53 protein-coding genes, 1 pseudogene and 2 riboswitches (1 of these 56 only partly in view) are annotated in these 56,259 nt (G+C 72.1%); of the genes and pseudogenes, 33 read left to right on the top strand and 21 right to left on the bottom strand.

All coding sequences use genetic code 11. From position 1 onward, the window contains the following. The 3 genes from ACZ4V1_RS12645 to ACZ4V1_RS12655 all read left to right on the top strand — a co-directional run. Window positions 1–807: cytochrome c oxidase subunit I (locus ACZ4V1_RS12645; protein ID WP_468333581.1), on the top strand; the 807-nt coding region annotated here is incomplete at its 5' end. Beyond that, entirely contained in the window at window positions 804–1,202 is a 399-nt protein-coding gene (locus ACZ4V1_RS12650; RefSeq protein WP_468333584.1) for a cytochrome c oxidase subunit 4, read from the top strand. The genes ACZ4V1_RS12645 and ACZ4V1_RS12650, both read left to right, overlap by 4 nt. Before the next feature lie 129 nt (window positions 1,203–1,331). Beyond that, window positions 1,332–2,609 carry a L,D-transpeptidase gene (locus ACZ4V1_RS12655; RefSeq protein WP_468333587.1) on the top strand — a complete coding sequence of 426 codons (1,278 nt, stop codon included), beginning with the start codon at window positions 1,332–1,334 and terminating at the stop codon, window positions 2,607–2,609. Window positions 2,610–2,739: 130 nt separating this feature from the next. Here ACZ4V1_RS12655 and ACZ4V1_RS12660 read toward each other — a convergent pair whose 3' ends face one another. Then, window positions 2,740–3,141 (bottom strand): response regulator, encoded by a 402-nt coding sequence (locus ACZ4V1_RS12660; RefSeq protein ID WP_404174448.1) that lies wholly within the window; start codon window positions 3,139–3,141, stop codon window positions 2,740–2,742. A gap of 188 nt (window positions 3,142–3,329) precedes the next feature. Between ACZ4V1_RS12660 and ctaE the strand changes: the two genes are divergently transcribed. From ctaE to ACZ4V1_RS12690, 6 genes are all read left to right on the top strand, one after another. After that, window positions 3,330–3,950: an aa3-type cytochrome oxidase subunit III gene (gene ctaE / locus ACZ4V1_RS12665; protein WP_029393865.1), complete on the top strand. Its 621-nt coding sequence runs from the start codon at window positions 3,330–3,332 to the stop codon at window positions 3,948–3,950. A gap of 65 nt (window positions 3,951–4,015) precedes the next feature. After that, the gene (gene qcrC, locus ACZ4V1_RS12670) at window positions 4,016–4,825 is read left to right on the top strand and encodes a cytochrome bc1 complex diheme cytochrome c subunit (RefSeq protein WP_468333592.1); all 810 of its coding nucleotides are present in this window, start codon (window positions 4,016–4,018) and stop codon (window positions 4,823–4,825) included. Next, window positions 4,822–5,883 (top strand): cytochrome bc1 complex Rieske iron-sulfur subunit, encoded by a 1,062-nt coding sequence (qcrA, locus tag ACZ4V1_RS12675; protein ID WP_468333595.1) that lies wholly within the window; start codon window positions 4,822–4,824, stop codon window positions 5,881–5,883. The genes qcrC and qcrA overlap by 4 nt, the downstream gene beginning before the upstream one ends. Further along, complete coding sequence (qcrB, locus tag ACZ4V1_RS12680) at window positions 5,880–7,517, top strand: cytochrome bc1 complex cytochrome b subunit (RefSeq protein ID WP_468333598.1); 1,638 nt, start codon at window positions 5,880–5,882, stop codon at window positions 7,515–7,517. Before qcrA ends, qcrB begins: the two co-directional genes overlap by 4 nt. Window positions 7,518–7,648: 131 nt before the next feature. Further along, window positions 7,649–8,713: an anthranilate phosphoribosyltransferase gene (trpD, locus tag ACZ4V1_RS12685; RefSeq protein WP_468333601.1), complete on the top strand. Its 1,065-nt coding sequence runs from the start codon at window positions 7,649–7,651 to the stop codon at window positions 8,711–8,713. An 80-nt stretch (window positions 8,714–8,793) separates the two neighbouring features. Then, a riboswitch (SAM riboswitch) is annotated at window positions 8,794–8,910 on the top strand. 173 nt (window positions 8,911–9,083) lie between these two features. Then, window positions 9,084–10,526, top strand: coding sequence for an aminotransferase class V-fold PLP-dependent enzyme (locus tag ACZ4V1_RS12690; protein WP_468333604.1), 1,443 nt, complete (start codon window positions 9,084–9,086; stop codon window positions 10,524–10,526). An 80-nt stretch (window positions 10,527–10,606) separates the two neighbouring features. Here the strand turns inward: ACZ4V1_RS12690 and ACZ4V1_RS12695 are convergent. The 7 genes and pseudogenes from ACZ4V1_RS12695 to ACZ4V1_RS12725 form a co-directional block, all read right to left on the bottom strand. After that, a pseudogene (locus tag ACZ4V1_RS12695) lies at window positions 10,607–11,737 on the bottom strand (glycerate kinase); the annotation flags it as partial. An 11-nt stretch (window positions 11,738–11,748) separates the two neighbouring features. Continuing rightward, window positions 11,749–13,164 (bottom strand): SLC13 family permease, encoded by a 1,416-nt coding sequence (locus ACZ4V1_RS12700; RefSeq protein ID WP_468333607.1) that lies wholly within the window; start codon window positions 13,162–13,164, stop codon window positions 11,749–11,751. Between the two features lie 112 nt (window positions 13,165–13,276). After that, complete coding sequence (locus tag ACZ4V1_RS12705) at window positions 13,277–13,939, bottom strand: response regulator transcription factor (RefSeq protein WP_468333610.1); 663 nt, start codon at window positions 13,937–13,939, stop codon at window positions 13,277–13,279. Next, a complete protein-coding gene (locus ACZ4V1_RS12710) occupies window positions 13,936–15,438 on the bottom strand; it encodes a sensor histidine kinase (protein ID WP_468333613.1) in 1,503 nt (500 codons plus the stop codon). The genes ACZ4V1_RS12705 and ACZ4V1_RS12710 overlap by 4 nt, the downstream gene beginning before the upstream one ends. Next, entirely contained in the window at window positions 15,359–15,673 is a 315-nt protein-coding gene (locus ACZ4V1_RS12715; protein WP_468333616.1) for a small secreted hydrophilic protein, read from the bottom strand. Before ACZ4V1_RS12715 ends, ACZ4V1_RS12710 begins: the two co-directional genes overlap by 80 nt. Window positions 15,674–15,772: 99 nt before the next feature. Beyond that, window positions 15,773–16,054 carry an Lrp/AsnC family transcriptional regulator gene (locus ACZ4V1_RS12720; RefSeq protein WP_468333619.1) on the bottom strand — a complete coding sequence of 94 codons (282 nt, stop codon included), beginning with the start codon at window positions 16,052–16,054 and terminating at the stop codon, window positions 15,773–15,775. After that, window positions 16,051–16,821 carry a rhomboid family intramembrane serine protease gene (locus tag ACZ4V1_RS12725; protein WP_468333622.1) on the bottom strand — a complete coding sequence of 257 codons (771 nt, stop codon included), beginning with the start codon at window positions 16,819–16,821 and terminating at the stop codon, window positions 16,051–16,053. The genes ACZ4V1_RS12720 and ACZ4V1_RS12725 overlap by 4 nt, the downstream gene beginning before the upstream one ends. Before the next feature lie 157 nt (window positions 16,822–16,978). On the opposite strand from ACZ4V1_RS12725, the gene ACZ4V1_RS12730 reads away from it, so the two are divergent. The 5 genes from ACZ4V1_RS12730 to ACZ4V1_RS12750 all read left to right on the top strand — a co-directional run bounded on the left by ACZ4V1_RS12730 (window position 16,979) and on the right by ACZ4V1_RS12750 (window position 22,399). Beyond that, entirely contained in the window at window positions 16,979–17,218 is a 240-nt protein-coding gene (locus ACZ4V1_RS12730; protein WP_055416529.1) for a hypothetical protein, read from the top strand. Between the two features lie 62 nt (window positions 17,219–17,280). Then, window positions 17,281–18,624 (top strand): NYN domain-containing protein, encoded by a 1,344-nt coding sequence (locus ACZ4V1_RS12735; protein WP_468333625.1) that lies wholly within the window; start codon window positions 17,281–17,283, stop codon window positions 18,622–18,624. Window positions 18,625–18,856: 232 nt separating this feature from the next. Continuing rightward, entirely contained in the window at window positions 18,857–19,909 is a 1,053-nt protein-coding gene (locus ACZ4V1_RS12740; RefSeq protein ID WP_468334795.1) for a C40 family peptidase, read from the top strand. A gap of 215 nt (window positions 19,910–20,124) precedes the next feature. Continuing rightward, on the top strand, window positions 20,125–21,138 hold the full coding sequence (locus ACZ4V1_RS12745) for a C40 family peptidase (protein ID WP_468333628.1): 1,014 nt from the start codon (window positions 20,125–20,127) through the stop codon (window positions 21,136–21,138). Between the two features lie 67 nt (window positions 21,139–21,205). Further along, window positions 21,206–22,399 carry a hypothetical protein gene (locus ACZ4V1_RS12750; RefSeq protein ID WP_468333631.1) on the top strand — a complete coding sequence of 398 codons (1,194 nt, stop codon included), beginning with the start codon at window positions 21,206–21,208 and terminating at the stop codon, window positions 22,397–22,399. A 43-nt stretch (window positions 22,400–22,442) separates the two neighbouring features. On the opposite strand, the gene ACZ4V1_RS12755 is transcribed toward ACZ4V1_RS12750, so the two are convergent. Beyond that, the gene (locus tag ACZ4V1_RS12755; protein WP_468334798.1) at window positions 22,443–23,717 is read right to left on the bottom strand and encodes a glycosyltransferase 87 family protein; all 1,275 of its coding nucleotides are present in this window, start codon (window positions 23,715–23,717) and stop codon (window positions 22,443–22,445) included. Between the two features lie 121 nt (window positions 23,718–23,838). Between ACZ4V1_RS12755 and ACZ4V1_RS12760 the strand changes: the two genes are divergently transcribed. Next, window positions 23,839–24,981: a glycosyltransferase family 4 protein gene (locus ACZ4V1_RS12760; protein ID WP_468333634.1), complete on the top strand. Its 1,143-nt coding sequence runs from the start codon at window positions 23,839–23,841 to the stop codon at window positions 24,979–24,981. Between the two features lie 111 nt (window positions 24,982–25,092). On the opposite strand, the gene ACZ4V1_RS12765 is transcribed toward ACZ4V1_RS12760, so the two are convergent. Then, complete coding sequence (locus ACZ4V1_RS12765) at window positions 25,093–26,889, bottom strand: AMP-dependent synthetase/ligase (RefSeq protein WP_468333637.1); 1,797 nt, start codon at window positions 26,887–26,889, stop codon at window positions 25,093–25,095. Between the two features lie 332 nt (window positions 26,890–27,221). On the opposite strand from ACZ4V1_RS12765, the gene ACZ4V1_RS12770 reads away from it, so the two are divergent. The 6 genes from ACZ4V1_RS12770 to ACZ4V1_RS12795 all read left to right on the top strand — a co-directional run bounded on the left by ACZ4V1_RS12770 (window position 27,222) and on the right by ACZ4V1_RS12795 (window position 32,610). Then, window positions 27,222–28,019: a metallophosphoesterase family protein gene (locus tag ACZ4V1_RS12770; RefSeq protein ID WP_468333640.1), complete on the top strand. Its 798-nt coding sequence runs from the start codon at window positions 27,222–27,224 to the stop codon at window positions 28,017–28,019. A gap of 139 nt (window positions 28,020–28,158) precedes the next feature. Further along, window positions 28,159–28,599 (top strand): SRPBCC family protein, encoded by a 441-nt coding sequence (locus ACZ4V1_RS12775; RefSeq protein WP_468333643.1) that lies wholly within the window; start codon window positions 28,159–28,161, stop codon window positions 28,597–28,599. 269 nt (window positions 28,600–28,868) lie between these two features. Beyond that, complete coding sequence (locus tag ACZ4V1_RS12780; RefSeq protein ID WP_468333645.1) at window positions 28,869–30,065, top strand: ArsA family ATPase; 1,197 nt, start codon at window positions 28,869–28,871, stop codon at window positions 30,063–30,065. 57 nt (window positions 30,066–30,122) lie between these two features. Next, window positions 30,123–30,680: a DUF5304 domain-containing protein gene (locus ACZ4V1_RS12785; RefSeq protein WP_468333648.1), complete on the top strand. Its 558-nt coding sequence runs from the start codon at window positions 30,123–30,125 to the stop codon at window positions 30,678–30,680. 55 nt (window positions 30,681–30,735) lie between these two features. Next, window positions 30,736–31,689, top strand: coding sequence for an ROK family glucokinase (locus ACZ4V1_RS12790; RefSeq protein ID WP_468333651.1), 954 nt, complete (start codon window positions 30,736–30,738; stop codon window positions 31,687–31,689). A gap of 156 nt (window positions 31,690–31,845) precedes the next feature. Next, complete coding sequence (locus ACZ4V1_RS12795; protein ID WP_468333654.1) at window positions 31,846–32,610, top strand: endonuclease/exonuclease/phosphatase family protein; 765 nt, start codon at window positions 31,846–31,848, stop codon at window positions 32,608–32,610. A gap of 20 nt (window positions 32,611–32,630) precedes the next feature. On the opposite strand, the gene ACZ4V1_RS12800 is transcribed toward ACZ4V1_RS12795, so the two are convergent. Both ACZ4V1_RS12800 and ACZ4V1_RS12805 read right to left on the bottom strand, forming a co-directional pair. After that, window positions 32,631–33,305 carry a hypothetical protein gene (locus tag ACZ4V1_RS12800; RefSeq protein ID WP_468333657.1) on the bottom strand — a complete coding sequence of 225 codons (675 nt, stop codon included), beginning with the start codon at window positions 33,303–33,305 and terminating at the stop codon, window positions 32,631–32,633. Beyond that, window positions 33,298–34,101: an alpha/beta hydrolase gene (locus tag ACZ4V1_RS12805; RefSeq protein WP_468333660.1), complete on the bottom strand. Its 804-nt coding sequence runs from the start codon at window positions 34,099–34,101 to the stop codon at window positions 33,298–33,300. The genes ACZ4V1_RS12800 and ACZ4V1_RS12805 overlap by 8 nt, the downstream gene beginning before the upstream one ends. A gap of 238 nt (window positions 34,102–34,339) precedes the next feature. On the opposite strand from ACZ4V1_RS12805, the gene ACZ4V1_RS12810 reads away from it, so the two are divergent. The 5 genes from ACZ4V1_RS12810 (at window position 34,340) to ACZ4V1_RS12830 (ending at window position 39,350) form a co-directional block, all read left to right on the top strand. After that, window positions 34,340–35,128 carry a lysophospholipid acyltransferase family protein gene (locus tag ACZ4V1_RS12810; RefSeq protein WP_468334801.1) on the top strand — a complete coding sequence of 263 codons (789 nt, stop codon included), beginning with the start codon at window positions 34,340–34,342 and terminating at the stop codon, window positions 35,126–35,128. Between the two features lie 47 nt (window positions 35,129–35,175). Next, window positions 35,176–36,414: a MacS family sensor histidine kinase gene (gene macS, locus ACZ4V1_RS12815; RefSeq protein ID WP_468333663.1), complete on the top strand. Its 1,239-nt coding sequence runs from the start codon at window positions 35,176–35,178 to the stop codon at window positions 36,412–36,414. Then, the gene (locus ACZ4V1_RS12820; protein ID WP_468333666.1) at window positions 36,411–37,088 is read left to right on the top strand and encodes a response regulator; all 678 of its coding nucleotides are present in this window, start codon (window positions 36,411–36,413) and stop codon (window positions 37,086–37,088) included. The genes macS and ACZ4V1_RS12820 overlap by 4 nt, the downstream gene beginning before the upstream one ends. Window positions 37,089–37,140: 52 nt before the next feature. Then, window positions 37,141–38,169, top strand: coding sequence for a 6-phosphofructokinase (locus ACZ4V1_RS12825; RefSeq protein ID WP_468333669.1), 1,029 nt, complete (start codon window positions 37,141–37,143; stop codon window positions 38,167–38,169). Window positions 38,170–38,354: 185 nt separating this feature from the next. Next, on the top strand, window positions 38,355–39,350 hold the full coding sequence (locus ACZ4V1_RS12830) for a 2-hydroxyacid dehydrogenase (RefSeq protein WP_468333672.1): 996 nt from the start codon (window positions 38,355–38,357) through the stop codon (window positions 39,348–39,350). Here the strand turns inward: ACZ4V1_RS12830 and ACZ4V1_RS12835 are convergent. The 3 genes from ACZ4V1_RS12835 to ACZ4V1_RS12845 form a co-directional block, all read right to left on the bottom strand. Next, window positions 39,302–41,278, bottom strand: a complete 1,977-nt coding sequence (locus ACZ4V1_RS12835) for an anthranilate synthase family protein (protein ID WP_468333675.1) — start codon at window positions 41,276–41,278, stop codon at window positions 39,302–39,304. The two genes, ACZ4V1_RS12830 and ACZ4V1_RS12835, sit on opposite strands and share 49 nt — an antisense overlap. Window positions 41,279–41,395: 117 nt before the next feature. After that, window positions 41,396–41,494 (bottom strand): trp operon leader peptide, encoded by a 99-nt coding sequence (locus tag ACZ4V1_RS12840; RefSeq protein WP_468333678.1) that lies wholly within the window; start codon window positions 41,492–41,494, stop codon window positions 41,396–41,398. A 70-nt stretch (window positions 41,495–41,564) separates the two neighbouring features. Further along, window positions 41,565–44,402 carry an N-acetylmuramoyl-L-alanine amidase gene (locus ACZ4V1_RS12845; protein WP_468333681.1) on the bottom strand — a complete coding sequence of 946 codons (2,838 nt, stop codon included), beginning with the start codon at window positions 44,400–44,402 and terminating at the stop codon, window positions 41,565–41,567. Window positions 44,403–44,566: 164 nt separating this feature from the next. Here ACZ4V1_RS12845 and ACZ4V1_RS12850 point away from each other — a divergent pair, with 164 nt between their 5' ends. Both ACZ4V1_RS12850 and ACZ4V1_RS12855 read left to right on the top strand, forming a co-directional pair. Further along, on the top strand, window positions 44,567–45,919 hold the full coding sequence (locus ACZ4V1_RS12850) for a class II 3-deoxy-7-phosphoheptulonate synthase (RefSeq protein WP_403553219.1): 1,353 nt from the start codon (window positions 44,567–44,569) through the stop codon (window positions 45,917–45,919). Window positions 45,920–46,101: 182 nt separating this feature from the next. Beyond that, the gene (locus ACZ4V1_RS12855) at window positions 46,102–46,335 is read left to right on the top strand and encodes a (2Fe-2S)-binding protein (RefSeq protein ID WP_468333684.1); all 234 of its coding nucleotides are present in this window, start codon (window positions 46,102–46,104) and stop codon (window positions 46,333–46,335) included. Here the strand turns inward: ACZ4V1_RS12855 and bfr are convergent, their stop codons facing one another. Beyond that, window positions 46,336–46,839, bottom strand: coding sequence for a bacterioferritin (gene bfr / locus ACZ4V1_RS12860; protein ID WP_468333687.1), 504 nt, complete (start codon window positions 46,837–46,839; stop codon window positions 46,336–46,338). 191 nt (window positions 46,840–47,030) lie between these two features. Here bfr and ACZ4V1_RS12865 point away from each other — a divergent pair, with 191 nt between their 5' ends. Then, entirely contained in the window at window positions 47,031–47,678 is a 648-nt protein-coding gene (locus tag ACZ4V1_RS12865) for a sulfite oxidase-like oxidoreductase (protein ID WP_468333690.1), read from the top strand. Between the two features lie 22 nt (window positions 47,679–47,700). Here the strand turns inward: ACZ4V1_RS12865 and ACZ4V1_RS12870 are convergent, their stop codons facing one another. From ACZ4V1_RS12870 to thiO, 5 genes are all read right to left on the bottom strand, one after another. Beyond that, window positions 47,701–48,582: a deoxyribonuclease IV gene (locus ACZ4V1_RS12870; RefSeq protein ID WP_468333693.1), complete on the bottom strand. Its 882-nt coding sequence runs from the start codon at window positions 48,580–48,582 to the stop codon at window positions 47,701–47,703. 285 nt (window positions 48,583–48,867) lie between these two features. Then, window positions 48,868–50,880 carry a Stk1 family PASTA domain-containing Ser/Thr kinase gene (gene pknB, locus ACZ4V1_RS12875; RefSeq protein ID WP_468333696.1) on the bottom strand — a complete coding sequence of 671 codons (2,013 nt, stop codon included), beginning with the start codon at window positions 50,878–50,880 and terminating at the stop codon, window positions 48,868–48,870. 224 nt (window positions 50,881–51,104) lie between these two features. Continuing rightward, a complete protein-coding gene (locus ACZ4V1_RS12880; RefSeq protein ID WP_468333698.1) occupies window positions 51,105–51,902 on the bottom strand; it encodes a thiazole synthase in 798 nt (265 codons plus the stop codon). Window positions 51,903–51,904: 2 nt separating this feature from the next. Further along, window positions 51,905–52,105 (bottom strand): sulfur carrier protein ThiS, encoded by a 201-nt coding sequence (gene thiS / locus ACZ4V1_RS12885; protein ID WP_468333701.1) that lies wholly within the window; start codon window positions 52,103–52,105, stop codon window positions 51,905–51,907. Then, a complete protein-coding gene (gene thiO, locus ACZ4V1_RS12890; protein WP_468333704.1) occupies window positions 52,102–53,301 on the bottom strand; it encodes a glycine oxidase ThiO in 1,200 nt (399 codons plus the stop codon). The genes thiS and thiO overlap by 4 nt, the downstream gene beginning before the upstream one ends. Then, a riboswitch (TPP riboswitch) is annotated at window positions 53,299–53,410 on the bottom strand. It overlaps the preceding gene by 3 nt. Before the next feature lie 52 nt (window positions 53,411–53,462). Here thiO and ACZ4V1_RS12895 point away from each other — a divergent pair. The 4 genes from ACZ4V1_RS12895 to thiE form a co-directional block, all read left to right on the top strand. After that, the gene (locus tag ACZ4V1_RS12895; RefSeq protein ID WP_468333707.1) at window positions 53,463–53,813 is read left to right on the top strand and encodes an avidin-fold protein; all 351 of its coding nucleotides are present in this window, start codon (window positions 53,463–53,465) and stop codon (window positions 53,811–53,813) included. 32 nt (window positions 53,814–53,845) lie between these two features. After that, on the top strand, window positions 53,846–55,117 hold the full coding sequence (locus ACZ4V1_RS12900) for an NAD(P)/FAD-dependent oxidoreductase (protein WP_468333709.1): 1,272 nt from the start codon (window positions 53,846–53,848) through the stop codon (window positions 55,115–55,117). A gap of 77 nt (window positions 55,118–55,194) precedes the next feature. Next, the gene (locus ACZ4V1_RS12905) at window positions 55,195–55,560 is read left to right on the top strand and encodes an Rv2175c family DNA-binding protein (protein WP_375916551.1); all 366 of its coding nucleotides are present in this window, start codon (window positions 55,195–55,197) and stop codon (window positions 55,558–55,560) included. Window positions 55,561–55,898: 338 nt separating this feature from the next. Then, window positions 55,899–56,259, top strand: the 5' portion of a protein-coding gene (thiE, locus tag ACZ4V1_RS12910) for a thiamine phosphate synthase (protein ID WP_468333712.1). The gene runs 296 nt beyond the window's last position; 361 of the gene's 657 nt are visible here — the first part of the coding sequence; the start codon lies at window positions 55,899–55,901; its stop codon lies beyond the right edge, outside the window.

A 56,259-nucleotide genomic window follows, 5' to 3' on the forward strand; every position in this document is an offset into this window, starting at 1 on the left:
TCGGTGACGGTGTGGGCCCACCACATGTACGTCACGGGCGGCGTGCTGTTGCCGTTCTTCTCCTTCATGACCTTCCTGATCGCGGTCCCGACCGGAGTGAAGTTCTTCAACTGGATCGGCACCATGTGGAAGGGATCACTCAGCTTCGAGACACCGATGCTGTGGTCCACCGGCTTCCTGATCACCTTCCTCTTCGGTGGTCTGACCGGTGTCATCCTGGCCTCGCCGCCGCTGGACTTCCACGTGTCCGACTCGTACTTCGTGGTGGCGCACTTCCACTACGTGGTGTTCGGCACCGTGGTGTTCGCGATGTTCGCGGGCTTCCACTTCTGGTGGCCGAAGTTCACCGGCAAGCTGCTGGACGAGCGCCTCGGCAAGATCACCTTCTGGACGCTGTTCATCGGCTTCCACGGCACCTTCCTGGTCCAGCACTGGCTGGGCGCCGAGGGCATGCCGCGCCGGTACGCCGACTACCTGGACGCCGACGGCTTCACCGCCCTGAACACGATCTCGACGATCAGCTCGTTCCTGCTCGGCATGTCGCTGCTGCCCTTCTTCTACAACGTCTGGAAGACGGCCAAGTACGGCAAGCCGGTCAACGTGGACGACCCGTGGGGCTACGGCCGTTCGCTGGAGTGGGCGACCTCCTGCCCGCCGCCGCGGCACAACTTCCTCACGCTGCCGCGCATCCGCAGTGAATCCCCCGCCTTCGACCTGCACCACCCGGAGATCTCGGCGATCGACCAGCTCGAGAACGTCGGTCACGGTGAGAAGGCCCTCGCCGGCGGCAAGGAGGCCGGGAAGTGAAGATCCAGGGACAGCTCTTCATCTGGCTGAGCGTCTTCATCCTGGCCGTCGCGATCGTCTACGGCTACTGGTCGATGGAGCCGGCCGGCACCACGGCCCTCTTCCTCGCCTTCGGCCTGTCCATCATGATCGGCTTCTACCTGGCCTTCACGGCCAGGCGGGTCGACGCCGGTGCCCAGGACAACAAGGAAGCGGACGTCGCCGACGACGCCGGCGAGGTCGGGTTCTTCAGCCCGCACAGCTGGCAGCCGCTGGCGCTCGGGGTCGGCGGAGCGTTCGCCTTCCTGGGCGTGGCGGTCGGCTGGTGGCTCCTGTACTTCTCGGCGCCGCTCCTCCTGGTCGGCCTGTTCGGCTGGGTCTTCGAGTACTACCGCGGTGAGAACCGCACCCAGTAGCACGCGCCGAGCGCAAAGGGGCCCGGACACTCCGTCAGGAGCGTCCGGGCCCCTTCGTCTGCCGCAGTCCCCTCACTCGTCCGGGTTACCCGCCGTGCCGCCATTGACGTCGCTCCCTAGCGTGAGGTCATGAGCAACCCGGTTCACTTCCAGGCGCGGGGGCGTACGGTCGTCGGCTGCACTCTGCTGGTGATCGCCCTCGGCGCGAGCGTCACCGCGTGCAGCGGCGGCGACGACAACCCGCTGTCCGCCGCGCCGTACGACGCGGCCGGCCAGATCTCCTTCAACGGCCCCACGGACGCCGGCGAGAAGGCCGACCCGGACAAACCCCTGGAGGTCGTCGCCGAGGGCGCCGACGGGCGCATCACGGACGTCACGGCCGTGGACGCGACGGGCCGCCACGTCGCGGGCGAGCTCTCCGCCGACGGGGCCCGCTGGCACAGCACTTCACCGCTGGCCGCGGGCGCGAGCTACACGGTCCGGGTGAGCACCGAGGACGGCGACGGCGCGCCCGGCCGCAAGGTCCTCACCTTCGAGACCGGCCTGCCCAGCGCCAAGAAGACCCTGGACGTCTCCTTCGGGCCCAAGGCGGGCGCGTACGGCGTCGGCCAGCCCGTCACGGCGGAACTGAGCCAGCCGGTCCGGGACGGCGCCCAGCGGGCCATAGTGGAGCGCGCCCTGAAGGTGGACTCCACGCCCGCCGTGGAGGGCGCCTGGCACTGGGTGGACGACAAGAAGCTCCACTACCGGCCCAAGGAGTACTGGCCCGCCCACGCCACCGTCCAGGTCCGCAGCACCCTCGACGGCATCAAGATCGGCGACCGGATGTGGGGCGGCACCGCCAAGCCCCTGACGATCACCACGGACGACCGTGTCGTGGCCGTCACCGACGCCGCCGCGCACACGCTCACGGTCTTCCAGGACGGCCGGGAGGTCAGGAAGATCCCCGTCACCACTGGCAAGCCGGGCTTCGAGACCCGCAACGGCGTCAAGGTCGTCCTGGGCAAGGAACCCTTCGTACGCATGCGCAGCAGCACGGTCGGCATCGCCGAGGGCTCCTCGGAGTCCTACGATCTGCCCGTGTACTTCGCCACCCGGGTGACCTGGAGCGGCGAGTACGTGCACGCCGCACCCTGGTCGGTCGGCTCCCAGGGCATGGCCAACGTCAGCCACGGCTGCGTCGGCATGAGCACCGCCAACGCGGAGTGGTTCTTCGGCGCCTTCCAGGAGGGCGACCTCGTCGAGGTGGTCAACTCCGGGGGCGAGACGATGGAGCCTTTCGGCAACGGCTTCGGCGACTGGAACCTGGACTGGACCAAGTGGCGCACGGGCAGCGCCCTGACGGCCGGTACCCCGAACGCTCCCGGCACGGCGGAGCAGGCTCGGCTGCGTCCGGAGAGCGTGTGAAGACGCCCCCGAGGGCAGCGTCCCCCAAGACGCGGGCCGGTGCCGGTGCGCGGCACCGCCGCGCGGGCGCGTCAGACCCCGATGGCGCCGCACCCGCCAGGCCGGCGCGGCCCCGGCTTCCGAGGTGCCCTCAGACGCCCTGCAGCCTCTTCTCCCGCAGCAGCGCGGCCAGCGCGGACGCGAACTCCACCGGCTCCACCGGCAGCGTCACAGCCGCCTCCGCGCGGCTCCACGTCGCCAGCCACGCGTCCTGCGGCCGGGCGATGAGCAGCAGCACCGGCGGGCACTGGAAGACCTCGTCCTTGATCTGCCGGCACAGCCCCATGCCACCCATGGGCACCGCCTCACCGTCCAGGACGCAGACGTCGATCCCGCCCTTGTCCAGCTCCTTGATCGCGGCGGCCGGAGTGGCGCACTCCACGAACTCGACCACGGGCACGTCCGGAGCCGGCCGGCGACCGGTCGCCAGCCGCACCTGCTCGCGGGTGTTGGAGTCGTCGCTGTAGACCAGCACCGTGGCGGTCGGCTGCATGCTTCCTCCGATACGCAGTGAAACAGTCGTAGCCCGTCGCGCCGGATGCTACTCCTTCGAACTCCTCGTCAACACTGGTTCGGACACGGCTTCGACGGGCCGTTCGATGGGCCATACGGGCAGTACAGACAGGGGGAACACTCCGAACGGCACCCCCCGGGGTGAGGGCGGGATAAGCGACCGACATAATGTCGGTCGTGGCGACAGCAACGACAGTAGAAACCGGGCACGCGCACCCGTCGGTCAATCGGCCGAACCTCACCAGCGTCGGAACCATCATCTGGTTGAGTTCCGAGCTGATGTTCTTCGCGGCCCTCTTCGCGATGTACTTCACCCTGCGATCGGTGACCGGCCCGGACTTCTGGTCCGAGAAGGCCGACGCGCTGAACTTCCCGTTCTCCGCGACGAACACCACGATCCTGGTGCTCTCCTCCCTCACCTGCCAGCTCGGCGTGTTCGCGGCCGAGCGCGGTGACGTGAAGAAGCTCCGGATGTGGTTCATCGTCACCTTCGTGATGGGTGCGATCTTCATCGGCGGTCAGGTGTTCGAGTACACCGAGCTGGTCAAGCACGAGGGCCTCTCGCTCTCGTCGGATCCGTACGGCTCGGTGTTCTACCTGACCACCGGCTTCCACGGACTGCACGTGACGGGCGGCCTCATCGCCTTCCTGCTGGTCCTCGGCCGCACCTACGCGGCCCGGAGGTTCACCCACGAGCAGGCGACCGCCGCCATCGTCGTGTCCTATTACTGGCACTTCGTCGATGTCGTCTGGATCGGCCTCTTCGCCACGATCTACATGATCAAGTAGTCGCGGCACGCACCCGCGCAATACCAGAAGCATCGACGCAGAAGATCCTGACACCGGGGTAATCCGTGAAAAAGCTCTCCGCACGACGACGCCACCCGCTGGCGGCGCTCGTCGTCCTACTCCTCGCGCTGGCATGCACAGGGGGGCTGTACGCCGCGTTCGCACCTGCGGACAAGGCGCAGGCCGATGAAACCGCCCAGTCCCTCGCCATCGACGAGGGCAAGAAGCTCTACGCCGTCGGCTGTGCCAGCTGCCACGGCACCGGAGGTCAGGGCACCACCGACGGTCCCAGCCTGGTCGGCGTGGGCGCCGCGGCCGTCGACTTCCAGGTGGGCACCGGCCGTATGCCGGCCCAGCAGCCCGGCGCGCAGGTCCCGCGCAAGAAGGTGATCTACTCCCAGGCCGAGATCGACCAGCTGGCCGCCTACGTCGCGTCGCTGGGCGCCGGCCCGGCGATCCCGTCCGAGGAGAAGTACGGACCTCAGGGCGCGGACATCGCCAAGGGCGGTGAGCTGTTCCGCAACAACTGCGCGCAGTGCCACAACTTCACCGGCAAGGGCGGCGCGCTCACGCACGGCAAGTACGCGCCGAGCCTCGAGGATGTCGACCCCAAGCACATCTACGAGGCCATGCAGACCGGCCCGCAGAACATGCCCTCCTTCCCCGACACCACGCTGTCGGAGCAGAACAAGAAGGACATCATCGCCTACCTGCACGCGGTCAACAGCGACGAGACCGAGAACCCCGGTGGCCTCAGCCTCGGCGGACTGGGCCCGGTCAGCGAGGGTCTGTTCGCGTGGGTCTTCGGACTGGGCGCGCTGATCGCGGTCGCCGTCTGGGTCGCCGCTCGGACCGCAAAGGCCAAGAAGTCATGAGTAGCCAAGACATTCCAGAAGAGAACCTGCCCGCTGAGCAGGAAGCGCACGGGCACGGCTCGATGCGGCCCGCGGACGACAAGAACCCGTTCGCCGACCCGGGACTGCCGCCCCACGAGCACCGGATCCAGGACGTCGACGAGCGGGCCGCCAAGCGGTCCGAGCGCACGGTCGCCCTGCTGTTCACGCTCTCGATGCTGGCCACCATCGGCTTCATCGCCTCGTTCGTGACGATCCCGGTCGACAAGTCGGTCTACATCTTCCCGCTCGGTCACATCAGTGCGCTGAACTTCGCGCTCGGCATGACGCTCGGCGTCGCGCTGTTCGCGATCGGCGCGGGCGCGGTCCACTGGGCCCGCACCCTGATGTCCGACGAGGAGGTCGCCGACGAGCGCCACCCGATCGAGGCCGACCCCGAGACCCGTGCCAAGGTCCACGCGGACTTCAAGCAGGGTGCCAAGGAGTCGGTGATCGGGCGCCGCAAGCTGATCCGCAACACGATGCTGGGCGCGCTCACGCTGGTGCCGCTCTCCGGTGTCGTCCTGCTGCGCGACCTCGGTCCGCTGCCCGGGACCAAGCTCCGTCACACCCTGTGGTCCAAGGGCAAGCTGCTCGTCAACATGAACACCCACGAGCCGCTGCGTCCCTCCGACGTCGCGGTGGGCTCGCTCACCTTCGCCATGCCCGAGGGCCTGGACGAGCACGACGAGGAGTTCATGACCGAGATCGCCAAGGCGGCCCTGATGATCGTCCGGCTGGAGCCGGAGGCCATCAAGGACAAGCGCGAACTCGAGTGGTCGCACGAGGGCATCGTGGCGTACTCGAAGATCTGCACCCACGTCGGTTGCCCGATCTCCCTGTACGAGCAGCAGACGCACCACGCGCTCTGCCCCTGCCACCAGTCCACCTTCGACCTTGCCGACGGCGCCCGGGTGATCTTCGGTCCCGCCGGTCACGCCCTGCCGCAGCTGCGCATCGGCGTGAACGACGAGGGTTACCTCGAAGCGCTCGGCGACTTCGAAGAGCCCGTCGGTCCTGCCTTCTGGGAGCGCGGATGAGCACTACAGCCAACGAAGCCCCCCGCTCTCGCGGGAAGGCGCCGGCCGGCGAGCGCGTCGCCGACTGGGCCGACGGCCGGCTGGGGATCTACTCCCTGGCCAAGGCCAACATGCGCAAGATCTTCCCCGACCACTGGTCGTTCATGCTGGGTGAGGTCTGCCTCTACAGCTTCATCATCATCATCCTCACGGGTGTGTACCTGACGCTGTTCTTCCACCCGTCGATGAACGAGGTCACGTACCACGGCTCGTACGTGCCGCTTCAGGGCCAGCTGATGAGTGAGGCCTACGCCTCGACGCTGGACATCAGCTTCGACGTCCGCGGTGGTCTGCTCATCCGGCAGATCCACCACTGGGCCGCGCTGATCTTCCTCGCCGGCATGTTCGTGCACATGATGCGCGTCTTCTTCACCGGCGCGTTCCGCAAGCCGCGTGAGATCAACTGGCTGTTCGGCTTCCTGCTGCTCGTCCTCGGCATGTTCACCGGCTTCACCGGTTACTCGCTCCCGGACGACCTGCTGTCGGGCACCGGTATCCGCTTCATGGAGGGCGCGATCCTGTCCGTGCCGATCGTCGGCACGTACATCTCGTTCTTCCTGTTCGGCGGGGAGTTCCCCGGCCACGACTTCGTGGCCCGGTTCTACTCGATCCACATCCTGCTGCTGCCGGGCATCATGCTCGGCCTGGTGGTCGGCCACCTGATCCTGGTCTTCTACCACAAGCACACGCAGTTCGCGGGTCCCGGCAAGACCAACAAGAACGTCGTCGGCATGCCGCTGCTGCCGGTGTACATGGCGAAGGCCGGAGGCTTCTTCTTCCTGGTCTTCGGCGTGATCGCCGCCATCTCGGCCATCGCCACGATCAACCCGATCTGGTCCATCGGTCCCTACCGGCCGGACATGGTCTCCACCGGCGCCCAGCCCGACTGGTACATGGGCTTCTCCGAGGGCCTGATCCGTGTGATGCCGGGCTGGGAGGTCAACTTCTGGGGCCACACGCTCGTCCTGGGCGTGTTCGTCCCGCTGCTGATCTTCCCGCTGGTCCTCGCGGCGATCGCGGTCTACCCGTTCATCGAGTCCTGGGTCACCGGCGACAAGCGCGAGCACCACATCCTGGACCGCCCGCGCAACGCTCCGACGCGGACCGCGTTCGGTGTCGCCTGGATCACCGAGTACTTCATCCTGCTGATCGGTGGCGGCAACGACATCTGGGCCACGCACTTCCACCTGTCGATCAACGCGATCACCTGGTTCGTCCGCATCGCGTTCTTCGTCGGCCCGGTCGTCGCGTTCATCGTCACCAAGCGGATCTGCCTCGGCCTCCAGCGCCGGGACAGGGACAAGGTGCTGCACGGCCGCGAGTCGGGCATCATCAAGCGCCTGCCGCACGGTGAGTTCATCGAGGTGCACGAGCCGCTCAGCCAGGAGCAGCTGCACACGCTCACGGCACACGAGCAGTACGAGCCGGCCGAGATCGGCCCGACGGTCGACGAGAACGGCGTCCGGCGCAAGGTGAAGCGGACGGAGAAGCTCCGTGCCAAGCTGAGCAAGGGCTACTACGGCGAGGAGTCGCAGATTCCGAAGCCGACCGTCGAGGAGTACAAGGAGATCACGAGCGGCCACGGCCACCACTGACCCTCCAGCGTCGCCACACCACGGTCGAAGGGCCCCGTCCGTTCCGCGGACGGGGCCCTTCGCCGTGCCCGGGGCTGGATAGGGTGGGACCACACTCCCTTTCCGTCATACACACGATTCAGGAGCGGCTCATGAGCGCTGTGACCCCCGCTGGAGGCGACACCGCGGCGGGCCGCTCCTGGCCCGCCCTGCTGAACGGACTGCTGGACGGACACGACCTGTCCGCGGACGACACGGCCTGGGCGCTGGACGTGATCATGCGCGGCGAGGCGACCGACGCGCAGATCGCCGGCTTCGCGGTGGGGCTGCGGTTCAAGGGGGAGACGGTCGAGGAGATCTCCGGCCTGGTCCGCACCATGTACGCCCACGCCAACGTGATCGAGGTGCCGGGGGAGACGGTCGACATCGTCGGCACCGGCGGCGACGGGGCCAAGACGGTCAATATCTCCACCATGTCGGCGATCGTCGTGGCCGGCACGGGCGCGAAGGTCGTCAAGCACGGCAACCGGGCCGCCTCCTCGGCATCCGGGGCCTCCGACGTCCTGGAGAAGCTCGGGGTCAACCTGGAGCTGACGCCGAAGCGGGTGGCCGAGGTCGCCGAGGAGGCCGGCATCACCTTCTGCTTCGCGGTGAAGTTCCACCCGGCGCTGCGCCATGTGGCGGCGGCACGCGGCCAGCTGGGCATCCGCACCGTGTTCAACTTCCTGGGCCCGCTGACCAATCCCGCGAAGGTGAGGGCCCAGGCGGTCGGGGTCGCCCATGCCCGGATGGCGCCGATCGTCGCCGGCGTCTTCGCCGAGCGCGGCCACTCGTCCCTGGTGTTCCGGGGCGACGACGGGCTCGACGAACTGACCACGACGTCCACCTCCCGGGTCTGGGTGGTGCGCGACGGCCGGGTGACCGAGGAGACCTTCGACCCGCGGGACGTCGGACTCGACCTGGTGCCGGTTCAGGCGCTGCGCGGCGCCGACGCCTCCTACAACGCCGACGTCGCCCGCCGCCTGCTGGCCGGCGAGACGGGCCCCGTGCGGGACGCGGTGCTGCTGAACTCGGCGGCGGCCCTGGTGGCCCTGGAGCCGGGCACGGGGACGCTGGCGGAGCGGATCCGGGCCGGCATGGACCGGGCCGCGGAGTCGATCGACTCGGGCGCGGCCAGGCGCGTCCTGGAGCGCTGGGTGGCCGTGAGCAACGCCTAGCCGCCTCTTCGTATGACGCGCGTCCCGCGATCCGGACCCGGGTTGCGGGACGTCGTTCATTTCCCTTAGGTTCTTGTCCAGGTCATGAGTGACAGTCATCAGGCCCCGGCCGACTGTCCGGCAACCCTCCGTCCGTGGCGGGGTGCCCCGGGTGAAGACCAGGTCGTGGACAGCAAGGTTCACGGCAAGCGCGGACCCCTCGCGAAACCAGGGGTCCTGGGTCGTCCGAGGGAGTCTCCCGTGAATCAGCGAATGCGATAGGGCCGCAGAGCCCCGCCACCGCGTTTCCTGTCCTTTGCCTCCATTCCACGCTTGAGCCGTCGGGGTTCGCGTGTGATGCCGCCTGCCTTCACCTCACGGGAGTACCCCCATGTCCGTCTCCAGCCTCGCCGCCGACCCGTCCGTCCGTACCCCGCTGCCGGTACTCGGCCGTGACGTCACCGTGCCGCTCGTCACCGGCGGGGAGGTCACCTACGCCGCTCTCGACTACGCCGCCAGCGCGCCCGCGCTCCAGCGGGTCTGGGACGACGTGGCGGCCTACGCCCCCTACTACGGCAGCGTGCACCGCGGGGCCGGGTACCTGTCGCAGTTGTCGACCGACCTGTTCGAGAACGCCCGGAAGACCGTCGCCGAGTTCCTCGGCTGCCGGGACGGGGACCAGGTCGTGTTCACCCGGTCCACCACCGACTCCCTGAACCTGCTCGCCGCCACGCTGCCGGCCGGCTGCCGGGTCTTCGTCTTCGAGACCGAGCACCACGCCTCGCTGCTGCCGTGGAGGGACGCGGACGTGACCTGCCTGGACGCCCCGCGCACCCCGGCGCAGGCCGTCGAGACCCTGGAGCGCGCCCTCGCCGCCCGCGAGCCCCACGGTCCGGCCCTGGTCTGCGTCACCGGCGCCTCCAACGTCACCGGCGAGCTGTGGCCGGTGCGTGAACTGGCCGCCGCCGCACACGCGCACGGTGCCCGGATCGTGCTGGACGCCGCCCAGCTCGCCCCGCACCACCCCGTCTCCGTGGCCGGCCTGGACGTCGACTGGGTCGCCTTCTCCGGGCACAAGCTGTACGCCCCCTTCGGCGCCGGCGTGCTGGCCGGACGGGCCGACTGGCTGCGCGAGGCGGAGCCGTACCTCGCGGGCGGCGGCGCCAGCCGCAGGGTCACCCGGCGCGCGGACGGCGGCGTGGACGTGGAGTGGCACGACAGCGCCGCGCGGCACGAGGCCGGGTCGCCCAACGTCATCGGCGCCTACGCCGTCGCCTCCGCCTGCAAGGCCCTCACCGAGGCCGGGTTCGACACGCTGGTCGCCCGCGAGGAATACCTGATCGGGAAAGTGCGGGACGGGCTCGCCGAGGTGCCCCAGGTGCGGATCCTCTCCCTCTTCGGTGACGACGCCCCCCGCGTCGGCGTGCTCTCCTTCGTCGTCGAGGGCTGGAACAGCTCCCACTTCGCCGCGGCCCTCTCCGCCGAGTACGGCATCGGTGTGCGCGACGGCCTGTTCTGCGCCCACCCGCTGGTGCGCACGCTGCTCGGCAGCGACCCGCAGGCGCAGGGCGAGTGCGGCGCCCCCGAGGCGGCGCCCGGGGAGAAGTCCCTCAACGCCATCCGCGTGAGCTTCGGCGCGGGCACCCCGGACGAGCACGTCGAGCGGTTCGTGACCGCCGTGAGGGAGCTGGTGAGCGACGGCGCCCGCTGGAACTACCGTACGGAGGACGGCCGTTGCGTGCCCGACACCTCCGCTGCCGGCGCCTCCGTTGCCGCGGCCCCCGCGGCCGGCATCTCCGGTGCCGCGGGCACCGGCACCGGCACCGCCGCCTGACCCGGCAGCCGCGACCCCAGCAGGATCATCCGCAGCGCCCGCTCCGTGGCGTCCGTGAGGAGTTCGGCGGCGTGCAGCAGCGCGTCCGCCAGGGCCATCGGCGCCGGCATGATGCCGTGGCAGGCGTCCACCCCCGGCACCTCGTGCGCGCCCTCGCCGAGGGTGCCGGCCAGGGCGAGGACGGGGCGGCCGTAGAGCTTGGCGCGGCGGGCCACCTCGGCCGGGACCTTGCCGCGCGGCGTCTGGTGGTCCAGGGCGCCCTCGGCGGTGAGCACCAGGTCGGCGCGGGCGAGGCGGGCGTCGAGGTCGAGATGGTCGAGGAGCACGTCGAAGCGGGGCAGCAGCCGGGCCCCGACGGCGGCGAGGCCCGCGCCCAGCCCGCCGGAGGCGCCGGTGCCGGGGCCGTGGCGCAGGTCGGTGCCGACGACACCGAGGTCGCGGACGAGGACCCGCGCCCAGTTCTCCAGTCCGGCCGACAACTCCTCTGCCTGCGCGGGCGTGGCGCCCTTCTGCGGGCCGAACACCCGGGCCACGCCGCGCTCTCCGCACAGCACGTTGAACGGGTTGCAGGCGACGAGCAGCTCGGTGTCCTTCAGCCGGGCGTCCAGGCCGGACGGGTCGATGCGGGCGAGTCGGTTCAGCTCCCGCCCGCCGTACGGGAGTTCGAATCCGTCGGCGTCCAGCAGCCGGGCCCCCAGCGCCTGGAGCGCGCCCGCGCCCCCGTCCGACGTGCCCGAGTCGCCGCAGCCGACCAGCACGCGCCGCACCCCGGTGTCGAGCGCGGCGCCGATCAGCTCGCCGACGCCGTAGGTCGTCGTGGCGCCCGGGTCGCGCAGGGCGCGGGGGACCAGGGACAGGCCCGCGACGGCCGCCATCTCCACCACCGCCGTGTCCCGGGCGCCGAGCAGCGCGAAGTGGGTGCCGACGGGTTCGCCGACCGGACCGGTGGCGGCCAGCGCGACCAGCCGCCCGCCGGTCGCGGACGCCAGCGCGACGGCCGTGCCCTCGCCGCCGTCCACCAGCGGGATCCGGTCGATCTCGGCGTCCGGCAGGACCCGGCGGACGCCCGCCGCGATGGCATCGGCGGCGGCCTGGGCGGACAGGGACTCCTTGAAGCCGCTGGGGGCGACGACGACACGGTTGAGCAGGGAGGGCACTGCGGGCACGGGAGGCATGGCGGGCACGGCGGGGATGGAGGACATGGAGGACATGGAGGGCTCCTTCAACGGGTCACGGGTACGCCGAGCAGCGGCCAGACGGCGGCGGCGAAGAACAGCACGAGCGCGGCGGTCAGCGGTGCCAGGACGGCGGACAGCCGCAGCAGGTCGCGCGGGGTGTAGGTGGGGGTGCCGGGGATGTCGGAGAAGAGCGTGACCGGCTTGGCGGAGGCCGGGAGCGTGTGGCAGAAGCCGGCCGCGGCGGTGGACGCGAGCGCGGCGGCGACCGGGTTGACCCCGGCGCCCAAGGCCGCGGCGATCACCAGCGGGACCAGGACCGAGGAGCGGGCCGAGCGGGACTGGAGGACCAGGTGGGCCGCCGTGCTCACCGCCACCACGACCCCGAGGAAGACGGCCGGCGCGACGTGCGCGGGCAGCCCCGACACCAGCCACTTCGCCGCACCGGAGTCGGCGAGCGCGACGCCCATCGCCATGGTCGCCGCCATGAACAGCAGCAGCGACCAGGGCACGGTCTTCAGCGCGTCCTTGAGCCGTACGGTGCCGAGCGCGGGGGAGGAGGCGACGACCGCCCCGATCAGCGCCACCACCGCGGGCGACACGTGGTGCAGGGGCTCGCTGCACCACAGGGCCACCACCGTGGCCAGCAGCAGGGCGCAGCGCTTCTCCTCCTGCGTCCAGGGTCCGGTGACCGGGCTCTCGGTGTGCCGCTGTATCTCCTCGGCGGTGATACGGACCGGGCCCTTGCGGTCCGCGCGCCGAGTCGTCGTCAGGAGGACCGTCTCGGCGGCCAGATGGGAGGAGGTCACCGCCAGCGGCAGGCCGAGCAGCAGCCACTGGGTGAAGCCGATCCGGTCGCCGGTCGCCTCCCACAGCACCGACACCGTGATCAGATGCGCGCCCGCGCCGATCAGGGTCGCCACCGCCGACAGCAGGATGACGGTCGGGAACAGCAGAGCCAGCATCACGACCAGTCGCTTCCGGTCGGCGAGGGCCTTGGCGAGGGCGAGGAACACCGGCAGTGCGAGCGCCGCCCGGCCCGACGTGGCAGGCACCGCGAACGCCGTCACCACCAGCGCGGCCGTCGTCAGGTGCACCAACTGCCGTACGCTGCGCGCCCCGCCGACCAGAAAGGCCGCGGCCCGCCCCGCGAGCCCGGTCCGGGCCACCGCGGCCGCCAGCACGAAGGCGCAGATCAGCAGCCACACCGTGTCGTCGCCGAGGGTGCCGAAGAGGGTGTCGCTGCTGATCACGCCGGTCGCGGTCAGCGCGAGTCCGGCGCCCAGCGCGATGTACGTGTCGTCGATCGGCGTACCGATCCACGCGCAGGTGGCCAGCGCGAACACGGCGAGGGTGAGGCGCGCGTCGCCGCCGAGGGCGGGGAAGTTGCCGGGTACCGCCAGCAGCGCGCACAGGGACAGCGCCGCGCAGAGGGCCGCCGCCAGGCGGAGGTTCAACGTCACGTCACCGAGGGTTCTCCCGGGCGGTGAGTCCTCAATGAGTCCGACATGAAGGAAACTTCACACGAAAGCCGGTCGGTCCACCGGCGGCCGGTCCGTCCCCGGGCCGGGTACGTCAGCCCGGCAGCCGGTACCCCATGCCCCGTACCGTCTCCACCCGCTGCGCCCCCAGCTTCTTGCGCAGTGCCCGCACGTACACGTCCACGATGTTGGAGCCCGGGTCGAAGTCGTAGCCCCACACGTGGGACAGGATCTGCTCCCGGGACAGGACCTGTCCCGGATGCCGCAGGAACAGCTCCAGCAGGACGAATTCACGGGCCGTCAGGTCCACCGTCCGCTCCCCGGCACGCGCCCGGCGGGTGCGCAGGTCCAGGGAGAGGTCGCCGGACCTCAGCACCGTCACCTCCGGCGCCCTGGCCGCCGTACGCAGCCGCAGCCGCACCCGGGCGAGCAGTTCCTCGAAGCGGAACGGCTTGGTCATCCAGTCGTCGGCGCCGCCCTCCAGGCCGGCCACCGTGTCCCGTACGGAGTCCCGCGCGGTCAGCACGATCACCGGGGTCGTCACCCGGGACTCGCGCAGTTCGCGCAGGACCGTGAAGCCGTCCCGGCCGGGCAGCCCGATGTCCAGGACGACCAGGTCGAAGCCGCCGGTGAGGGCGTACTCGTAGGCGGCGTCGCCGTCGGTGACGGCGGTGGTGGTGAAGCCGTTGGCGCGCAGGCCCTTCTCGACGAAGGAGGCGATGCGCTCCTCGTCCTCGACGATGAGGATGCGGTTCATGGACGTGCCTCTTCCAGAGTGAGTACGAAGGTGGCTCCGCCGCCCTCGGTGGCGTGCAGGCCGACCCGGCCGCCGTGGCCCTCGGCGATGGCCTTGACGATCGACAGCCCGAGCCCGGCGCCGCTCCCGCGCGCCCCGCGCCGGGCCGTGCCGCGCCGGAAGCGCTCGAAGACGACCTCGGCGTCCTGCGGCTGGACCCCGGGTCCGGAGTCGGCGACGTAGAGCTCGACGCGGGTGCCGTCGGCGCGGGAGCCGATGCGGATGGTCTGGCCGGCGGTGGTGTGCTGCACGGCGTTCTGGGCGAGCTGCACCATGGCCTGGGTGATGCGCTGGGGGTCGAGCCGGGCCTCGCGGTCGGCGACCCCGTCCAGTACCCACTCCCGGTCGCCGAGGGTGCGGGCCTTGACGTAGACGTCGGCGGTGAGCTCGGCGAGCTGGACCGGCTCGGGGGTGACGAAGTCGGGGCGTTCGGCCTTGGCGAGCAGCAGCAGGTCCTCGACGATGCGGCTCATCCGGTCCAGTTCGTCGGTGACGAGGCGGACGGTCTCCTCGCGTTCGGCCGGGTCGTCGCCCATCAGTTCCAGGTGGCCGCGCACGATGGTGATCGGGGTGCGCAGTTCGTGGCTCGCGTCGTCGACGAACCGGCGCTGGGTGGCGAAGGCGCGCTCCAGCCGGTCGAGCATGGCGTTGAAGGTCTCGGCGAGCGCGGCCACGTCGTCGTGTCCGTGCACCGGGATGCGCCGGGTCAGGTCCTGCTCGGTGAGCTGTGCGGCCGTGGTGCGCACCAGCCGTACCGGTTTGAGGATCCGGCCCGCGACCACCCAGGCGATGCCGGTCGTCATCAGCAGCGCGACGCCGGAGATGGCGAGCAGGACGCGGAACACCTCGTCCGCGCGGGCCTGTTCCCGCCCGGGATGGAAGGCGACCACGAAGGCGGCGGCCGGTTCGCCGCCGTACCGGGCGACGGTGACCTTGGCCCAGCGGATGTCGCCCTGGGGCCGGTGCAGGGTGCCGGAGGAGTCGGGCGAGGCGTAGATGCGGCGCCTGGCCTCCCCGTCCTCGTGCAGGGGCAGGGCGACCGGGATCTCGCGCTGCTGGATGATCTGCGTGGGCCTGCTGCCCTTCTCGCCCACCAGGCCGATCAGTTCCTCGTCCAGGTCGGCGTACTGCCGTTCCAGGAAGACCCGCAGCAGCCGGCCCGGGTCGGTGAACGGGCGCCCGGTCTCCGGGTCGAAGCCCTGCTCCTCGAAGTTGGCGAACTCGCCGGCCTCCTGCGCGAGCAGGCCGTTGATCCGCTGGTCGGTGTCGCGCAGCAGGATCGAGCGGGTGGTCGTGGCCACCGAGGCGAGGGCGACCGCCATCACGAGCAGCAGCCACAGGAGGATGCGGACCCGGGCCGAGATCCGGCGGCGCTCGCGGTCAGCCGTCGTCGCCGGCTCCGTCGTCGCCGCCCGAGTCGTCTCCGGTGCCGCCGGTGTCCTGGCCTCGGTCGTCGTCATCGTCGTCATCCGGAGGGCTGTCGGTCACCGGTGGCCGGGTCACCACCTGGTCGCTGGGCGTCGGCTCCGGCGGGGAGGAGGTGGGTGTCGGCGTCGGGGAGCCGCTCTCCAGCTCCACCCTGGCCGGGACCTTGGGTTCCTGCGGATTGTCGGTGAGGGCGAAACTGGTCGCGGCGATGCCGAGCGGGATCAGGACGACGGCCGCCAGGGCCGCCATCCGGCGAGAGAAGACCATGTCCACGATCCTGCGCCCGGTACCCGTCGTCCCGGATGAGCACCTGATGAAGAACTCTTCATCAGGTGCCGGGATCCGAGGTGCCGGGGTCCGGTGGGCTCAGTTGTCCAGCCCGATGGCGAACGCCGCCTCCAGGTCGTGCTGCGAGTACGTCCGGAACGCCACGTGCGTGTCCGTGCCCTCCACGCCCGGGATCTTGCTGATCCGGCCGGGAATGACCTCTGCCAGGTCCTCGTGCTCCGTCACCCGGACCATGGCGATCAGGTCGTAGGTGCCGGTGACGGAGAAGACCTCGCTGACGCTCTCCAGCGCGGCGATCTGCTCCGCGATCTCGGGGATCCGGTCCACGCTGGTCTTGATGAGGACGATCGCGCTGATCACGGCTGTTTCTCTCCCTCGGGGGCCGTCACTGGAACGCTCTTCACTCTAGTCGTACGCCCGAACCGCACCCAGGCGTAGACGAAGCCCAGCCCGAAGCCGACCAGGTGCGCGAGGTAGGCCACCCCCGGCCCGTCGCCGGCCCGGCCCGCCGCCATCCACTGGAGACCGGCCCAGAAGGGCAGGACGACCCAGGCCGGGAAGCGCAGCGGCAGGAAGAAGAGGAAGGGCAGCAGGCTGGTCACCCGCGCGCGCGGGAAGAGGAAGAGGAAGGCGCCGAGGATCGCGGAGATCGCCCCCGAGGCGCCGACCAGGGACTGCTGGGAGTGGGCGTTGGCCCCCGCGTAGCCGAGCAGGGCCAGGTAGCCGCAGCCGACGTAGAACAGGGCGAACTGGAGCCTGCCCATCCGTTCCTCCGTCATCGCCCCGAAGACGTAGAGGAAGAGCATGTTGCCCAGCAGGTGCACCCAGCTGCCGTGGACGAACAGCGCCGTCGCGGGGGTGAGTGCGGACCCGGGGGAGTCCTCGAACAGTTCTGCGGGGATCACGCCCCAGCGCCGGAAGTAGGCGCGCTGCGCGGCGAGCAGCTCCTCCCCGGTGCCGTACACCGGATTCAGGCCCGCCGCCGGACTGATCAGGAAGAGCAGGCAGCACAGGATGATCAGCCCGTACGTCACCGGCGCGGTCCGGCCCCGGGCCGTACGGGTCGTGCCGAGTGACCTGACCGTCCCGGCCGTCCTGAGGGCCGCCGTGCTCCAGTTGCGGATCATGGACACAGAGCATGACGTAACGGGACGCAACCGCCCGGAGCGCCTCGCCGCCGTGGACACGCGGGCGTCGGGTACCCGCCAGGCCGTAGGGTTACGAGCCAAACGCGCCGGGGGAGCCCGGCGCGCCACCGACACCGGAAGAGAGCGAACAGCCACGATGACGGTTCCCCTGCCGACCGACACGACGCGGTGGCGCTGCACCCTCTGCGGCAACCTCACCCGCTTCGACGTGACCCGGGCCTCGAAGGTCGTCGAGTACGTGCACCTCGATCTGGCCGGTGAGCCGAACGTCGAGGAGCGCGAGGTGCTCAGTGAGACCATCGAGTCGGTGCGGTGTCGCTGGTGCAACGCCGTGGACCAGGTGGAACTCGTGGACAGGCCGGGTGCCGCCTCCTGACCGGAGCGGCCCCCGCATGAGGTGATCCCGCGCGGGGTCACGCAGAGGCATTGGGGTGACGGATGGTGGAGACACATGGCGGGGGGCCGGGCGACGGCGCCGCTGAGGTGCTCGACCGGCCGCTGCCCGACGGCGTGCGCCGCAGGGTCGTGCAGATCGTGTCCGACGGCTTCGGTGGTCTCACCCTCGGTGAACTGCCGGCGCAGCTGAGACAGTACGCCCGGTTCGCCCCGAACCGCAGGGCCAAGTTCGCCGGCAACGCCATGGCCGCCGCAGTGGAGACCGACCCGCTGTTCCGCCAGCGCATCGGCGAGAAGTTCAGGGAGGCCCAGCCGGAACTGGCCGGGGCCCTGGAGGCCGGCTCCCCGCCCCCGGCCGCGGACCCGCTCGACGTGGCGGCCGCGGCCTACGTGCTGCGCCCGCACGGCTGGGTGAAGCTGGTGGCCGCCGCCGGCGAGGAGGCGCAGCGCGCGGACGCCGAGCGCGCCGACGAGGAGAGCCGCGCGGAGCTGGAGCGGCTGCACGAGGAACTGGCCCGGGCCCGGGAGCACACCAGGACCGAGACCGAGCGGTTGCGTGCCGAGCTGGACGCGGCGAAGAAGGAGACCGAGTCGCTGCACCGCAAGCTGCGCTCGGCCCTCAGCGACGTCAAGCGCGGCGAGGCGGCGCTGCGCAAGCTCCGGGCCGAGACCGACGCCGTCCGTGCCGAGGGGCACGCCCAGGTGTCCGCCGCCGAGAGCGAGACCCGGCGGCTCAAGACCCGGCTGGGGGAGGCGGAGGCGGCCCTGGAGGCCACCCGCAAGGCGGCCCGGGAGGGGCGCAGCGTCGAGGACATGCGGGTGCGGCTGCTGCTGGACACCCTGCTGGACGCCACGCAGGGACTGCGCCGGGAACTCGCGCTGCCCCCGGTGTCGGTGCGGCCCGCGGAGACGGTGGACGCGGTCGAGCCCGGCCGGATGACGCCCAAGGACATCGCCGCCCGTGCCCTGTCCGAGAACGACCCCGCCATCCTCGACCAGCTGCTCGCGCTGCCCCAGGCGCACCTGGTCGTCGACGGCTACAACGTCACCAAGACCGGCTATCCGCAGATGCCGCTGGAGAAGCAGCGGCTGCGGCTGCTCGGCCAGCTCTCCCAGCTCGCCGCGCAGACCGGCGCCGAGATGACCTGTGTCTTCGACGGGGCCGAGCTGGTGGCGCCGGTGCTGCTCGCGCCGCCGCGCGGGGTGCGGGTGCTGTTCTCCAAGCCGGGGGTCACGGCCGACGAGCTGATCCGCCAGCTGGTGCGGGCCGAGCCGCCGGGCCGGCCGGTCATCGTCGTCTCCACCGACCGCGAGGTCGCCGACGGCGTGGCTCGCGCGGGCGCACGACCGGTGGCGTCCGCGGTGCTCCTCAAGCGGCTTTCCTAGTCCCCCGCTTCACTTTCGTGGCAACCGTAACGTAGGGGCTCTATGCCCGAATTGACGGAACCGTTACGCAACGTAGCGTCAAGTGAGGGTTACTGCAGGTGAGTTGTGGCAAAGAACGCGGTGCGTAACCGGGATTTTTCGGCGGAGGATTTGAACTGATCACGAGTGGGTCACTAGGGTCAGCCCTCGAACCCTCGCACGGGTGATCCCTCTCAAGAAGGAGCTCGTCTCCGTGGCGTCCCACCGTCGTCCCAAGCAGCCGAGCCGCACGCGCGTGACCGTGCTCACCACCGCTGCCGCCGCCGCTGTCGCTCTCAGCTCGCAGGCCGCCAACGCCGCCCCGAGTGAGAAGCCGAGCAAGGACGAGGTCAAGGCCAAGGTCGACAAGCTCTACGAAGAGGCCGAGCAGGCCACCGAGAAGTACAACGGCGCCAAGGAGAAGCAGGAGAAGCTCCAGAAGGAGATCTCCACGATCCAGGACAACGTCGCCCGCGGCCAGGAGGAGCTCAACGAGCTGCGCGACGGCCTCGGTTCGATGGCCAGCGCCCAGTACCGCTCCGGCGGGATAGACCCGTCCCTCCAGCTGTTCCTGTCCGCCGACCCGGACAACTACCTGGACAAGGCCTCCACCCTCGACCAGCTGAGCGGTCAGCAGGTCGAGGCGCTGAAGAAGATCCAGGACAAGCAGCGCGACCTCGCCCAGCAGCGCTCCGAGGCCACCGAGAAGCTCGAGGACCTCGCCTCCACCCGCACCGAACTGGGCAAGAAGAAGAAGGAAGTCCAGGGCAAGCTCTCCTCCGCGCAGAAGCTGCTCAACACGCTCACCGCGCAGGAGAAGGCCGCCCTCGAGGAAGAGGAACAGCGCTCCACCCGCAGCAGCGAGCGCCAGGTCCTGTCCGGCTCCGGGACCCCCTCCGGCACCCCCGCCTCCGGCCGGGCCGCCGCCGCCTTCGCCGCCGCCCAGAGCAAGATCGGCACGCCCTACGTCTACGGCGCCACCGGGCCGTCCTCCTTCGACTGCTCGGGCCTGACGTCCTGGGCCTACGCCCAGGCCGGCGTCGGCATCCCGCGCACCTCCGAGGCGCAGACCGGCGCGGGCACGCGCATCTCCTCGATGAGCGACCTCCAGGTCGGCGACCTGGTCTTCTTCTTCAACGACCTGCACCACGTCGGCCTCTACGCCGGCAACGGCCAGGTCCTGCACGCGCCGCGCACCGGCACGGTCGTCCGCTACGAGTCGATGAACACCATCGGCGGCCCGTTCATGTTCGGCGTGCGCGTCTGACCCGACGCCCCTCGTCGACCCTTCGGCCGCCCTCGCCGTGCCGCCCGTTCGGGCGAATCACGGCAGGGCCGTCTGACCCCCCGCCCCGCCGGTGACCTGCGTCAGCGGCGGGGCGTCGTGCTGCGCGCCCCCGGCCGGTCGTTGGCCGGTGCCCCGCCGCGGGGTTACTGTCTGCCGCGTTTCCCTGTCCGCCAGCGGAAGGAGTGCGGCTTCCCGTGGGGTCCCATCGCCGCCTTGCACCAACCGGGTTCGACCGCGGCGCCACCGTCGCCGTCGGCCTGCTTTCCGTCGCCGCCGCGGTCCTGGGCGCCGTACCGGCCACGGCCGCTCCGCAAGACGACCGGCGGGCGGAGGTGGACCGGCTCCACACGGAGGCGGAGCAGGCGACCGAGGCCTACAACAAGGCCTCCGCGCGCACCGACGCCCTGCGCGAGGAGGTCGGCACCGCGCGGGACGCGATCGCCCGGCAGCAGGAGCGGGTCAACACCTTGCGGGAATCGCTCGGTTCGCTGGCCGGCGCCCAGTACCGCTCCGGCGGCATCGACCCGTCGCTGGCGCTGCTGCTCGCCGCCGATCCGGACGACTACCTGGACAAGGCCTCCGTGCTCGACCGGATCACCACCCACCAGGCCGGTGAGCTGAGGGAACTCCAGGGGGCCATGCGCGACCTCGCCCAGGACCGCGCCGAGACCGGCCGGAAACTCGCCGAGCTGGAGAAGGGCCGCAAGGCCGTCGCCGCCCACAAGAAGACCGTGGAGCGCAAGCTCGCCAAGGCCCGCGAACTGCTCAACTCCCTCCCGGACGAGGAACGCGCCGCCTACGACCGAGGCTCCCGCTCCGGCCGCACCGACCTGCCCGTCCCGGGCGCCGCCGGCCCCGTCTCCGGCCGGGCGGCGGCCGCCGTCGCCGCCGCCCGCTCCGCCCTCGGCAAGCCCTACGTCTGGGGCGCCAACGGGCCGAGCGGTTTCGACTGCTCGGGCCTGACCCAGTGGTCGTACGCCCAGGCCGGCGTCGGCCTGCCGCGCACCTCGCAGGCGCAGTCCGGTGCCGGGCAGCGGGTGTCCCTGGCCCAGGCGCGGCCCGGCGACCTGGTGGCCTACCGGGACGACGCCAGCCACATCGGCATGTACGTCGGCAACGGCCAGGTGATCCACGCGCCCTACCCCGGCGCCCCCGTGCGCTACGACCCGGTCGGCATGATGCCGGTCTCCTCGGTCACCCGGGTCTGACCTCCGCGGCCGTTGCGCCCCCACCGCCCGCTGCCCCCTTCGGCCCGCCGCCCGTACGATCGGGAAGGTGGCGGGTCGAAGGCGGGTGTCGGGTTCCTCGGTGGTGGCGCTGTGCCTGCTGCTGGTCTCCCTGGTGGCCTGTGGCGGCCGGACCACCGCCGACCCCGTCCGGGCCGAGGTGCAGCGGGTACTGGACCGGCGTGCGGCGGCCGTCCTCGACCACGACCGGGCCGCCTACACGCGCACGGGCACCGGGGCGGGCTTCGGCAACCTGAGCGAGGTGCCGCTGGCAGCGTGGTCGTACCGCGTGACCGGCGTGGACCGCACCGGCGACACCGCCACCGCCGACGTCGAGCTGCGCTACCGCCTCGAGGGCCACGACCGGGGCCCGGTCACCGCCGGCCGCACCGTGCGGCTGAGCAGGGACGGAGCGGACGGGCGGTGGTCCGTCGTCTCCGACCGGCCCGCGAAGCGGTCCGGCCAGCAGCCGTGGGACCAGGGCGCGGTCAGGGTCGTCCGGGGGACGCACAGCCTCGTGCTCGGCGTCGGGCAGTCCACCGGGGCGCTGCGCGGCTACGCGGACCTGGCCGACCGGGCGGTGCCGGCCGTGTCGGACGCCTGGGACGGCGACTGGGCCCGCAGCGTCGTCGTACTCGTCCCGAAGTCACTGGAGGGGATGGCGGGCCTGCTCGGCTCCCCCGCCTCGTCCTACCGGGGCATCGCGGCGGTCACCACCGGCAAGACCGGCGGCCGGGAGCGGGCCCCCGCGGACCGGATCATCGTCAACCCCGACGCCTACGGGCTGCTCGGCACCCTGGGCAAGCAGGTCGTGCTCACCCACGAGACCGCCCACGTCGCCACCCGTGCCGACACCACCGCCGCCACCCCGCTGTGGCTGTCCGAGGGCTACGCCGACTGGGCCGGCTACCGCGGCAGCGGCCGCGCCCCCGCCCAGGCCGCCCCCGAGACGGCCGACGCGGTCTCCCGGGGCCGGGTGCCCGCGGAGCTCCCCACCGACGAGGACTTCGGCTTCACCGCCGACGCGGACCGACTGGCCCGCGCCTACGAGGGCGGCTGGCTGGCCTGCCGCATGATCGCCGAGCAGTGGGGCGAGGACGGCCTGGACGCCTTCTACCGCTCCGTGGGCGCGCACGAGGGGCGCGCCGGCGCGGTCGAGGACGCGATGAACGAGGTGCTCGGGACGACGCCGGAGGAGTTCACGGCGCGGTGGCGGGAGTACCTGCGGGCGGAGTTCGACTGAGCTCGCTCTCGTGGCCTGACGGGTTCGTCCGGGCGCCGTCCGCTCAGGAGGAGGCCGGTGCCTTGCCGGTGCGGGCGGTGCGGGCGGTGCGGGCGGTGCGGGCGGTGCGGGCGGTGCGGGACGGCGGCGTCGCTACGGGTGTCCTGCGCGGCGCCGTGTCGCGCCACAGGGCGCGGGCCGCGAGGAGCGCCGCGGCGACCAGCAGGCCGTTGCGGACGACTAGCAGCGCGATGCCGAGCGGATCGCTCGCGACGACCTCGGCGAAGTAGACCGGGAACTCCAGCACCGTCACCAGGCTCGCCGCCAGCACCAGGGCGACCGGCACCCGCATCCGGCTCGCGCGAAAGCACCGGCAGACCGCGGCGAGGCCGATCAGCCACACCACGTACTGCGGGCTGATCACCCGGCTGGTGACCGTGAACATCAGCACCGCCACGAAGGCCGCGTCCGCCGCCGTGTGCGCCGCGAAGCGCGAGGCCGCCAGCCGCCACAGCAGCAGCCAGCCGAACGCCAGGGCGGTCAGCGCGAGGGCGACCGTGCTCACCGCGCCCACGTACGGGCCGAGGAACTCGACCGAGCCGTAGTTGAGCAGCACCTCGCCGTCCCAACCGAAGTGCCGGGCGACATGGAAGACCAGCGAGCCCAGCGACTCCACCTCGGTGCCCCGCTCGCGCTGGAACGTCAGGAAGGCGAACGCCCCCGGCATCGCCGCGGCGAACAGCGCCGCCAGCCCGGCCCCGCTCAGCGCCGCCGCGGCCCACGGCGCGCGCCCGCGCATCCCGATGAGCACCAGCGCCGGCCACACCTTCAGCAGCGCCCCGAGCGCCGCCAGAGCCCCCGCCACGCGCGGATGCCTGCCCGCGGCGAGCAGCGCCGCCACCGCCACGGCGGTGACCATCACGTCGTAGCGCGCGTACACCGTCGGACCGAGCAGCGGTACGCCCGCCACCCACACCCACGCACCGCGCGACGAGCGGCCGGAACCCCGGCCCGCGTGCCACAGCAGGGCGAGGACGGCCAGGTCCGCGGCACAGGCCAGGACGAAGAAGGCCGTCGCGTACTCCAGGAAGGGCAGCAGCGCGGGGGAGAGGACCGCGAAGGCCGCCGCGGGCGGGTACTGCCAGGTGACGTCGTCCAGCGGAAACGCTCCGGTGCGCAGGACGTCGTACCAGTCGCGGTAGATGACGGACACGTCGCTGGTGACGTCCGGGCCCGGGAAGACCCACACCTTCAGCACGAACAGCAGCAGCACCAGCCGCGTGGCGCCCCAGGCCGTCGGCAGCCACACCGCGGGCCGCCTCGCGTCCGTCGTCTCCACGTGCTCCCTGCCCGTCCGCGTGCCGTGCTTCGCGGCCATGATGACCCGGACACCTGTGCGTCTGCCACCGGGGGGCGGCCGGGCCCCCGGCCCGCGCGGCGGGTTCGGTAGGGTCGGCGGCGTGCGCAAGACCTTGATCGTGACGAACGACTTCCCGCCCCGCCCGGGCGGCATCCAGGCCTTCCTGCACAACATGGCGCTACGGCTGGACCCCGAGCGGCTCGTCGTCTACGCCTCCACCTGGAAGCGGAGCCGGGAGGGCATCGAGGCCACCGCCGCCTTCGACGCCGAGCAGCCCTTCACCGTCGTACGGGACCGTACGACGATGCTGCTGCCGACGCCGGGCGCGACCCGGCGGGCCGTCGGGCTGCTGCGCGAGCACGGGTGCACGTCGGTGTGGTTCGGGGCGGCGGCGCCCCTCGGGCTGATGGCGCCGGCACTCCGGAAGGCGGGGGCCGAGCGGATCGTCGCCACCACCCACGGTCACGAGGCCGGGTGGGCCCAGCTGCCCGCCGCCCGGCAACTGCTGCGCCGGATCGGGGAGTCGACGGACACGGTCACCTACCTCGGCGAGTACACGCGCTCCCGGATCGCGGGCGCGCTCACCCCGGATGCCGCCGCGCGGATGGTACAGCTGCCGCCCGGCGTCGACGAGAAGACCTTCCACCCGGGCAGCGGCGGCGAGGAGGTGCGGGCCCGGCTGGGACTGACCGAGCGGCCCGTGGTGGTGTGCGTCTCGCGGCTGGTGCCGCGCAAGGGCCAGGACACGCTGATCCGGGCGATGCCGCGCGTCCTGGCCGCCGAGCCGGACGCCGTACTGCTGATCGTCGGCGGCGGCCCCTACGAGAAGGACCTGCGCCGCCTCGCCGCCGATACCGGCGTCGCCGCCTCCGTCCGTTTCACCGGCGCCGTCCCCTGGGCCGAGCTGCCCGCCCACTACGGCGCCGGGGACGTCTTCGCCATGCCGTGCCGTACCCGCCGGGGCGGACTCGACGTCGAGGGTCTCGGCATCGTCTACCTGGAGGCCTCCGCGACCGGCCTGCCCGTGGTCGCGGGCGACTCGGGCGGCGCGCCGGACGCGGTGCTCGACGGCGAGACGGGGTGGGTGGTGCGCGGTGACTCCGAGGAGCAGACCGCCGACCGGGTCGTCACCCTCCTCGGCGACGCGGAGCTGCGCCGCAGGATGGGCGAACGCGGCCGGGCCTGGGTCGAGGAGAAGTGGCGCTGGGACCTGCTGGCGGAGCACCTGAAGGCTCTGCTGTAGCGAACCGGGCTATGGGGGCGCGGGGAACTGCGCGACCAGCCACGGCGGACGGAAAGCCGCCGACGAACCGTACCCCGTACTCCAATAGGCGCCGCACTCCAACAGGCGCCCCTACTTGGAGTAGATCGCCTCGATCTCGTCCACGTAATCCTTGGCGACAACACTCCGCTTCAGCTTCAGCGACGGAGTCAAGTGCCCGGATTCCTCCGTGAACTGAGCCTCCAGCACCCGGAACTTCCGCACCGACTCCGCCTTGGAGACCGCCGAGTTGCCGTCGTCGACCGCCGACTGGATCGCGGCGAGCAGATCCGGATCGTCCCGCAGCGACGCAGCCGTCGAACCGGCCGGCTTGCCGTGATCCGCGCACCAGCGGCCGAGGAACTCCTCGTCGAGGGTGACCAGCGCGCCCACGAACGGCCGCCCGTCGCCGACCACCATGCACTCCGCGACCAGCGCGTGCGCGCGGATGCGGTCCTCGATCACGGCCGGGGCGACGTTCTTGCCGCCCGCGGTGACGATGATCTCCTTCTTGCGGCCGGTGATCCGCAGATAGCCGTCCTCGTCGAGGGTGCCGATGTCGCCGGTGTGGAACCAGCCGTCGGCCAGCGCCTCGGCGGTCGCGCCCGGGTTGTTCCAGTACTCCTTGAACAGGTGCTCGCCGTGCAGCAGCACCTCGCCGTCGTCCGCGATGCGCACCACGGAGCCGGGCAGCGGCTGGCCGACCGTGCCGATCTTCTGCCGGTCCCAGGGGTTGAAGGCGGTGGCCGCGCAGGACTCGGTCAGGCCGTAGCCCTCCAGGACGGTGAATCCGATGCCGCGGAAGAAGTGTCCGAGGCGTTCGCCGAGCGGGGCGCCGCCGGAGATGGCGTACTCGCCGCGGCCGCCCAGGACCGTGCGGAGCTTGCCGTAGACGAGCTTGTCGAAGACCTTGTGCCTGATCTTCAGGCCGACGGACGGGCCCGACGGGGTGTCAAGGGCCTTGCTGTACGCGATCGCCGTGTCGGCGGCCTTGTCGAAGATCTTGCCCTTGCCGTCGGCCTGCGCCTTGGCGCGCGCCGAGTTGTAGACCTTCTCGAAGACGCGCGGCACACCGAGGATCAGCGTCGGCCGGAACGCGGCCAGCTCGTCGGTGAGGTTCTTGATGTCCGGGACGCAGCCCAGCTTGATCGGCGCGATCATCGGCGCGACCTGGACCAGGCGGCCGAAGACGTGGGCGAGGGGGAGGAAGAGGAGGACGGAGCACTCGCCCGTGCGGAACAGCGGGCGCAGCCGCTCGACGACGTTGCCGCACTCGGCGAAGAAGCTGCGGTGGGTGAGCACACAGCCCTTGGGGCGGCCGGTGGTGCCGGAGGTGTAGACGATGGTCGCCGGGTCGTCGGCCTTCGCGATCGAGCCGCGCTCCTCGACCGCCTGGTCCGTGACGTCCTGGCCCAGGCGCCCCAGCTCCTCCACCGCCCCGGAGTCGAACTGCCAGACGTGCTTGAGGGCGGGCAGCCCCTCGCGCACCGACTCGACCGAGGCGGCGTGCCCGGCCGACTCCACGACGCACGCCGTGGCACCCGAGTCGCCGAGGATCCACTGCACCTGCTCCGGCGAGCTGGTCTCGTACACCGGCACGGTGATCGCGCCCGCGCACCAGATCGCGAAGTCCAGCAGCGTCCACTCGTAGCGCGTACGGGACATCAGGCCGACCCGGTCGCCCGGCTGGACGCCGGAGGCGATCAGGCCCTTGGCGGCGGCCTGCACCTCGGCGAGGAAGTCGCGGGCGGTCACGTCCTGCCACGCGCCGGCCACCTTGCGGGAGATGACGGCGACGTCCGGGTGCTGCGCGGCGTTTCTGCGGACGATGTCGGTCAGGTTTCCGTCCGCAGGGACCTCGTACAAAGCCGGAAGGCTGAACTCGCGCAAGACTGCTGCTCCTCATAAGGCGCCGGCGCCACGACGTTGTGCGATGCGACGGTGCGGTCCAAGGCTCGGGCAAGTGCTCGGGGAATCACATGCTGATCACATGTTGGATCACATGGCGATTCACATGTTGAAATCCAGAGCACGACTGGACTGCCCGGACGTTACCCGCCGGTATGCCTTCTCCGACAGGGGGTCCCCGCGAGATGTTCGCTGCGTCACACGGATGGGGTTTCCTTTGCGCACAGTAGTCGACGGATCAACCGACCAGCCAGTAACCGCAGGTCCGACCGCCACTGTTCACAAGAGGCGCGCGCTGCTTACGCTTGATCGCCATGGCACCCACACCGCCCGGTAACACGAGGACGCGCGTCCATGTGATCAGCGACGTCCACGGCAACGCCCGCGAACTGGCCAGGGCCGGCGAGGGCGCCGACGCCCTGGTCTGCCTCGGGGACCTGGTCCTCTTCCTCGACTACGCCGACCACACGCGCGGCATCTTCCCCGACCTGTTCGGCGCCGCGAACGCCGGCCGCATCGTCGAGCTGCGCACCGCCCGCCGCTTCGCCGAGGCACGCGAGTTCGGGGCGCGGCTGTGGGCGGACGCCGGCGGCGACCGGGTGGCGCTGATCGAGGAGGCGGTGCGCAAGCAGTACGCCGAGCTGTTCGCCGCCTTCCCCACCCCGACGTACGCCACCTACGGGAACGTCGACATGCCGCCCCTGTGGCGCGAGTACGCCGGCCCCGGCACCACCGTCCTCGACGGCGAGCGGGTGGAGATCGGCGGCCGGGTCTTCGGCTTCGTCGGCGGCGGCCTGCGCACGCCGATGCGCACGCCGTACGAGATAGGTGACGAGGAGTACGCCGCGAAGATCGAGGCCGTCGGCGAGGTGGACGTGCTGTGCACACACATCCCGCCGGAGGTGCCGGAGCTGGTCTACGACACGGTGGCGCGGCGCTTCGAGCGGGGCAGCCGCGCGCTGCTGGCCGCGATCCGCCGCACCCGTCCCCGTTACGCCCTGTTCGGGCACGTGCACCAGCCGCTGGTGCGGCGGATGCGGATCGGGGCGACCGAGTGCGTGAACGTCGGGCACTTCGCGGCGACCGGGCGGCCGTGGGCGATGGAGTGGTGACCGCCCGCCGCCGGACCTGCGCGGCAGGTGGTGCCGTTCGCCCCGCCCGTGCGCGATAGCCTTCACGCGGCACACACGTGCGCGCCACGGGCGCACGACGACCCCTCAGTACCGGCCCGCATCTGGAGGAGCCACAGCGATGGCGGAACACACCAGCTCGAGCATCACCATCGAGGCGGCACCGGCCGACGTCATGGCGGTGATCGCCGACTTCGCCCGCTATCCGGACTGGACCGGCGAGGTGAAGGAGGCCGAGGTCCTCGCGACCGACGCGCAGGGGCGTGCCGAGCAGGTCCGGCTCGTCATGGACGCCGGGGCGATCAAGGACGACCAGACGCTGGGGTACACCTGGACCGGCGAGCACGAGGTGTCCTGGACGCTGGTGAAGTCCCAGATGCTGCGCTCCCTCGACGGCTCCTACCTGCTCCGCCCGGTCGGCACGGGCACGGAGGTCACCTACCGGCTCACGGTCGACGTCAAGATCCCGATGCTCGGCATGATCAAGCGCAAGGCCGAGAAGGTCATCATCGACCGCGCGCTGGCGGGCCTGAAGAAGCGCGTGGAGTCGGGAGCGAAGTAGCGGCGCGGCTGCGGGCGGTCGTGCCTCCCCCTCCCCGTGCTGAACCGCCTGGGAGGCACCCCCGGGGGGCGGCACGGGCGGGCGCCGGAGGCACCCCCTCCGGGGAAGGCGCCCCGTGACGCCGGGCCGTGCCACGCCGTGCCACGCCGTGCGGTGCCCAGGCCGCCGGGCGGCTCCGGAGCACGGGCAAGCACGCCGCCCCGGAGAACCGCGCCCCCCGAAGGATCACCGCGCCTCGGCCCCCGCCCACGCAGGTACCGTTCAGCATCATGCGCACCATCCTGATCACAGGCCCCGGCGGCAGCGGCCGTACCACCGTCGCCGCCGCCACCGCGCTCGCCGCCGCCCGGCAGGGCACCCGCACCCTCCTCCTCGGCGCCGACCCCGACGACACCCTCGGCTCCGTACTCGCAACGCCCACGGGCGGTCCCGCACCGATCACCGTCGAGCCCCGTCTCACCGCCTGGCGGCCCGACGCCGCGCAGGGGTTCCGGGACGGCCTCGCCGCCCTCCAGGACCGCGCCGCCTCCGCGCTCGACCTCCTCGGCGCCGGCCGCCTCGACCCCGAGGAACTCACCCCCCTGCCCGGCGCGGACGAACTCGCCCTGCTGCGCGCCCTGCGCGACGCCGCCCTCGCCGACGGCCCTGATCACCACGAACTCCTCGTCGTCGACCTCCCGCCCGCGCCCCGCGCCCTCGCTCTGCTCGCCCTTCCGGAGGAGCTGCGCCGCTACCTGCGCCGCCTCCTCCCGCCCGAGCGGCAGGCGGCCCGCGCACTGCGCCCCGTCCTCGGCCGGCTCGCCGGCGTTCCCATGCCCGCCGAGGCGCTGTACGAGGCCGCCGCCCGCTGGGACCTGGAACTCGCCGCCGCCGAGGCCGTCCTCGCCGACCGGAACACCGTCGTACGGCTGGTCGCCGAGCCGGGACCGGCCGGTGCCGACGCCGTCCGCACCGCCGCCCTCGGCCTCGCCCTGCGCGGTCTGCGCACCGACCTGCTGGTCGCCAACCGGGTCCTGCCCGAGGACACCCCGGCGGACAGCTGGCTCACCGGCCCTCTCACTCAGCAGCGCAAGACACTGGAGGAGTGGCAGGGCACGTACGACGTCCGTACCGTCGCCCACCTCGGACGCGACCCGCGCGGCGCGGACGACCTCGCGGCGCTCGACGCGCCGGGCGACACCCCGGCGGTCGACCCGGACGTCTCCCCGGCCGAGTGGCCCGTCACCGACCGGCTGGCCGACGACGGCGTGCTGGTCTGGCACATCCCGCTGCCCGGCGCCGTACGCGACGCACTCGACCTGATCCGCCGCGGTGACGAACTGGTCGTCACCGCCGGGCCGTTCCGACGGATCGTCCCGCTGCCGTCCGCGCTGCGCCGCTGCACGGTCGACGGGGCCGCCCTGCGGGAGGGCACGCTCGCCGTCCGGTTCGCGCCGGACCCGAGGCTGTGGCCGCGGAGCCGCTGAACGCGCCGCACCCGTTCGGGTAACGTCGTAGGGACGAACCGTAGTCAGGAGGCCGTCATGAGCGAAGAGCTCCCCCCGTCCGAGGCCCCCCGCCCCGACGAGGCCGACGCGGTCGACGAAGCGCGACCGGCCGACACCGACGCCTGGGCGACGGCGTGCGCCGAGGACCTGGAAGCCGAGAAGGCCCGCCGCCGGGCCGAGTACGGCCCGCCGCCCGGATCGGCCGCCGAGGAGCTGCGCCGGCTCGTCGACACCGTCGCGGACAAGCTGTCCGGCCTCCAGTCCCCGCTGCTCGGCCAGGTCGCCGGACCGGCCGCCCAGCAGGTGGTCCGGCAGGTCGTCCAGCAGGCCAAGGCCGCCGTCGAACCGGTTCTCGAGCGCAATCCCGACGTCTTCGACCACCTCGCGGCCGCCGGCGGCGAACTCCTCGCCGCCTACCGCTCCGCCGTCCAGAACCAGGAGCGCCGCTGGACCGCCGGCACCTCCGGGGCAGACGCGCGCCGGGACCCCAAGGACCCCCGAGACCTGGACGAAGCGCGCGACGACGGAAGCGGCGGCGGACGCGACGACGGCGACGAGGGCACCGGCCCGGGCCAGCGCATCGACTTGGACTGACACCGCCCTCGGGTACGGTTGGCCATAGCGGGGCTCGACCGAAACTGAGGGATTCATGGGACTCACCATCGGCGTCGATATCGGCGGCACGAAGATCGCGGCGGGCGTGGTCGACGAGGAAGGCAACATCCTCTCGACCCACAAGGTGCCGACCCCGGGCACGCCCGAGGCCATCGTGGACGCCATCGCCTCCGCGGTGGAGGGCGCACGCGTGGGGCACGAGATCGTCGGCGTCGGCATCGGCGCCGCCGGATACGTCAACCGCCAGCGCTCCACGGTCTACTTCGCGCCCAACATCGACTGGCGCCAGGAGCCGCTCAAGGAGAAGGTCGAGGCCCGCGTCGGCCTCCCGGTCGTCGTGGAGAACGACGCCAACGCCGCCGCCTGGGGCGAGTACAAGTTCGGTGGCGGCAAGGGCCACCGCAACGTCATCTGCATCACCCTCGGCACCGGCCTCGGCGGCGGCATCATCATCGGCAACAAGCTGCGCCGCGGCCACTTCGGCGTGGCCGCCGAGTTCGGACACATCCGCATGGTGCCGGACGGCCTGCTGTGCGGCTGCGGCTCGCAGGGCTGCTGGGAGCAGTACGCCTCCGGCCGCGCCCTCGTGCGCTACGCCAAGCAGCGCGCCAACGCCACCCCCGAGCGCGCCGAGGTGCTGCTCGCGCTCGGCGACGGCACGCCCGACGGCATCGAGGGCAAGCACATCTCGGTCGCCGCCCGCCAGGGCTGCCCGGTCGCCGTCGACTCCTACCGCGAGCTGGCCCGCTGGGCCGGCGCCGGCCTCGCCGACCTGGCCTCCCTCTTCGACCCGTCCGCCTTCATCGTCGGCGGCGGCCTCTCCGACGAGGGCGACCTGGTCCTCGACCCGATCCGCAAGTCGTACAAGCGGTGGCTGGTCGGCGGCAACTGGCGCCCGGTCGCCGACGTGATCGCCGCCCGGCTCGGCAACAAGGCCGGCCTGGTCGGCGCGGCCGACCTGGCCCGGGAGCCCGACCCGATCATGTAGGCGTACGGCGCTCGGATTCCCTGAAGGGGCGCGGGGCGGAGCCGATACACGGCTCCGCCCCGCGGGCGCGACAAGCCACGTACCACCGGCGGTCGCCCACGCACCCCGCGCCCCGAGCGGTCAGGCGCCCAACCTCAGGTCCCGTAAATTGACGGCATGGCAACGTCGCTCCAACCGCTCCCCAACTCCCGCACCGAGCCCGATGGTTCCGCCGTCATCCGGGTCCTCAGCTACAACATCCGCTCGATGCGCGACGACACCGACGCCCTCTCCCGCGTGATCGCGGCCTGCGCCCCGGACCTCGTCCTCGTGCAGGAGGCGCCCCGGTTCTTCCGCTGGCGCAAGAAGCTCACCCGTCTCGCCGCCGCGTCCGGGCTGGTCCTCCTCTCCGGGGGCGGCACCGCCGCCGGGCCCGCGCTGCTGTGCTCCCTGCGCGCCACCGTCGAGCGCACCGAGGACGTGCTGCTCCCGCTCACCCCCGGCCGCCACCGCCGGGGCCTCGCCACCGCCGTCGTCCGTATCGGCGGGGCCCGCCTCGGCGTCCTGAGCTGCCACCTGTCACTGGAGGCGGAAGAGCGGTACGAGCAGGCCGGCCTGCTCGTCGACCGGCTCGCCGGCCTGGGCGTGACCCACGCGGTGGCCGGCGGGGACCTGAACGAGCGCCCCGGCGGCCGCACCTTCCGACGGCTCGGCGACGGACTGCGGGACTGCTGGACGGCCACGCCCTGGGGCGGCGAGTACACCTTCCCCGCCACCCGCCCCGACCGGCGCATCGACGGGGTCTTCGTCACGGAGGGCATCGAGGTACTGGGCTGCGGGGTGCCGCTGGGGCTCCCCGGCGTGGCCGAGGACGACCTGCGGGCGGCCACGGACCACCTGCCGGTCCTGACCGCCCTGCGCGTACCCGCGTCCGCGAGCTGATCCGGACTGCCGGACGGGCCCTAGACCACCGCGCCCCGCCCCGGGTCGTCGTCGTCCTCGTCGCCCGTCCGCATCCGCATGACCAGCGTGGCGAAGCCGCCGAGGAAGCCGCCGACGCTGAGGGTCTGCAGCCACCAGGTCATGTCCCAGCCGAGCACCACCGCCAGCAGGAGCAGCACCGGACCGCCGAGCACGCCCAGCCAGGCGAACTTCGCGGTGGTGTCGCTCTCGGGGACCGGGGGCGGCTCGGGCGGCACGAAGTGGCCCTCGTCGTCCTCGCCGAGATCGCCGTCCTCGCCGAGATCGCCGTCCGAGGGTTCGGCGAGGGTGTGGTCGCGCGGGCCGACGCCGGGGGCGAACGCCACGGAGCCGCCCAGGGGCCGGGCCGAGGCCGTCCGGTCCGCGTCGGGCTTGTCGTCGTTGGTTTCCGGCTCCAGGAGCGCCAGATCCTCCACCGACTTGAACGGCTTCGCGCCCGGCGGGTCCGGCGGCTCGTCCCCGTACCCGGCGACGATCGCCGCCCAGGCGGCGTCCTCGTCGAGGCGCACGCCCTCTTCCTCGGGCCCGCGGTCGGCCGCGTGCTCCCGTCCCCCGAGGTGCTCCCGTCCTTCGCGGTGCTCCCGCTCCAAGTCTCGGTCCAGCTCCCGCTCCTCGCGCCCCTCGCGATCCTCACGGTCGGAGTCGTGCTCAGCCACCTGCGGCCGTCCCTTCCTTGCCGAGACCGGGCTCCGGCTCCCCCACGGAACCGGGCGCGAGCCGGCCGATGAACGCGACGCTCTCCGCGAAGATCCGGTCCGCATCGTGGTCCAACGTCGCCACGTGGTAGCTCTGTTCCAGCAGGATCTCCGTCACATCCGTCGACGACACCCGGCCGAGGACGCGCACCGAGTCGGCCGGCGGCACCACGTGGTCCTGTGGACTGCGCAGCAACAGCAGCGGCTGCGTCACCTGCGGCAGGTCGCCGTCGGCGAGACGGAAGAACGTGCGCAGCGAGTGCGCCGCGTGCAGCGGCACCTTGTCGTACCCCAGCTCCGTGCTCAGCGGCTTGGCGATGTCGCTGGCGATGCCCTTCGTCGCGGGCAGCAGATGGCGCAGGACCGGCAGGGCGTGCTGGGCCACGCCGTGCATGCGGTTCGCCGGGTTGACGACCATGACACCCGACACCGCGTCCCCGTGCTTGGCGGCGAGCCGCAGGGCCAGGGCGCCGCCCATCGACAGCCCGGCCACGAAGACACGCGTGCAGCGCTCGCGCAGGGCGCGCAGCTCGCGGTCCACCTCCGCGTACCAGTCCTGCCAGCCGGTGACCTGCATGTCCTGCCAGCGTGTGCCGTGCCCGGGCAGCAACGGCAGCGCGACGGTCAGACCGCGCTCGGCGAGGTGCTGGGCCCAGGGGCGCAGCGACTGCGGGGAACCGGTGAAGCCGTGGCAGAGCAGGACGCCGACCTCACCGCCCTCGTGGCGGAACGGCTCGGCTCCGGGCAGGACCGGCACGTCTCGGTCTCCTGTCGTCAGGGGGCCGGCACAGCCGGCACGTCGGGTGCGGTACATGCGGGTGCGGTACTTGCGGGTGCGGTACTTGCGGGTGCGGTACTTGCGGGTGCGGTACTTGCGGGTACTTCACCGTACGCGACCGCACTGACACCGACCAGGGCCGTCGGGACCATTGACGGTGCCCCGGGATAGGGTCTGACCCACAGACACAGGAGGCACTCGCTTGTTGTACGGCGCGATGAAGGTCACCGTCGGGGGTTCGCTGAAGCTCGCCTTCCGGCCCTGGGTGGAAGGCCTGGAGCACATCCCGGCCGACGGCCCGGCCATTCTGGCGAGCAACCACCTGTCGTTCTCCGACTCGTTCTTCCTGCCCGCCGTCCTCGACCGCAAGGTGACCTTCATCGCCAAGGCCGAGTACTTCAACACGCCGGGGGTCAAGGGCCGGCTGACCGCCGCCTTCTTCAAAGGGGTCGGCCAGCTGCCGGTGGACCGCTCCGGGGCACGCGGCGCCGGCGAGGCCGCCATCAAGAGCGGCATAGAGGTACTGGAGCGCGGCGAGCTGTTCGGTATCTACCCGGAAGGCACCCGCTCCCCGGACGGACGGCTCTACCGGGGCAAGCCGGGCGGCCTCGCACGCGTGGCGCTCGCCACCGGCGCGCCCGTCGTCCCGGTCGCCATGATCGACACCGAGAAGATCCAGCCGCCCGGCAAGGTGATGCCGAAGCTGATGCGGCCCGGCATCCGCATCGGCAAGCCCCTCGACTTCACCCGCTACCAGGGCATGGAGCACGACCGCTTCGTGCTCCGCGCGGTGACCGACGAGGTCATGTACGAGATCATGAAGCTCTCCGGCCAGGAGTACGTCGACATGTACGCGACCGCCATGAAGCGGCAGCTGGCGGAGGCGGCGAAGGCCGAGAAGGAGGCGGGCAAGGCCGCGAAGGCCGCGCTCGCCCAGGCGGAGAGGGAACAGGCGGCCAAGGAGAAGGCGGCGGCCGAGCAGGACCGGTCAGCCGGCGACCGCTAGCCGCCGGACGGACAGCGGAACGTACGGGCGGCCGGGGACGGGGGGACATGGCCAGGCGCGAGAGAGTCATGAGGATGTCGGTCGAGCAGCCGCTGTGGCGCGCGCTCGCCGGCTACCGCGTGCTCACCATGCTGTACGCGATCGGCTTCTTCACCACCGCCTACTCCGGCTTCCACCGCCCCTGGCTCGCCGTCGCCTACTACGCCGTCCTCTTCGTCTGGACGCTGGCGACCCTGCCCAAGGTCTCGGGCGCGGCGAGCTGCACCAAGCGGTTCCTCGCCGCCGACCTCACCATCGCGCTGACCGGCATCCTGCTCACGCCGTTCGCCGACGCGCACGAACGGGTCATGGACGGCGGCCCGACCCTGCCGTCGATATGGACCGCCGGTTCCGTCCTGGCCTTCGCCATCAAGGGCGGCTGGCGCTGGGCGGCCGTCGCCTCCACCCTCGTCGCCGTCGCCAACCTGGTCGAACGCGGCAGCCCCGCCCGCGACACCGTCCACAACGTCATCCTCGTCTGGGTCGCCTCCATCGCCATCGGCTACGTCGTCGAGGTCGCCCGCGCCTCCGAGCGCACCCTCGCCCGCGCCCTGGAGATCGAGGCGGCGACCAGGGAGCGGGAGCGGCTCGCCCGGGACATCCACGACAGCGTGCTCCAGGTACTGGCGATGGTGCAGCGGCGCGGCGCCGTCATCGGCGGCGAGGCGGCCGAACTGGGCCGGATGGCCGGCGAGCAGGAGGTCGCGCTGCGCACCCTGGTCTCCGGGGGCCTGGTGCCCGTCTCCCGCGTGTCGGAGGACGCCGCCGAAGGCGCGGTCGTACGGGCGGTGGAGGAGCCGGAGCGGGACGATCCGGACGGTCCCGTCGACCTGCGCGCCCTGCTCGCCCCGTACGCCGGCTCCCTGGTGAACCTCGCCGAGCCGGGCGCGCCGGTCCTGCTGGCCCCCCTCGCGGCCCGGGAACTCGCGGCGGCCGTGGGAGCCGCCCTGGACAACGTACGCAAGCACGCCGGTGAGCACGCGCGCGCGTGGATCCTGGTCGAGGACGAGCCGGACGAGGTGATCGTCACCGTCCGCGACGAGGGGCCCGGCATCCCGGAGGGACGGCTCGCCGAGGCCGAGGGCGAGGGACGCCTCGGCGTGGCCCTGTCGATCCGGGGCCGGCTGCGCGAGCTCGGCGGCACGGCCGAGCTGATCTCGGTGCCCGGTCAGGGCACGGAGGTCGAACTGAAGGCACCGAAGAAGACCGGCAGCACCACCGCACGGCGGAAGGCAGCGGAGCGATGACCGAACGACGGGGACCGATCAGGGTCATGGTGGTCGACGACCACCCGATGTGGCGCGACGCCGTCGCCCGGGACCTGGCCGAGTCCGGCTTCGACGTGGTCGCCACCGCCGGCGACGGCGACCAGGCGGTACGCCGCGCCCGGGCCGCCGCGCCCGACGTCCTCGTGCTCGACCTCAACCTGCCCGGCAAGCCCGGCGTCCAGGTCTGCAAGGAGGTCGTCGGCGCCGACCCGAAGCTGCGCGTCCTCGTCCTCTCCGCGAGCGGGGAGCACGCCGACGTGCTGGAGGCGGTGAAGTCCGGCGCGACCGGATACCTGCTGAAGTCGGCCTCCACCGAGGAGTTGCAGGACGCGGTGCGCCGCACGGCCCTCGGCGACCCGGTCTTCACCCCGGGACTGGCCGGGCTGGTCCTCGGCGAGTACCGCCGCCTCGCCTCCGAACCGGCCCCGGCCGCGGAGACCGGTGAGCCCGGGGCGCCCCGGCTCACCGACCGCGAGACCGAGGTGCTCCGCCTGGTCGCCAAGGGCCTCAGCTACAAGCAGATCGCCGAACGCCTCGTCATCTCCCACCGCACCGTGCAGAACCACGTCCAGAACACCCTGGGCAAGCTCCAGTTGCACAACCGCGTGGAACTCGTGCGGTACGCGATAGAACGCGGCCTCGACGACGAGTGAGTGACGCGCGACACTGACCCTTCGTCGGGTATCCGCGGCGAAGGGATGTTCCATGCGCGTCGGAGTACTGACCGGAGGCGGCGACTGCCCCGGGCTCAACGCCGTCATCCGGGCCATCGTCCGCAAGGGCGTGCAGGAGTACGGCTACGACTTCACCGGCTTCCGGGACGGCTGGCGCGGTCCGCTGGAGGGCGACACCGTCCGTCTCGACATCCCGGCCGTCCGCGGCATCCTGCCCCGCGGCGGCACCATCCTCGGCTCCTCGCGCACCAATCCGCTCCAGCACGAGCACGGCATCCGGCGCATCAAGGAGAACCTCGCGGGACTCGACGTCGAGGCGCTCATCACCATCGGCGGCGAGGACACGCTCGGAGTCGCCACCCGGCTCGCGGACGAGTACGGCGTGCCGTGCGTCGGCGTGCCCAAGACCATCGACAACGACCTGTCCGCCACCGACTACACCTTCGGCTTCGACACGGCGGTGGGCATCGCCACCGAGGCCATCGACCGGCTGCACACCACCGCCGAGTCGCACATGCGCGTGCTGGTCGTCGAGGTCATGGGCCGGCACGCCGGCTGGATCGCCCTCCACTCCGGCCTGGCCGGCGGCGCCAACGTCATCCTCATCCCCGAGCAGCGCTTCGACACCGAGCAGGTCTGCGCCTGGGTGACCTCGCGGTTCCGGGCGTCGTACGCCCCGATCGTGGTGGTCGCCGAGGGGGCGATGCCGCGCGACGGCGACATGGTGCTCAAGGACCGGTCGCTGGACTCGTACGGGCACGTCCGGCTGTCCGGGGTGGGCGAGTGGCTGGCGAAGGAGATCGAGAAGCGCACCGGCAATGAGGCCCGCACCACCGTCCTCGGCCACGTCCAGCGCGGGGGCACGCCCAGCGCCTTCGACCGCTGGCTCGCCACCCGCTTCGGCCTGCACGCCGTCGACTGCGTCCGCGACGGCGACTTCGGCAAGATGGTCGCACTGCGCGGTACGGACATCGTCCGCGTCCCCATCGCCGACGCCACGGCCCGGCTGAAGACGGTCGACCCGAAGCTGTACGAGGAGGTCGGAGTCTTCTTCGGCTGACCCCTGACCCCTGACCCCTGACCCCTGGCCCTGACCCCTGACCCTGGCCCCTGACCCCTGCCCCTCTGAACCCCCTGATCCGTGGCCGCGGGCTCCTGACTCCTGGTCCGCGGGCGCCGCTGACCGGCGGCTCCGGCTCCGGCGCCGTATATTCGGCCCCGGAGCCCAGCAGAACGGGAGCGGTCATGGAGATCCTGGCCTTCGGCGTCCAGGCCGACGAGAAGCCCCTGATCGAGCAGGCCTTCCACGGCCACGACGAGATCCGCTGCCTCGACGTCTTCCTCAACGAGGACACCGCCCCCATCGCGGCCGGCCACGAGATCGTCTCCACCTCCGTCAACGCCGACCTCGGCGCCGGCGTCCTGGAGATCCTCGCGGCCGGCGGCACCCGGATGGTGGCCCAGCGCTCCACCGGCTTCAACAACATCGACCTCGACACCGCCGAGCGGCTCGGACTGACCGTCGCCCGGGTCTCGTACTACTCGCCCTACTCGGTCGCCGAGTTCGCGTGGACCCTCGCCATGGCCGTCAACCGGCGGGTCGTGCGCGCCTCCACCCGCACCCGGGACTTCGACTTCCGCCTGCACGGACTGATGGGCCGGGACATGCACGGCCGCACCGCCGGCGTCCTCGGCACCGGCAAGATCGGCGAGGCGTTCACCCGCATCGCCCACGGCTTCGGCATGCGGCTGCTCGGCTGGGACGTCGCCGAGAACCCCGCCTGCATGGAACTCGGCATGCGCTACGTCCCCAAGGACGAACTGCTCGCCCAGTCCGACCTGGTCACCCTGCACCTCCCGCTGATGGCCGAGACCCGGCACCTGATCGACGCGGCCGCCCTGAAGTCGATGCGGGGCGACGCCATCCTGGTCAACTCCAGCCGCGGCGGGCTGATCGACACCGCCGCGCTCGTCGGCGAGCTGCGCGCGGGACGCTTCAGCGGTGTGGGCCTGGACGTGTACGAGGCGGAGGCGGGCCTGTTCTTCCTCGACAAGTCCCTGGAGGCCATCGCCGACGACACCCTGGCCCGCCTCGTCACCTTCCCGAACGTCCTGGTCACCTCGCACCAGGCGTACTACACCGAGGACGCCGTCGGCCAGATCGTCGACGCCACGGCACGCAACGTCCTCGACTACCTCGAGGGCCGCCGCTCGGAGAACGTGCTCGTACCGCGCAGCTGACCGACCAGCTCCCGCACGATCGCCGCGCCGTTCAGCGACAGCACGGACTCGGGGTGGAACTGGATGCCGGCGAAGCCCGGCCCCCGCAGGGCGTGCACCTCGCCGCCCGCCGAGCGGCTCACCTCGACGCCGTGCGCGGCCAGTTCACCGGCCGTCTCGTCGTCGCAGCGCGCGGTGAAGCTGTTGTAGAAGCCGACGGTCTCGCGCCGCCCGAACAGGTCGATCTCCGTCTGCGCCCCCTGGTACGGCACCTCCTTGCGGACGATGTCCAGTCCCAGCTCCGCCGAGATCAGCTCGTGTCCGAGGCAGACGCCGAGGACGCCGTGCCGGTTCACGGGGGTCTCCCCGTGCGAGCGAGGCCGAGTGTGGGGGAGGATCACCTCGGCGGTCAGGGCGCGCAGGAAGCGCATCTTGGGATCGGCGGGGTCGGACGGATCACCGGGACCGGGCCCCAGCACCACCGGACCCTCGTGTCCGAGCACCGTCTCCCGCAGCCCCGGCTCGTCGTACCGCCGCACGCTCACGGTGAGCCCCGACGAGCGCAGCACGTGCGCGAGCATCGCCGTGAAGGTGTCCTCCGCGTCGACGACCAGGGCGTGGCCCGCGAGCGCGTCCGACGGCTCCTGCATCCGCAGCCAGAACGGCGCCAGCGAGGCCCGGCGCCCGTCCAGCGCCGCCCGCACCCGCGGATCGGCGGCCAGGTTCGGCCGCCCGGTCTCCGCGCGCGGCCGGGACGGACGTACGCCCAGCGCCGCCAGTACCCCGGCCGCCTTGGCGTGGGTCTCCGCGACCTCGCCCGCCGGGTCCGAGCCCCGCACCAGCGTGGCGCCGACCGGCACCCGCAGCCGCCCGGCGGCGTCGATGTCGGCGGTGCGGATGAGGATGGGGGAGTCGAGGGTCTGGGCGCCGCCGGAGTCCCTGCCGAGCAGGGCCAGTGCCCCCGCGTAGTAGCCGCGCCCCCCGGCCTCGTGCCGCTCGATCACCCGGCAGGCGTTCTGCACCGGCGAGCCGGTGACCGTCGCCGCGAACATCGTCTCCTTCAGTACCTCCCGCACGTCCAGCGAGGAACGGCCGCGCAGTTCGTACTCGGTGTGCGCGAGGTGCGCCATCTCCTTCAGCCGCGGCCCGACGACCACGCCGCCCATGTCGCCGACGGTGCACATCATCTTGAGCTCCTCGTCGACCACCATCGACAGCTCCTCGATCTCCTTGCCGTCGGCGAGGAAGCTGAGCAGGTGCTCGGGGGTCGGTCCGCCGGCGGGGTAGCGGTACGTCCCGCTGATCGGGTTCATGACGACCGTGCCGCCCGCCCGTCTCCCGCCACCGCCCGCAGCCGAGAGCGCTTCGCGCCCGCTCCTCCCGCCGGACATCCGCACGTGCACCTCGGGGCTGGCCCCGACCAGGGTGCGGTCCCCGGTGTGCACCACGAACGTCCAGTACGCGCCCCGCTCGCCCTCCAGCAGCCGCCGGAACAGCGCCAGCGCGTCGGCCCTCCCGAACCCGGGGATCCGCCCCTCGTACGTCCGCCGGATCACGAAGTTGGCGCCCTCGCCGCCCCCGATCTCCTCGTCCAGCACGCGTCCGACGATCTTGGCGTACTCGTCGTCGTCCACGTCGAAGCCGCCGTCCTCGACGCGGACGTCGTGCGCGGGGAGCCGGTCGAGGGCCTCGGTGAGCGGGATGTCGTACCGCTCCTCGGGGGTCAGCACCAGCAGCGGTGTGCCGTCGTCGCGGACGTCGAAGCCGCGCTCGCGGATCTGCCGGAAGGGGACGAGTGCCAGCCCCTCGTCGGGCAGGCCGGCGAGTCTGTCGTGCTCGGTCACCGGGCCGAGCAGCAGTTCCACGGTGTCGTGAGCGCGGCCCGGGGTGCGGCGGCGGAGCAGGGCGAACGGGCGGGGGTCGGCCAGGAGGCCGTCGAGCGTTGTCATGGGTCGTGTCCCTCTCGGTCTCTCGTCGAGACTCTCGGTGGGAGGAACGGTCCCGGTCGCGAAAACACCGAAGGCCGCCCCTCGGGCGGCCTTCGCGAAGTATTTCGTTACGCGCAGTCAGTGGGCCGCCGGATGAGCGGTCCACCACCAGTTCTGGATCGAGTGCGCGAACATGCCGCCGACCTTAACGCATCCGCCCGCGGCACCGCAGCACATCCCTGGATGAGGGACGGCCGCGGCCCCGCGGGCGGGGTGGAGCGTCACGAAGGGCCGGCGCCGGACGGCGTCAGACGATCATGCCGTACGTGTTCCAGCCGCCGCCGATCCGGGTGCGGCCCTTGAAGGGCGCCGAGGCGCTGCCGGTGCCCTGGTAGTACCAGAGCACGCCGTCCTTGTCGCGGGCGACCAGGTCCGGCACCCCGTCGCGGTTCAGGTCGCTCGGGCCGTTCAGCTCGTCGTAGACGTACCAGCCGCCGCCGATCCTGCTCCGGCTCTCGAACGGCGCGGAGGAGTCGCCGGTGCCCTTGTAGAGCCACAGGACGCCGCTCTTGTCGCGGGCGACCAGGTCCGGCCTGCCGTCACCCGTGAGGTCGCCGGTGTCGGCAAGCGCGTTGTACACGTACCAGCCGCCGCCGATCCTGCTCCGGCTCTCGAAGGGCGCGGAGGAGTCGCCGGTGCCCTTGTAGAGCCACAGGACGCCGCTCTTGTCGCGGGCGACCAGGTCCGGCCTGCCGTCACCCGTGAGGTCCCGGGCGCCGGTGATGGTGTCGTAGACGTACCAGCCGCCGCCGACCCGGGTGCGCTTGCGGAACGGCTCCGTCAGGTCGCCGCTGCCCTTGTAGTACCAGAGCACCCCGCTCTTGTCGCGGGCCACCGCGTCGCCGGTGCCGTCCGCGCGCAGCGCCGTCAGCGTGGTCACCGCGTTGTAGGTGTTCCAGCCGCCGCCGATGCGGAAGCGGCCGAAGAACGGGGCGGACGCGCTGCCGGTCCCCTGGTACTGCCACAGCACACCCGAGGAGTCCCGGCCGAGGATGTCGTAGCGGTCGGTGCCCGGGTCCGGCGCGGTGCCCTGGACCACCTGGACGTCCGAGGCGCGGACCCAGGCCAGCCGGTGGTTGTAGCGGATCGGGTGGAAGACCGTGTCACCCACGACCACCGTGCGGGAGCCCTCGCCCGAGCCGTCGATGTTGCCGCTGTTGTAGTACGAGCCGTTGATGGCCGACCCGGCCAGCGCGTACTTCTGCCCGGCGAGGACGCCGTACTTGGTCAGCGACGCGGTGTTCTCGTCCTGGACGTCCACTCCGGTGCCCGCGTAGGCGCTGTCCTCGGGGTAGGTGCGCCCGTACACCGGGACCGTGCCGGCGCCCGACTTGGGCGTGATCACGTCCGGGGTGCCGACGGCGGTGGCGAACTGGCCGCCCCGGTTGTAGAACCAGGCCTTCTTGCCGCCGTACCAGATGGCGGTCCAGTCCTGCCGCGCCTCGGCGACCACGTACTCGCCGCCCGCGACGACCTTGTTGGCCCAGTTCCAGCCCTCGGTCCAGGTCTGGCTGCCCAGGTACGGGTCGGTGAGGGTGGCCGAGCCGGTGGTCGGCGAGGAGTACAGGTACGTGAAGTTCGCGGGCTGCTTGGCGACCGCGGACCCGCCGTTGGTGAGCTTCGGCTGGTTCGCCGTGGTGAACGGCGGCACGACCCGGACGACCTGACCGGCCTTGTACGGGCCGCCGGGGCCCTCGGCGCCGGTGGGGGCGCCCAGCAGGTCCATGTAGTGGTTCCAGTCCCAGAACGGACCCGGGTCCCAGTGCTGGGCCCTGACCTTGGAGTCCAGGACGCCCGGCACCTCGTCGTGGCCGATGATGTGCTCACGGTCCAGCGGGATGTCGTACTTGCCGGCCAGGTGCTTGACCAGGGCGGCCGAGGACTCGTACTGCGGCTCGGTGTACCAGCTGCCGTCCTTGATCGCGTAGCCCTCGTGCTCGATACCGATCGAGTGCATGTTGAGGCTCTTGTTGCCCGCGTGCCACGCCTCGTTCTTGTTCTCGACCATCTGGGTGACCAGGCCGTCGGAGGCGCGGATCAGGTAGTGCGCGCTGGCGTACGTGCGGGAGTTCTGGAAGACGCCCAGGGCGCTCTCGTAGCTGCCCTCGGTGTCGTGCAGCAGGATGGAGTTGATCTCGTGGCCGGCCTCGGGGCGGCTCGCGATGCTGTAGTTGCCCCAGTCGTCCAGGCTGCCGCTGTTCTGCTTGAACGCGGCGGGGCGGAAGTCGCAGTTCAGGCCGGTCGGGCAGTCGGGGGTCGCGGCGGCCTCGGCGGTGTAGGCCCCCGCGAGGTCGAAGTCGGTGCCCCGGTCGGGCTTCACCGCCGGGTCGGCCGGCAGCGTGAGGTACTGGCCGTCGACGGTGAGGCGGCGCTCACCGGTCTTGATCGACTCGAACACGCGCTTGGCGAAGAGCTCCGCGCCCTTGTGGTCGGTGGCCTGGCTGGCCCGGGCCACGGCCGGATACCAGGCGCCGGGGTCCTCCGGCAGCGAGCCGGTGGCGTCCTCCTGGTACTTGGCGAGCAGGGCGGCGCCCGCCCGGATGCTCTCCCCGGCGTCGCTCCGCACCTCCTCGGAGGAGGCGTCGATCAGCTCGGCCGCCTCGTCCAGGGTGTGCAGCCGCGGGTCGCTCGTGTCGACGGGCTTCCCGCGCAGACTCGCGAGCGCCTTCTCGGCGTCGAAGTTCTTCTCGATGGCCGGGTCACCGCTGCGGTTCATGTGCTCGAGCTGGTGCTCGCGCTCGTCGGCGTCGCCGTCCCCGAGGTTCTCCGGGTCGACGTCCGTGAGCCCCATGACGTTGTACGCGCCGGTGGTACTCGGCAGTCCGTCGTGGTCCTCCCAGCGCGTCTGCCGGTAGGAGACCGCCATCAGCACGCTCTGCGGGACGTCGAACTCCTCCGCGGCCTCCTCGAACTCGGCCTGCAGCCGGACGTCCGGGGCGGCGGAAGCCTTGGCGTCCTCCGAGCCGAGCAGCCCCGGCGAGGCCAGGGCCAGCGTGCCGGCCGTGGTGGCGGCGGCCACCACCGAGGCGACACCGTAGACGAGCAGTCTCTTCTTCTTGCGGTCTCTGCGATGATCCGCGCTCAAGTCCCACCCCTGGTATGCGCTCGGTGTGTATGTGAGATGTCCGTGATTCAAACTGCAAAGGGGCGTGAGGCTACCAACGCCGGTCCCGTGGTCCGCACGGGGGGTGCCGTCTCACCTGTCGAACCACGCGAAAACCGCGTGACACGACCCCGTAGTGTTAAGGGGTGACCGTGAACGCTAAGACCGGCCCGAGCGCCGGCAACACCTGGCGAGACCTGCCCGCGGCGCAGCAGCCCGAGTACCCCGACACCGAGGCTCTGCGCGCAGTGATCGCGGACCTCGAGTCGTATCCGCCGCTCGTCTTCGCGGGCGAGTGCGACCAGCTGCGCGCCCGGATGGCGGCCGTCGCCAAGGGAGAGGCGTTCCTCCTCCAGGGCGGCGACTGCGCCGAAGCCTTCGACGCGGTGTCCGCGGACCACATCCGCAACAAGCTGAAGACGCTGCTCCAGATGGGCGCCGTGCTCACGTACGCCGCCTCCGTGCCCGTGGTGAAGGTCGGCCGGATCGCCGGCCAGTACTCCAAGCCGCGCTCCAAGCCCACCGAGACCCGCGACGGCGTGACGCTGCCGACCTACCGCGGCGACTCCGTCAACGGCTTCGACTTCACCGAAGCGGCCCGGATCCCGGACCCCGAGCGGCTCAAGCGCATGTACCACGCGTCGGCGTCCACGCTGAACCTGGTGCGCGCCTTCACCACCGGCGGCTACGCCGACCTGCGCCAGGTGCACGCCTGGAACCAGGACTTCGTGAAGTCGTCGCCCTCCGGCCAGCGCTACGAGCAGCTCGCCCGGGAGATCGACCAGGCGCTGAACTTCATGCACGCCTGCGGCACGGACCCGGAGGAGTTCAAGACCGTCGAGTTCTTCTCCTCGCACGAGGCGCTGCTGCTCGACTACGAGTCGGCGCTCACCCGCGTCGACTCGCGCACCGGGCAGCTGTACGACGTCTCCGGTCACATGGTGTGGATCGGTGAGCGCACCCGGCAGCTGGACCACGCGCACATCGAGTTCGCCTCGCGGATCCGCAACCCGATCGGCATCAAGCTCGGCCCGACGACGACGGCCGAGGAGGCGCTCCAGTACATCGAGCGCCTGGACCCCGAGCGCGAGCCCGGCCGGCTGACCTTCATCGTCCGCATGGGCGCGGACAAGGTCCGCGACAAGCTCCCCGAGCTGGTCGAGAAGGTCACCGCCTCCGGCGCCACCGTCGCCTGGATCACCGACCCGATGCACGGCAACACCTACGAGGCGGCCTCCGGCCACAAGACCCGGCGCTTCGACGACGTGCTCGACGAGGTCAAGGGCTTCTTCGAGGTCCACAAGTCGCTGGGCACCCACCCGGGCGGCATCCACGTGGAGCTGACCGGTGACGACGTCACCGAGTGCGTGGGCGGCGGTGACGAGATCTTCGTCGACGACCTGCACCAGCGCTATGAGACGGCCTGCGACCCGCGGCTCAACCGCAGCCAGTCGCTCGACCTGGCGTTCCTGGTCGCGGAGATGTACCGGGACCAGTGACGGCCCGCCCGTCGGACGGCGTCGGACGGGCGGCAGGGGCACGGAATGGGGCGCGGGTCACACACGATCCGCGCCCCCTCCACTTTTGCCGACCTCGCGCGATGGGTAAGGTTAGGTTTGCCTCACCGACCAGTCGGGCCCTCCGGTCGTCGGTACGGCACGACCTTGTACCCCCTCGGGAGGTGAACCGCGTGTTCGTCTGCAGCTGCTTCGGTGTCACCGAGGAACAGGTGAAGAGCCACGCGGAAGCCGGTGCCTGCACGCCCCGGCAGATCGCCTCCGCCTGCAAGGCCGGCACCGACTGCGGCGGCTGCGTACGCCGCATCCAGGCCCTGCTCGGCCGCGGCGCCTGCCCCCGCCGGCAACTGGCCGACCAGGGTGAACCGGTCCTCGCCGAGTTCCCGGAAGCGGCCTGACTACAGCGAGCCGGGGCCGGACGCGTCCGGCTGGGACTGCTCGATGACCGTGGACAGGTAGAGCGACTCGCCCAGCTTCTCGATCAGCTCGAGCTGGGTGTCCAGGTAGTCGATGTGGTGCTCCTCGTCGGCGAGGATCGCCTCGAAGACGTTGGCCGACGTGATGTCGTTCTTGGCCCGCATCACCTCGACGCCCCGGCGCAGCCGGTCGATCGCCTCGACCTCGACCTCCCGGTCCGCCTGGAACATCTCGGTCACGCTCTGGCCGACCCGCACGTGGAAGAGCCGCTGGTAGTTCGGCAGGCCGTCCAGGAGCAGGATGCGGTCGGTGAGCACCTCGGCGTGGCGCATCTCGTCGAAGGACTCCGCGCGCGTGTACTTCGCGAGCTTGGTCCAGCCCTTGTGGTCCTGCAGCTTCGCGTGCAGGAAGTACTGGTTGATCGCCGTGAGCTCGGCGGTCAGCTGCTCATTGAGGAACTCGATGACCTCGGGGTCGCCCTGCATCGCTTGACGCTCCTTCGAACGGGAACTGGCGTGTTGCGCCGCATGATTGCACCGGCATCGAAGATCGTCCAGTAAGTCTCGACTTAGTAAGTAAGTGCAGGCTTAGTCGAGCTTGTAAGGTTCGCCCCTGTTTGCCCGATTGTAAGTGGGGCGGGTCAGGGGCATCGGTCCGGGTCTGTCAGGATGGAGGCATGGGTCAGCCGGCGGGACACGAATCGGGAGAAGGCGGTTCGGAAGGAGCGTCGCGGTCCGAGCTCCCACCGGGGCAGCGACTACAGCGCGGCTGGCCGGTCACGCACTACGGGCCGGTCCCCAAGTTCCGCCCCGAGCGCTGGGAGTTCCGGGTCTTCGGCGCCACCGCCGACGGCGAGAAGCACGGCTGGACCCACGGCGAGTTCACCGCTCTGCCGTACACCACGGTCGTCGCCGACCTGCACTGCGTCACGAAGTTCAGCATGCTCGGCTCCGAGTGGGGCGGCGTTCCGGCCGCCACGATCCTGGACCTCGCCCCGCCCGCGCCGGCCGTCACCCATGTGATGGTGTGGGCGGAGTACGGATTCAGCTCCAACCTGCGGCTGTCCGACTTCGCCGCCGAGCGCACCCTCTTCGCCACCCACAAGGACGGCGAGCTGCTCACCGCGGAACACGGCTTCCCGCTCCGGCTGGTCGTCCCGCACCTGTACGCCTGGAAGGGCCCGAAGTGGGTCCGCGGCATCGAGTACATGACCGCCGACCGCCGCGGCTTCTGGGAGGAGCGCGGCTACCACAACATCGGCGACCCGTGGCAGGAGCAGCGCTACTCCTACCAGGAGGAGCCCGGGGACGGCCCCGGGCTCTGACCCGCCGTACGGCCCCTCGGGGTCAGCCGTCGCGCAGCTTCTTCAGCCGCTCCACGTCCGCCGCGTGCCCCTCCTTGCCGCCAGGCGTCTCGATCACCAGCGGCACGCCCTCGGTCGCGGGGTGCGTCATCAGCGCCCGGAACGGGTCCTCGCCGATGTGACCGGCGCCGATGTTCTCGTGCCGGTCCTTGTGCGCCCCGGCCACGTCCTTGGAGTCGTTGGCGTGGATCAGCCTCAGCCGGCCCTCGCCGACCGTGTCCACCAGCAGATCCAGCGTCCGGTGCATGCCCGACGGGCCGGTCAGGTCGTGCCCCGCCGCGAAGATGTGGCAGGTGTCCAGGCAGACGCCGAGCTTCGGGTGGGCGTCCAGCGCCTCGAAGTACGGCCCGAAGTCCCAGGTCCGCGAGCACAGGGAGGAGCCCTGGCCGGCGGTCGACTCCAGCAGCAGGTACGGGTCGTCGTCGTGGGTGAGCTCGTCGAGCAGCGGAAGCATGTACTCCCGTACCTGCTTCAGCGCCACCGCCCGCTCCCGGCCGCCGGTCGCGCTGCCGGTGTGCACGACCACGCCGAGGGCCCCGATCGCCCGCCCGCGCCGCAGCGAGTGCCGCAGCGAGTCCACCGACCGCTCCACCGTCGCCTCGGTGTGCGAGCCGAAGTTGATCAGATACGGAGCGTGCACGTACGCGGGGAGGGACCCGGCCGCGCAGGCCTCCCGGAAGGCCTCGTCCTGCTTCGGGCTGCCGGCCGGCGTGGCCCAGCCGCGCGGGTTGGCGACGAAGACCTGCACGGCCTCCGCCTTCAGCTCACGGGCATAGGACAGGCCCACGGAGTGCAGGCCGCCGGCCACCGGGACGTGGCCGCCGACGGGGTTGCGCGGCATACGGGGGGAAGGTGTGGTGTTCATGTCCGGACCAAGGATGCCAGGACGTGTGGGCGGACCCCGGATCAGGGTACGACCGCACCAGCGCACCGGTGCCGCCGGTGTAGCGGTGCCCGCCGCCCGGGGAGCCCGTCAGCTTCGGTCCGCTGCCGAGGGTCACCGTGACGGTGGCGTGCGGGTCGTCCCCGAGCCGTCCGCCCATGGCCGACGTCACCACGTGGGCGCAGGTCAGAACGTAGCGGGGCGGGACGATGACCCCTCCGCCGGCCGGGTTCCCGGCGGGGCAGGGCAAGAGCCCTTGGTACCGGCTCAGCGGATCGTGATGGTGACGGTCGACCCCTTGGGAGCCGTCTTTCCACCGTCCACGGACTGTTCCTTCACGGTGTCGCCGAACAGCCCGAGCAGACCGCGGTCCTCGTCCACCTGGAAGCCGGCGTCCTCCAGCTTCCGCTTGGCGTCGTCCACGCTGTCGCCGACCACGTCCGGGACCTCGATCATCTCGGGGCCCTTGGACACCGTGAGCGTCACCGTGTCGCCCTCGGCGGCGCGGCTGCCCGGGTCCGGCGTCTGCCGGGCGACCCGGCCCCTGTCGTACTCGGAGTTCACCTGCTCGGCGGCGACCTCCACCTTCAGACCGGCCTCCGTCAGCTCGGCCCGCGCGTCGGCCAGGTCGTCACCGGTGACGTCCGGGACGTCGACCGGACTGCCCTTGCTGACGACCAGGGCGACCGCCGAGCCCGCGCGCACCGTGGTGCCCGTCTTCGGCTTCGTGGAGATCACGAACCCCTTGGGGACCTCCTCGCTGAACGCCCGGGTCACCATGCCCGGCTCCAGCCCCTCGTCCTTCAGCAGGGTCCGCGCCCGGTCCAGCTTGTAGCCCTGGACGTCCGGCAGCTTCACGGTGTCGGGGCCGTCGGAGACCGTGAACGACACGGAGTCGTTCTTGCGGATGCGGGTGCCCACCCCGGGGTCGGTGCTGATGACCTTGCCGCGCTCCACGGTGTCGCTGTACGCGTGCCGGACCTTGCCGACGTCCAGTCCGGAGTCCTCGAGCCGGTCCCGGGCCTGCGCCTCGGTCTTGGACAGCACCGGCGGCACCTTGGTGAACTGGCCGGAGTTGATGTACCAGACGCCCGTGCCGACGCCGAGTACCAGCAGGACGGCCACGACGATCGTCAGCGGGCCGCGCCGCAGCTCCGGCCGCCGGCGCCGCGGCGGTGCCGACGGAGGTGCCGCCAGCCGGCTGGTGCGGTTCACCCCGTCCGCGGGAAAGCCGTTCGCGGGGAAGCCGTTCGCGGGGAACGCGTCCGCCGTGCCGTCGCCGTCGCCCTCGTTCACGGGCAGCGGCCGGGCTCCCCCCGCGCGAGCGGAGCCGGGCGTGGGGGTGGTCAGGGCGCGCGGGATCACGCTCGTGCGGTCCTCGGCGTTGTCGTGCTCCGCGGCCAGGGCCTGCGGCGGTACCGCGTCCAGTTGGTCCGCGCTCAGCGCCGCGCGTGCCTCCCGGGCCTGCCCGAGCAGCGCCACGGCGTCGTGCGGCCGGATCTCCGGGTTGCGCGCGGTCGCCGAGGCGACCAGCTCGTCCAGCTCGTACGCCATGCCGGGAACGGCGGCCGACGGCGGCGGCACATCCTCGTGCAGGTGCTTGTAGAGCACCTGGGCGGGGGAGTCCCCGTCGTGCGGCTTGCCGCCGGTCAGCATCTCGTACAGGACGACGCCGCACGCGTACACGTCGACCCTCGGGTCGGCGGCGCCGTGCTCGATCTGCTCGGGCGCCAGGTAGGAGACGGTGCCGAGGACGGCCCCGGTGGTGCTGGTGACCGTGTCCACGGCCCGGACCAGGCCGAAGTCGGCGACCTTGACCCGGCCGTCGTCGCCTATCAGGACGTTCTCCGGCTTCATGTCCCGGTGCACGAACCCGGCCCGGTGCGCGGCGCCGAGCGCGGCCAGCACCGGCTCCAGGATGTCCAGTGCGGCCCTCGGCCGGAGCGCCCCGCGCTCGCGCAGCACGTCGCGCAGGGTGCAGCCGGCGATGTACTCCATGGCCAGGTAGACATACGCGCCCTCGGCCCCTTGGTCGAACACCTGCACGACATTGGGGTGGTCGAGCCGGGCCACCGACTTCGCCTCGCGGATGAACCGCTCCACGAAGGTGGCGTCGGTGGCGAGCGTCGGGTGCATCACCTTCAGCGCGAGCACGCGGTCCAGGCGGGTGTCCACGGCCCGGTAGACCGTGGCCATCCCGCCGACCGCGATCCGCGCCTCGACGCGGTACCGGCCGTCGAGCACCTGCCCGACGAGAGGGTCCTGGAGGGTCGTGTCCACGCAGCGAGTCTACGAGCCGCCACGGACACCCGGCGCCGCCGCCGGCGAACGGGGGCTCTACTGCAGCGGACCTGTGACGCTTCCCACGCACGGCAGGGCCTCCACCGCCGCACGGCCGCCCGGCCGGCGACGCGAGGAACCCCCACGGGAAGGTCCACCGCTCGTCCGGCCGGAGACGGGTGCTGCGGGCGGGGGAGAGAGCGAGGCGGCGGGACGGTCCACGGTCACTGAAAAGCGGGCCGCTCCGGATCCAGCACCGCCTGGCCCTCCGCGGGAGAAGACGCCTCCGCGAAGTGCCGCCGCGGAATCCGCCCCGCCAGCCGGGCCAGCCGTCCCGCCTCCACCGCGGCGCGCATGGCGGCGGCCATCAGCACCGGCTCCTGCGCCCGCGTGACCGCCGAGGCGAGCATCACACCCGCACACCCCAGCTCCATCGCCAACGCCACGTCCGAGGCCGTACCGGCACCCGCGTCCAGGATCACCGGCACGCGCGCGTGCTCCACGATCAACTCGAAGTTGTGCGGGTTGCGGATACCGAGCCCCGAGCCGATCGGCGAACCGAGCGGCATGATCGCCGCGCACCCGACGTCCTCCAGCTTCCGCGCGAGGACCGGGTCGTCGTTCGTGTACGGCAGCACCGTGAACCCGTCGTCGACCAGCGTCTCCGCCGCGTCCAGCAGCTCGATCGGGTCCGGCAGCAGGGTGCGTTCGTCGGCGATGACCTCCAGCTTGACCAGGTCGGTACCGAGGGCCTCACGCGCGAGCCGGGCGGTGAGGACGGCCTCCCCGGCGGTGAAGCAGCCGGCCGTGTTCGGCAGCACCCGGATGCCGAGCTTCTCCAGCACCGACAGCACGGACCCGTGCACGGAGGTGTTCACGCGCCGCATCGCGACGGTCGTCAGCTCCGTGCCGGAGGCCACGAGCGCGCGCTCCAGCACGTCGAGGCTGGGCGCCCCGCCGGTACCCATGATCAGGCGGGAGCCGTACGCCGTACCGCCGAGGACGAAGGGGTCGTCGGCCATGGTCAGCCTCCTTGGACGGCGGTGAGGACTTCGACGCGGTCGCCGTCGGCGAGGGCGGTGGCGGGCCACTGCGCGCGCGGGACGACGGTTTCGTTGAGGGCGGCGGCGACGCCGGACGGTGCCGCGGTGAGCGTGCCCACCAGTGCGTCCAGGGCCGTACCGGGAGTCACCTCGCGCGGCTCGCCGTTGACGGAGATGTTCATGCTGGCTGCTCCGAGAGTGCGGGGACGGCGCTGAAGCGCCGGGGGGTGAAGGGGCGGGCCTCGGCCGGCAGTTCCCCGGTGGCCAGGGCCTGCGCCATGGCGTCGCCGGTGACCGGGGTGAGCAGCACGCCGTTGCGGTAGTGCCCGGTGGCCAGCAGCAGGCCCTCCAGCCCGGTCGGACCGAGCAGCGGGGCGTTGTCCGGGGAGCCGGGGCGCAGACCCGCCCGGGTCTCCGTCAGGGGCAGCTCCGTGATGCCGGGGACCAGCTCGTGGGCGTCGCGCAGCAGCTCGTAGACGCCACCCGCGGTCACCGTCGTGTCCCAGCCCAGCTCCTCGCTGGTGGCGCCGACGACGAGCTCGCCGCTCTCCCGGGGCACCAGGTAGACGTGGTTGCCGCGCACCACGGCCCGCACCGTCCGGTTCAGCAGCGGCCCGTGCGCCCGCGGCATCGTCAGCCGCAGTACCTGCCCCTTCACGGGCCGCACGGGCGGCAGCACGTCGTCCGGGACGCCCGCGAGCCGTCCGCTCAGGCTGCCCCCGGCCAGCACCACCTGCCCGGCCTCCAGCGCCGTGCCGTCGACGGTGACGACGCCCGTGGCCCGCTCGCCGCGTCCGACGGTGAGGCGTTCGGCCCACACCCGGTGGAAGACCACCCCCGAGCGTTCGCAGGCGGTCACGAGTGCGCCGGCCAGGCGCCGGGGGTCGATCTGATGGTCGCCGTCCACCCGGAGCCCCCCGCGCACGCCCGGCGCGAGCATCGGCTCCAGGCGCCGGCACTCGCGCCCCGACAGCCACTCGGACTCCAGGCCCGAGCGGTGCTGGAGCGTGTGCAGCTCCCGCAGGTGGGCTCGGTCGTCGGCGTCCAGTGCGACGGCGAGGGTGCCACACCGGCGGTAACCGAGGTCGTGGCCGGTGAGGTCGGTCAGCTCGGCCGCGAATTCCGGATAGCGGCGGGCCGAGGCAAGGTTCAGCGCGAGCAGCGTCTGCTCGCCGTAGTGCAGCTCCGTGACGGCGGCCAGCATCCCGGCGGCCACCTGGGCGGCCCCACCGCCCGGTTCGGGGTCCACGAGGGCCGTGACGAGTCCGCGCTGCGCGGCCCGCCAGGCCGTGACCAGGCCGATGATCCCGCCCCCGACGACGAGGACGTCGGGTGTGTGTGACGACGTGCGTGCGGACGTGTGTGGCGGAGACGACATGGGCGTCCAGCCCCTCCCTTCGCCGGCATGACCCGGATCAGGTTCGTACGGTCGGAGGCCGCCAGCCTCCCTCTCAGCCCGGTGCGTCCGGGCTCCCGCGAGTGCTTTACGTTGGCCAGCCTAGCCCGCAGCGCATCGCACTCGTAAGGGAGCCTCCACAGGTGGCGCGTTCACTCGACGGTCTCGTCCTCGCCCCCGTCGCCGACCAGGCGCCCGGCCAGGTGGGCAGGCGCACCCGCTTCACCTACCACGAACAGGACGGCGCCGTATGGGCCGAGTACGCGGGCGGCGACGTCGTCCGCGGCCGTCTGGTGGGCACCCGGGAAGGCGACCGGCTCGACTTCCGGTACGTGCAGCTCGAGACCGGCGGCAGCACGTCGTCGGGACACTGCGTGTCGACCGTCGTCGACCTGCCGGACGGGCGGGTGCGCCTGGAGGAGACATGGGAGTGGGAGTCGCGGCGGGGCAGTGGTACGAGCGTTGTGGAGCAGGTCACCGTGCACGGGCACTGACTGGCGAAACGGCGGGTGTCTAAGGTGATCAGGTGAGCGAGCAGACGCAGGAGCAGCCCCGGGACCGGGGAGCGGACGCGGAGCGCCGCGTGGTGGTCGTGGGCGCGGGCATGGCGGGGGTGCAGACCGCCGTCGCCCTGCGGGAGCAGGGCTTCACCGGCACCGTCACACTGATCGGCGCGGAGCCGCACCAGCCGTACGACCGCCCGCCGCTGTCCAAGGCCGTCCTGCTCGGCACGGCCGAGGGCTCCGCCTTCGACGTCGACTTCGAGGCACTCGGCATCACCCTGCGGCTCGGCTGCGAGGCCCTGGGCGTCCGCCCCGGCGCACACGTCCTGGACACCTCCGCGGGGCCCGTGCCGTACGACGTCCTCGTCCTCGCGACCGGCGCCGAGCCGATCCGGCTCCCCGGCGCCGAGGGGGTGCCCGGCGTCCACCTGCTGCGCACCCTGGACGACGCCGAACGACTGCGCCCGGTGCTCGCCCGGCAGCACGACATCGTGGTCGTCGGCGCGGGCTGGATCGGCGCCGAGTTCGCCACCGCCGCGCGGGAGGCGGGCTGCGCCGTGACCGTCGTGGAGGCCGCCGGCCGGCCCCTCGCCGGTGCCCTGCCCGACGAGATCGCCGCGCCGATGACCAGCTGGTACGCCGACGCGGGCGCCGTACTGCGCACCCACGCGCGCGTGGAACGCGTCGAGCCCGGCGGTGCCGGGGAACCCGGGCACGTGGTCCTCGACGACGGCTCCCGGCTGCCCGCCGGCGCGGTCGTCGTCGGCATCGGCGCCCGGCCCGCCACCGCATGGCTCGCCGGCTCCGGGATCGGCCTCGGCCCGCACGGCGACGTCCTGGCCGACGACCGCCTGCGCACCTGCGTCCCGGACGTCTACGCGGTCGGCGACTGCGCCTCCTTCCCGTCCGGCCGGTACGGGGAGCGGCTGCTCGTGCACCACTGGGACAACGCCCTCCAGGGCCCGCGCACGGTCGCCGCCAACATCATCGGCGCCGCCACCGGCGAGGCCCCGGCCACCTACGATCCGGTGCCGTACTTCTGGTCCGAGCAGTTCGGCCGCTTCGTCCAGTACGCCGGTCACCACACGTCCGCCGACACGACCCTGTGGCGCGGTGATCCCTCGGGGCCCGCGTGGACGGTCTGCTGGCTGCGCGAGGGCCGCCTGGTCGCCCTGCTGGCGGTGGGCCGCCCCCGGGACCTGGCGCAGGGCAAACGCCTGATCCAGTCGGCCACGACGATGGACCCGCGGCTGCTGGCCGACCCGGCGAGGCCGCTGAAGGCGGCGACTGCGTAGCCCGCCGCCCGGGTGCGGCGGCCCGGGCGGGACGGGTCCGGCTTCCGACTGTCAGTGCCAGATGGCAGGCTTGAGACGTGACCGAGATTGACGCAAAGATCGATGCTCTCGTGCCTGCCTGGCTCACCGTCCCCGACATCGCCGAGATGCTCGGCGTCGAGGTGACCCGCGTACGCCAGCTGATCAAGGAAGGCCAGCTCATCGCCGTACGGCGCGGTGAGAACCGCGCGCTGCACATCCCCGCGGCCTTCATCGACGAGGACAAGGTCGTCAAGGGCCTGGTCGGGACCCTGACACTGCTGCGGGACGACGGCTTCTCGGCCGAGGAGATGCTGGAGTGGCTCTTCACGCCCGACGAGACCCTGCCCGGCACCCCCGCCCAGGCGCTGAGCGAGAATCGCGGCACGGAGGTGAAGCGCCGCGCCCAGGCGCTCGCCGTCTGACCTGACACCCACCGACCGGCGTACGGGCCGCGACCGACCCACGGTCCCACGGGGCCGACGGTCTGCGGTTCCGTACGCCACGGCGGCGACCCGCCGACGACCGGCCGACGACCGCCCGACGACCGGCCGACGGCTGGCCCGTCGTGCGGGTCGACCCGCCCCATGGCCCGCGCCCGCGGCAGCCGCCCGTGACGCCGGGCAGCGGCCCGTCGCGGGCCCGTATCCCGAGGGCCGCATCGGCACCGCGGCCCGTATCCGAGGGCCGCGTCGCCACCGCGGCCCATGAGCCAAGGCCGCGCTGTACCGCCGGCCACGCCACCGACCTGGGGGAGATCCGTATGCCCGACACCGCCACGACCGCCCGCGCCCGGCTCGCCGACGCCCGGCTCTACCTGTGCACGGACGCCCGCCGCAGCCAGGGCGACCTGCCCGAGTTCCTGGACGCGGTGCTGGCGGGCGGCGTCGACATCGTGCAGCTGCGCGACAAGGGCATGGAGGCGGGAGAGGAGCTGGAGTACCTCGAGGTCTTCGCCGACGCCTGCGCCCGCCACGGCAAGCTCCTCGCGGTGAACGACCGGGCGGACGTCGCCCACGCCGCCCGCGCCGACGTGCTGCACCTCGGGCAGGGCGACCTCCCGGTGCCCGCAGCCCGCGCGATCCTCGGCGACGACGTCCTCGTCGGCCGCTCCACGCACGCCG

This window comes from Streptomyces sp. NPDC028991 (genome assembly GCF_055564775.1).

Excerpts from the sequence above, each read along its gene's own strand:
- bfr (WP_468333687.1), bottom strand. The coding sequence starts at position 46,839 with ATGCAGGGCGACCCCGAGGTCATCGAGTTCCTCAATGAGCAGCTGACC.
- ACZ4V1_RS12725 (WP_468333622.1), bottom strand. The coding sequence starts at position 16,821 with ATGATCCGCAACTGGAGCACGGCGGCCCTCAGGACGGCCGGGACGGTC.
- macS (WP_468333663.1), top strand. The coding sequence starts at position 35,176 with ATGGCCAGGCGCGAGAGAGTCATGAGGATGTCGGTCGAGCAGCCGCTG.
- ACZ4V1_RS12785 (WP_468333648.1), top strand. The coding sequence starts at position 30,123 with ATGAGCGAAGAGCTCCCCCCGTCCGAGGCCCCCCGCCCCGACGAGGCC.
- ACZ4V1_RS12825 (WP_468333669.1), top strand. The coding sequence starts at position 37,141 with ATGCGCGTCGGAGTACTGACCGGAGGCGGCGACTGCCCCGGGCTCAAC.
- ACZ4V1_RS12880 (WP_468333698.1), bottom strand. The coding sequence starts at position 51,902 with ATGGCCGACGACCCCTTCGTCCTCGGCGGTACGGCGTACGGCTCCCGC.
- ACZ4V1_RS12660 (WP_404174448.1), bottom strand. The coding sequence starts at position 3,141 with ATGCAGCCGACCGCCACGGTGCTGGTCTACAGCGACGACTCCAACACC.
- ctaE (WP_029393865.1), top strand. The coding sequence starts at position 3,330 with ATGTCGGTCGTGGCGACAGCAACGACAGTAGAAACCGGGCACGCGCAC.
- ACZ4V1_RS12790 (WP_468333651.1), top strand. The coding sequence starts at position 30,736 with ATGGGACTCACCATCGGCGTCGATATCGGCGGCACGAAGATCGCGGCG.
- ACZ4V1_RS12840 (WP_468333678.1), bottom strand. The coding sequence starts at position 41,494 with ATGTGCTGCGGTGCCGCGGGCGGATGCGTTAAGGTCGGCGGCATGTTC.
- ACZ4V1_RS12690 (WP_468333604.1), top strand. The coding sequence starts at position 9,084 with ATGTCCGTCTCCAGCCTCGCCGCCGACCCGTCCGTCCGTACCCCGCTG.
- ACZ4V1_RS12780 (WP_468333645.1), top strand. The coding sequence starts at position 28,869 with ATGCGCACCATCCTGATCACAGGCCCCGGCGGCAGCGGCCGTACCACC.
- ACZ4V1_RS12730 (WP_055416529.1), top strand. The coding sequence starts at position 16,979 with ATGACGGTTCCCCTGCCGACCGACACGACGCGGTGGCGCTGCACCCTC.
- ACZ4V1_RS12810 (WP_468334801.1), top strand. The coding sequence starts at position 34,340 with ATGAAGGTCACCGTCGGGGGTTCGCTGAAGCTCGCCTTCCGGCCCTGG.
- ACZ4V1_RS12830 (WP_468333672.1), top strand. The coding sequence starts at position 38,355 with ATGGAGATCCTGGCCTTCGGCGTCCAGGCCGACGAGAAGCCCCTGATC.
- ACZ4V1_RS12835 (WP_468333675.1), bottom strand. The coding sequence starts at position 41,278 with ATGACAACGCTCGACGGCCTCCTGGCCGACCCCCGCCCGTTCGCCCTG.
- trpD (WP_468333601.1), top strand. The coding sequence starts at position 7,649 with ATGAGCGCTGTGACCCCCGCTGGAGGCGACACCGCGGCGGGCCGCTCC.
- qcrA (WP_468333595.1), top strand. The coding sequence starts at position 4,822 with ATGAGTAGCCAAGACATTCCAGAAGAGAACCTGCCCGCTGAGCAGGAA.
- ACZ4V1_RS12705 (WP_468333610.1), bottom strand. The coding sequence starts at position 13,939 with ATGAACCGCATCCTCATCGTCGAGGACGAGGAGCGCATCGCCTCCTTC.
- ACZ4V1_RS12820 (WP_468333666.1), top strand. The coding sequence starts at position 36,411 with ATGACCGAACGACGGGGACCGATCAGGGTCATGGTGGTCGACGACCAC.
- ACZ4V1_RS12655 (WP_468333587.1), top strand. The coding sequence starts at position 1,332 with ATGAGCAACCCGGTTCACTTCCAGGCGCGGGGGCGTACGGTCGTCGGC.
- ACZ4V1_RS12865 (WP_468333690.1), top strand. The coding sequence starts at position 47,031 with ATGGGTCAGCCGGCGGGACACGAATCGGGAGAAGGCGGTTCGGAAGGA.
- ACZ4V1_RS12795 (WP_468333654.1), top strand. The coding sequence starts at position 31,846 with ATGGCAACGTCGCTCCAACCGCTCCCCAACTCCCGCACCGAGCCCGAT.
- qcrB (WP_468333598.1), top strand. The coding sequence starts at position 5,880 with ATGAGCACTACAGCCAACGAAGCCCCCCGCTCTCGCGGGAAGGCGCCG.
- ACZ4V1_RS12870 (WP_468333693.1), bottom strand. The coding sequence starts at position 48,582 with ATGAACACCACACCTTCCCCCCGTATGCCGCGCAACCCCGTCGGCGGC.
- ACZ4V1_RS12770 (WP_468333640.1), top strand. The coding sequence starts at position 27,222 with ATGGCACCCACACCGCCCGGTAACACGAGGACGCGCGTCCATGTGATC.
- ACZ4V1_RS12735 (WP_468333625.1), top strand. The coding sequence starts at position 17,281 with ATGGTGGAGACACATGGCGGGGGGCCGGGCGACGGCGCCGCTGAGGTG.
- ACZ4V1_RS12715 (WP_468333616.1), bottom strand. The coding sequence starts at position 15,673 with ATGGTCTTCTCTCGCCGGATGGCGGCCCTGGCGGCCGTCGTCCTGATC.
- ACZ4V1_RS12775 (WP_468333643.1), top strand. The coding sequence starts at position 28,159 with ATGGCGGAACACACCAGCTCGAGCATCACCATCGAGGCGGCACCGGCC.
- ACZ4V1_RS12710 (WP_468333613.1), bottom strand. The coding sequence starts at position 15,438 with ATGACGACGACCGAGGCCAGGACACCGGCGGCACCGGAGACGACTCGG.
- thiO (WP_468333704.1), bottom strand. The coding sequence starts at position 53,301 with ATGTCGTCTCCGCCACACACGTCCGCACGCACGTCGTCACACACACCC.
- thiS (WP_468333701.1), bottom strand. The coding sequence starts at position 52,105 with ATGAACATCTCCGTCAACGGCGAGCCGCGCGAGGTGACTCCCGGTACG.